This window comes from Micromonospora sp. NPDC003197, assembly GCF_053590565.1.
Genome location: NZ_JBSFTE010000002.1, coordinates 1 through 53667 on the forward strand (window position 1 = coordinate 1; position 53667 = coordinate 53667).

Annotated in this window: 60 protein-coding genes (1 of these 60 only partly in view); 36 read left to right on the forward strand and 24 right to left on the reverse strand. The window is 68.6% G+C overall.

The genetic code is table 11. The features are described 5' to 3' along the window. Nucleotides 1-162: 162 nt before the first annotated feature. Nucleotides 163-1059: an alpha/beta fold hydrolase gene (locus ACWDV4_RS02155; protein ID WP_449974159.1), complete on the reverse strand. Its 897-nt coding sequence runs from the start codon at nucleotides 1057-1059 to the stop codon at nucleotides 163-165. A gap of 119 nt (nucleotides 1060-1178) precedes the next feature. Between ACWDV4_RS02155 and ACWDV4_RS02160 the strand changes: the two genes are divergently transcribed. Both ACWDV4_RS02160 and ACWDV4_RS02165 read left to right on the forward strand, forming a co-directional pair. Then, nucleotides 1179-2018 (forward strand): TetR/AcrR family transcriptional regulator C-terminal domain-containing protein, encoded by an 840-nt coding sequence (locus tag ACWDV4_RS02160; protein WP_449974160.1) that lies wholly within the window; start codon nucleotides 1179-1181, stop codon nucleotides 2016-2018. Between the two features lie 108 nt (nucleotides 2019-2126). Continuing rightward, the gene (locus tag ACWDV4_RS02165) at nucleotides 2127-3101 is read left to right on the forward strand and encodes an asparaginase (RefSeq protein ID WP_449974161.1); all 975 of its coding nucleotides are present in this window, start codon (nucleotides 2127-2129) and stop codon (nucleotides 3099-3101) included. A 134-nt stretch (nucleotides 3102-3235) separates the two neighbouring features. Here the strand turns inward: ACWDV4_RS02165 and ACWDV4_RS02170 are convergent, their stop codons facing one another. Further along, nucleotides 3236-4042, reverse strand: a complete 807-nt coding sequence (locus ACWDV4_RS02170) for an alpha/beta fold hydrolase (RefSeq protein ID WP_449974162.1) — start codon at nucleotides 4040-4042, stop codon at nucleotides 3236-3238. 139 nt (nucleotides 4043-4181) lie between these two features. On the opposite strand from ACWDV4_RS02170, the gene ACWDV4_RS02175 reads away from it, so the two are divergent. From ACWDV4_RS02175 to ACWDV4_RS02190, 4 genes are all read left to right on the forward strand, one after another. After that, on the forward strand, nucleotides 4182-4799 hold the full coding sequence (locus tag ACWDV4_RS02175) for a helix-turn-helix domain-containing protein (protein WP_449974164.1): 618 nt from the start codon (nucleotides 4182-4184) through the stop codon (nucleotides 4797-4799). Further along, a complete protein-coding gene (locus ACWDV4_RS02180; RefSeq protein ID WP_449974165.1) occupies nucleotides 4796-5650 on the forward strand; it encodes a hypothetical protein in 855 nt (284 codons plus the stop codon). Before ACWDV4_RS02175 ends, ACWDV4_RS02180 begins: the two co-directional genes overlap by 4 nt. A gap of 91 nt (nucleotides 5651-5741) precedes the next feature. Further along, complete coding sequence (locus ACWDV4_RS02185; protein WP_449974167.1) at nucleotides 5742-6056, forward strand: DUF2516 family protein; 315 nt, start codon at nucleotides 5742-5744, stop codon at nucleotides 6054-6056. Beyond that, complete coding sequence (locus tag ACWDV4_RS02190; protein WP_449974169.1) at nucleotides 6053-6940, forward strand: alpha/beta fold hydrolase; 888 nt, start codon at nucleotides 6053-6055, stop codon at nucleotides 6938-6940. Before ACWDV4_RS02185 ends, ACWDV4_RS02190 begins: the two co-directional genes overlap by 4 nt. A gap of 71 nt (nucleotides 6941-7011) precedes the next feature. On the opposite strand, the gene ACWDV4_RS02195 is transcribed toward ACWDV4_RS02190, so the two are convergent. Then, on the reverse strand, nucleotides 7012-7698 hold the full coding sequence (locus ACWDV4_RS02195) for a nucleotidyltransferase domain-containing protein (protein ID WP_449974171.1): 687 nt from the start codon (nucleotides 7696-7698) through the stop codon (nucleotides 7012-7014). Between the two features lie 100 nt (nucleotides 7699-7798). Beyond that, the gene (locus ACWDV4_RS02200) at nucleotides 7799-8608 is read right to left on the reverse strand and encodes a methyltransferase domain-containing protein (RefSeq protein WP_449974172.1); all 810 of its coding nucleotides are present in this window, start codon (nucleotides 8606-8608) and stop codon (nucleotides 7799-7801) included. A 165-nt stretch (nucleotides 8609-8773) separates the two neighbouring features. Between ACWDV4_RS02200 and ACWDV4_RS02205 the strand changes: the two genes are divergently transcribed. Continuing rightward, nucleotides 8774-9688 (forward strand): SDR family oxidoreductase, encoded by a 915-nt coding sequence (locus ACWDV4_RS02205; protein WP_449974650.1) that lies wholly within the window; start codon nucleotides 8774-8776, stop codon nucleotides 9686-9688. Nucleotides 9689-9730: 42 nt separating this feature from the next. Here the strand turns inward: ACWDV4_RS02205 and ACWDV4_RS02210 are convergent, their stop codons facing one another. After that, nucleotides 9731-10699, reverse strand: coding sequence for a helix-turn-helix transcriptional regulator (locus ACWDV4_RS02210; protein ID WP_449974173.1), 969 nt, complete (start codon nucleotides 10697-10699; stop codon nucleotides 9731-9733). A gap of 53 nt (nucleotides 10700-10752) precedes the next feature. Between ACWDV4_RS02210 and ACWDV4_RS02215 the strand changes: the two genes are divergently transcribed. The 3 genes from ACWDV4_RS02215 to ACWDV4_RS02225 all read left to right on the forward strand — a co-directional run bounded on the left by ACWDV4_RS02215 (nucleotide 10753) and on the right by ACWDV4_RS02225 (nucleotide 12601). Further along, nucleotides 10753-11568: an EI24 domain-containing protein gene (locus ACWDV4_RS02215; protein WP_449974175.1), complete on the forward strand. Its 816-nt coding sequence runs from the start codon at nucleotides 10753-10755 to the stop codon at nucleotides 11566-11568. 109 nt (nucleotides 11569-11677) lie between these two features. Beyond that, nucleotides 11678-11890 carry a hypothetical protein gene (locus ACWDV4_RS02220; RefSeq protein WP_449974176.1) on the forward strand — a complete coding sequence of 71 codons (213 nt, stop codon included), beginning with the start codon at nucleotides 11678-11680 and terminating at the stop codon, nucleotides 11888-11890. Nucleotides 11891-12085: 195 nt separating this feature from the next. Continuing rightward, nucleotides 12086-12601, forward strand: coding sequence for an O-acetyl-ADP-ribose deacetylase (locus ACWDV4_RS02225; protein WP_449974177.1), 516 nt, complete (start codon nucleotides 12086-12088; stop codon nucleotides 12599-12601). Between the two features lie 46 nt (nucleotides 12602-12647). Here ACWDV4_RS02225 and ACWDV4_RS02230 read toward each other — a convergent pair whose 3' ends face one another. Further along, nucleotides 12648-13286: a TetR/AcrR family transcriptional regulator gene (locus tag ACWDV4_RS02230; RefSeq protein WP_449974179.1), complete on the reverse strand. Its 639-nt coding sequence runs from the start codon at nucleotides 13284-13286 to the stop codon at nucleotides 12648-12650. 84 nt (nucleotides 13287-13370) lie between these two features. Here ACWDV4_RS02230 and ACWDV4_RS02235 point away from each other — a divergent pair, with 84 nt between their 5' ends. Continuing rightward, complete coding sequence (locus tag ACWDV4_RS02235) at nucleotides 13371-13808, forward strand: SgcJ/EcaC family oxidoreductase (RefSeq protein ID WP_449974181.1); 438 nt, start codon at nucleotides 13371-13373, stop codon at nucleotides 13806-13808. Here ACWDV4_RS02235 and ACWDV4_RS02240 read toward each other — a convergent pair. Next, nucleotides 13805-14620 (reverse strand): helix-turn-helix domain-containing protein, encoded by an 816-nt coding sequence (locus ACWDV4_RS02240; protein ID WP_449974182.1) that lies wholly within the window; start codon nucleotides 14618-14620, stop codon nucleotides 13805-13807. The genes ACWDV4_RS02235 and ACWDV4_RS02240 overlap by 4 nt on opposite strands. Before the next feature lie 136 nt (nucleotides 14621-14756). On the opposite strand from ACWDV4_RS02240, the gene ACWDV4_RS02245 reads away from it, so the two are divergent. Both ACWDV4_RS02245 and ACWDV4_RS02250 read left to right on the forward strand, forming a co-directional pair. Next, the gene (locus tag ACWDV4_RS02245; protein ID WP_449974184.1) at nucleotides 14757-15191 is read left to right on the forward strand and encodes a hypothetical protein; all 435 of its coding nucleotides are present in this window, start codon (nucleotides 14757-14759) and stop codon (nucleotides 15189-15191) included. Nucleotides 15192-15194: 3 nt separating this feature from the next. Continuing rightward, nucleotides 15195-15833 (forward strand): NAD(P)-dependent oxidoreductase, encoded by a 639-nt coding sequence (locus ACWDV4_RS02250; RefSeq protein ID WP_449974186.1) that lies wholly within the window; start codon nucleotides 15195-15197, stop codon nucleotides 15831-15833. A 31-nt stretch (nucleotides 15834-15864) separates the two neighbouring features. Here the strand turns inward: ACWDV4_RS02250 and ACWDV4_RS02255 are convergent, their stop codons facing one another. Both ACWDV4_RS02255 and ACWDV4_RS02260 read right to left on the reverse strand, forming a co-directional pair. Next, nucleotides 15865-16419: a class I SAM-dependent methyltransferase gene (locus ACWDV4_RS02255; RefSeq protein WP_449974188.1), complete on the reverse strand. Its 555-nt coding sequence runs from the start codon at nucleotides 16417-16419 to the stop codon at nucleotides 15865-15867. A gap of 62 nt (nucleotides 16420-16481) precedes the next feature. Then, complete coding sequence (locus tag ACWDV4_RS02260; protein ID WP_449974190.1) at nucleotides 16482-16961, reverse strand: MarR family winged helix-turn-helix transcriptional regulator; 480 nt, start codon at nucleotides 16959-16961, stop codon at nucleotides 16482-16484. A 250-nt stretch (nucleotides 16962-17211) separates the two neighbouring features. On the opposite strand from ACWDV4_RS02260, the gene ACWDV4_RS02265 reads away from it, so the two are divergent. After that, nucleotides 17212-17538, forward strand: coding sequence for a DUF1877 family protein (locus ACWDV4_RS02265; protein WP_449974652.1), 327 nt, complete (start codon nucleotides 17212-17214; stop codon nucleotides 17536-17538). 403 nt (nucleotides 17539-17941) lie between these two features. Here ACWDV4_RS02265 and ACWDV4_RS02270 read toward each other — a convergent pair whose 3' ends face one another. Further along, entirely contained in the window at nucleotides 17942-18676 is a 735-nt protein-coding gene (locus tag ACWDV4_RS02270) for a helix-turn-helix domain-containing protein (protein WP_449974191.1), read from the reverse strand. A 197-nt stretch (nucleotides 18677-18873) separates the two neighbouring features. Between ACWDV4_RS02270 and ACWDV4_RS02275 the strand changes: the two genes are divergently transcribed. Both ACWDV4_RS02275 and ACWDV4_RS02280 read left to right on the forward strand, forming a co-directional pair. Then, nucleotides 18874-19059, forward strand: a complete 186-nt coding sequence (locus tag ACWDV4_RS02275; protein WP_449974192.1) for a hypothetical protein — start codon at nucleotides 18874-18876, stop codon at nucleotides 19057-19059. Between the two features lie 96 nt (nucleotides 19060-19155). Then, on the forward strand, nucleotides 19156-19431 hold the full coding sequence (locus ACWDV4_RS02280; RefSeq protein WP_449974194.1) for a hypothetical protein: 276 nt from the start codon (nucleotides 19156-19158) through the stop codon (nucleotides 19429-19431). A gap of 26 nt (nucleotides 19432-19457) precedes the next feature. Here the strand turns inward: ACWDV4_RS02280 and ACWDV4_RS02285 are convergent, their stop codons facing one another. Next, a complete protein-coding gene (locus ACWDV4_RS02285; protein ID WP_449974195.1) occupies nucleotides 19458-20105 on the reverse strand; it encodes a CatB-related O-acetyltransferase in 648 nt (215 codons plus the stop codon). 198 nt (nucleotides 20106-20303) lie between these two features. Between ACWDV4_RS02285 and ACWDV4_RS02290 the strand changes: the two genes are divergently transcribed. Then, on the forward strand, nucleotides 20304-22385 hold the full coding sequence (locus ACWDV4_RS02290) for an NACHT domain-containing protein (protein ID WP_449974196.1): 2082 nt from the start codon (nucleotides 20304-20306) through the stop codon (nucleotides 22383-22385). 68 nt (nucleotides 22386-22453) lie between these two features. Here ACWDV4_RS02290 and ACWDV4_RS02295 read toward each other — a convergent pair whose 3' ends face one another. Genes ACWDV4_RS02295 through ACWDV4_RS02305 form a run of 3 tightly spaced genes read right to left on the reverse strand, consistent with a single transcriptional unit; the run spans nucleotide 22454 to nucleotide 25721 of the window. Then, complete coding sequence (locus ACWDV4_RS02295) at nucleotides 22454-23464, reverse strand: LacI family DNA-binding transcriptional regulator (RefSeq protein ID WP_449974198.1); 1011 nt, start codon at nucleotides 23462-23464, stop codon at nucleotides 22454-22456. Nucleotides 23465-23499: 35 nt separating this feature from the next. After that, the gene (locus ACWDV4_RS02300) at nucleotides 23500-24924 is read right to left on the reverse strand and encodes a GH1 family beta-glucosidase (protein ID WP_449974200.1); all 1425 of its coding nucleotides are present in this window, start codon (nucleotides 24922-24924) and stop codon (nucleotides 23500-23502) included. Nucleotides 24925-24947: 23 nt separating this feature from the next. Continuing rightward, nucleotides 24948-25721: a maleylpyruvate isomerase family mycothiol-dependent enzyme gene (locus ACWDV4_RS02305; RefSeq protein WP_449974201.1), complete on the reverse strand. Its 774-nt coding sequence runs from the start codon at nucleotides 25719-25721 to the stop codon at nucleotides 24948-24950. 68 nt (nucleotides 25722-25789) lie between these two features. Here ACWDV4_RS02305 and ACWDV4_RS02310 point away from each other — a divergent pair, with 68 nt between their 5' ends. Next, nucleotides 25790-26884 carry a UDP-N-acetylmuramate dehydrogenase gene (locus tag ACWDV4_RS02310; protein WP_449974202.1) on the forward strand — a complete coding sequence of 365 codons (1095 nt, stop codon included), beginning with the start codon at nucleotides 25790-25792 and terminating at the stop codon, nucleotides 26882-26884. A gap of 112 nt (nucleotides 26885-26996) precedes the next feature. On the opposite strand, the gene ACWDV4_RS02315 is transcribed toward ACWDV4_RS02310, so the two are convergent. Together ACWDV4_RS02315 and ACWDV4_RS02320 are read right to left on the reverse strand one after the other, a co-directional pair. Next, entirely contained in the window at nucleotides 26997-27785 is a 789-nt protein-coding gene (locus tag ACWDV4_RS02315; protein ID WP_449974204.1) for a class I SAM-dependent methyltransferase, read from the reverse strand. Between the two features lies 1 nt (nucleotide 27786). Then, nucleotides 27787-28551 (reverse strand): SDR family oxidoreductase, encoded by a 765-nt coding sequence (locus ACWDV4_RS02320; RefSeq protein ID WP_449974205.1) that lies wholly within the window; start codon nucleotides 28549-28551, stop codon nucleotides 27787-27789. Between the two features lie 180 nt (nucleotides 28552-28731). Here ACWDV4_RS02320 and mshA point away from each other — a divergent pair, with 180 nt between their 5' ends. From mshA to ACWDV4_RS02335, 3 genes are all read left to right on the forward strand, one after another. Next, nucleotides 28732-30105: a D-inositol-3-phosphate glycosyltransferase gene (gene mshA, locus ACWDV4_RS02325; RefSeq protein WP_449974207.1), complete on the forward strand. Its 1374-nt coding sequence runs from the start codon at nucleotides 28732-28734 to the stop codon at nucleotides 30103-30105. Then, nucleotides 30102-30656 carry a YbjN domain-containing protein gene (locus ACWDV4_RS02330; protein ID WP_449974209.1) on the forward strand — a complete coding sequence of 185 codons (555 nt, stop codon included), beginning with the start codon at nucleotides 30102-30104 and terminating at the stop codon, nucleotides 30654-30656. The genes mshA and ACWDV4_RS02330 overlap by 4 nt, the downstream gene beginning before the upstream one ends. Nucleotides 30657-30760: 104 nt before the next feature. Beyond that, nucleotides 30761-31675: a hypothetical protein gene (locus ACWDV4_RS02335; RefSeq protein ID WP_449974211.1), complete on the forward strand. Its 915-nt coding sequence runs from the start codon at nucleotides 30761-30763 to the stop codon at nucleotides 31673-31675. Between the two features lie 395 nt (nucleotides 31676-32070). Here ACWDV4_RS02335 and ACWDV4_RS02340 read toward each other — a convergent pair whose 3' ends face one another. Both ACWDV4_RS02340 and ACWDV4_RS02345 read right to left on the reverse strand, forming a co-directional pair. Further along, nucleotides 32071-33342, reverse strand: a complete 1272-nt coding sequence (locus ACWDV4_RS02340; RefSeq protein ID WP_449974212.1) for an MFS transporter — start codon at nucleotides 33340-33342, stop codon at nucleotides 32071-32073. A gap of 85 nt (nucleotides 33343-33427) precedes the next feature. Beyond that, nucleotides 33428-34699 carry an MDR family MFS transporter gene (locus ACWDV4_RS02345; protein ID WP_449974214.1) on the reverse strand — a complete coding sequence of 424 codons (1272 nt, stop codon included), beginning with the start codon at nucleotides 34697-34699 and terminating at the stop codon, nucleotides 33428-33430. Nucleotides 34700-34849: 150 nt separating this feature from the next. On the opposite strand from ACWDV4_RS02345, the gene ACWDV4_RS02350 reads away from it, so the two are divergent. Continuing rightward, nucleotides 34850-35641: a phosphoglyceromutase gene (locus tag ACWDV4_RS02350; protein WP_449974215.1), complete on the forward strand. Its 792-nt coding sequence runs from the start codon at nucleotides 34850-34852 to the stop codon at nucleotides 35639-35641. A gap of 72 nt (nucleotides 35642-35713) precedes the next feature. On the opposite strand, the gene phoU is transcribed toward ACWDV4_RS02350, so the two are convergent. Continuing rightward, nucleotides 35714-36355 carry a phosphate signaling complex protein PhoU gene (phoU, locus tag ACWDV4_RS02355; protein ID WP_449974216.1) on the reverse strand — a complete coding sequence of 214 codons (642 nt, stop codon included), beginning with the start codon at nucleotides 36353-36355 and terminating at the stop codon, nucleotides 35714-35716. Nucleotides 36356-36557: 202 nt separating this feature from the next. Between phoU and ACWDV4_RS02360 the strand changes: the two genes are divergently transcribed. Then, nucleotides 36558-37955 carry a sensor histidine kinase gene (locus ACWDV4_RS02360; RefSeq protein WP_449974217.1) on the forward strand — a complete coding sequence of 466 codons (1398 nt, stop codon included), beginning with the start codon at nucleotides 36558-36560 and terminating at the stop codon, nucleotides 37953-37955. A 64-nt stretch (nucleotides 37956-38019) separates the two neighbouring features. Further along, complete coding sequence (locus ACWDV4_RS02365) at nucleotides 38020-38700, forward strand: response regulator (protein WP_449974218.1); 681 nt, start codon at nucleotides 38020-38022, stop codon at nucleotides 38698-38700. A 91-nt stretch (nucleotides 38701-38791) separates the two neighbouring features. Here ACWDV4_RS02365 and ACWDV4_RS02370 read toward each other — a convergent pair whose 3' ends face one another. After that, nucleotides 38792-39604 (reverse strand): hypothetical protein, encoded by an 813-nt coding sequence (locus ACWDV4_RS02370; RefSeq protein WP_449974219.1) that lies wholly within the window; start codon nucleotides 39602-39604, stop codon nucleotides 38792-38794. Between the two features lie 179 nt (nucleotides 39605-39783). Between ACWDV4_RS02370 and ACWDV4_RS02375 the strand changes: the two genes are divergently transcribed. Together ACWDV4_RS02375 and ACWDV4_RS02380 are read left to right on the forward strand one after the other, a co-directional pair. After that, nucleotides 39784-40728 (forward strand): Ppx/GppA phosphatase family protein, encoded by a 945-nt coding sequence (locus ACWDV4_RS02375; RefSeq protein ID WP_449974221.1) that lies wholly within the window; start codon nucleotides 39784-39786, stop codon nucleotides 40726-40728. Nucleotides 40729-40903: 175 nt separating this feature from the next. Then, nucleotides 40904-41764 (forward strand): sugar phosphate isomerase/epimerase family protein, encoded by an 861-nt coding sequence (locus ACWDV4_RS02380; protein ID WP_449974222.1) that lies wholly within the window; start codon nucleotides 40904-40906, stop codon nucleotides 41762-41764. 68 nt (nucleotides 41765-41832) lie between these two features. Here the strand turns inward: ACWDV4_RS02380 and ACWDV4_RS02385 are convergent, their stop codons facing one another. Beyond that, nucleotides 41833-42387, reverse strand: coding sequence for a CGNR zinc finger domain-containing protein (locus tag ACWDV4_RS02385; protein WP_449974224.1), 555 nt, complete (start codon nucleotides 42385-42387; stop codon nucleotides 41833-41835). A 172-nt stretch (nucleotides 42388-42559) separates the two neighbouring features. Between ACWDV4_RS02385 and ACWDV4_RS02390 the strand changes: the two genes are divergently transcribed. Further along, entirely contained in the window at nucleotides 42560-43480 is a 921-nt protein-coding gene (locus tag ACWDV4_RS02390) for a proline dehydrogenase family protein (protein ID WP_449974225.1), read from the forward strand. Nucleotides 43481-43588: 108 nt separating this feature from the next. Here ACWDV4_RS02390 and ACWDV4_RS02395 read toward each other — a convergent pair whose 3' ends face one another. Continuing rightward, a complete protein-coding gene (locus ACWDV4_RS02395; RefSeq protein ID WP_449974227.1) occupies nucleotides 43589-44152 on the reverse strand; it encodes an SgcJ/EcaC family oxidoreductase in 564 nt (187 codons plus the stop codon). 238 nt (nucleotides 44153-44390) lie between these two features. Here ACWDV4_RS02395 and ACWDV4_RS02400 point away from each other — a divergent pair, with 238 nt between their 5' ends. The 7 genes from ACWDV4_RS02400 to ACWDV4_RS02430 all read left to right on the forward strand — a co-directional run bounded on the left by ACWDV4_RS02400 (nucleotide 44391) and on the right by ACWDV4_RS02430 (nucleotide 51156). Beyond that, nucleotides 44391-45860 (forward strand): efflux RND transporter periplasmic adaptor subunit, encoded by a 1470-nt coding sequence (locus ACWDV4_RS02400; RefSeq protein ID WP_449974654.1) that lies wholly within the window; start codon nucleotides 44391-44393, stop codon nucleotides 45858-45860. Between the two features lie 53 nt (nucleotides 45861-45913). Then, the gene (locus ACWDV4_RS02405) at nucleotides 45914-46774 is read left to right on the forward strand and encodes an ABC transporter ATP-binding protein (RefSeq protein WP_449974228.1); all 861 of its coding nucleotides are present in this window, start codon (nucleotides 45914-45916) and stop codon (nucleotides 46772-46774) included. Further along, nucleotides 46771-47955 (forward strand): ABC transporter permease, encoded by a 1185-nt coding sequence (locus tag ACWDV4_RS02410; protein WP_449974230.1) that lies wholly within the window; start codon nucleotides 46771-46773, stop codon nucleotides 47953-47955. The genes ACWDV4_RS02405 and ACWDV4_RS02410 overlap by 4 nt, the downstream gene beginning before the upstream one ends. 215 nt (nucleotides 47956-48170) lie before the next feature. Further along, entirely contained in the window at nucleotides 48171-48383 is a 213-nt protein-coding gene (locus ACWDV4_RS02415) for a helix-turn-helix domain-containing protein (protein WP_184535613.1), read from the forward strand. Between the two features lie 253 nt (nucleotides 48384-48636). After that, on the forward strand, nucleotides 48637-48738 hold the full coding sequence (locus ACWDV4_RS02420) for a 30S ribosomal protein bS22 (protein ID WP_007465623.1): 102 nt from the start codon (nucleotides 48637-48639) through the stop codon (nucleotides 48736-48738). 452 nt (nucleotides 48739-49190) lie between these two features. Further along, nucleotides 49191-50267: an NAD-dependent epimerase/dehydratase family protein gene (locus tag ACWDV4_RS02425; protein WP_449974231.1), complete on the forward strand. Its 1077-nt coding sequence runs from the start codon at nucleotides 49191-49193 to the stop codon at nucleotides 50265-50267. After that, nucleotides 50260-51156 (forward strand): lysophospholipid acyltransferase family protein, encoded by an 897-nt coding sequence (locus ACWDV4_RS02430; protein WP_449974233.1) that lies wholly within the window; start codon nucleotides 50260-50262, stop codon nucleotides 51154-51156. The genes ACWDV4_RS02425 and ACWDV4_RS02430 overlap by 8 nt, the downstream gene beginning before the upstream one ends. Nucleotides 51157-51163: 7 nt before the next feature. Here the strand turns inward: ACWDV4_RS02430 and ACWDV4_RS02435 are convergent, their stop codons facing one another. After that, the gene (locus ACWDV4_RS02435; protein WP_449974234.1) at nucleotides 51164-51880 is read right to left on the reverse strand and encodes a TetR/AcrR family transcriptional regulator; all 717 of its coding nucleotides are present in this window, start codon (nucleotides 51878-51880) and stop codon (nucleotides 51164-51166) included. 230 nt (nucleotides 51881-52110) lie between these two features. Between ACWDV4_RS02435 and ACWDV4_RS02440 the strand changes: the two genes are divergently transcribed. Next, on the forward strand, nucleotides 52111-52863 hold the full coding sequence (locus ACWDV4_RS02440; RefSeq protein ID WP_449974236.1) for a siderophore-interacting protein: 753 nt from the start codon (nucleotides 52111-52113) through the stop codon (nucleotides 52861-52863). 37 nt (nucleotides 52864-52900) lie between these two features. Next, nucleotides 52901-53347, forward strand: a complete 447-nt coding sequence (locus ACWDV4_RS02445; protein ID WP_449974237.1) for a DUF6640 family protein — start codon at nucleotides 52901-52903, stop codon at nucleotides 53345-53347. Nucleotides 53348-53361: 14 nt separating this feature from the next. Here ACWDV4_RS02445 and ACWDV4_RS02450 read toward each other — a convergent pair whose 3' ends face one another. Then, nucleotides 53362-53667, reverse strand: partial view of a hypothetical protein gene (locus ACWDV4_RS02450; protein ID WP_449974238.1) — the final stretch only. 792 nt of this gene lie beyond the right edge of the window; 306 of the gene's 1098 nt are visible here — the last part of the coding sequence; its start codon lies beyond the right edge, outside the window — the gene reads right to left on this strand; it ends in the stop codon at nucleotides 53362-53364.

The following is a 53667-nucleotide window of genomic DNA, read 5'->3' on the forward strand; positions in this document are numbered from 1 at the left end:
GAACAGGACTCTCGACAAGCCCTATTTTCCCTGATCAGAAGGCACTTCTTCGTTTCCGGTCCACTCCTTGGACAGCCCTTAACGAAGGGCCGAGGTTAACACCTTCACGCCTTTAGGCGTTACGCCTAACGCCTTTACGCGCCCTGCCTTACGCGTTCTGCCTTACGCGGCCAGCGCCTTGATCAGCCAGGGGTGCAGTACCGGTAGAACATTGGTCGGCTGCATCGCCTGGGTGTGGTCGAGCCCGTCCAGCACCTGGACCGTCCAGCCGTACGCTTCGATTTCCGCCCGGTGGTGGACGAGCGGGCCGCCCAGGTCGACGCGGACGTCTCCCCAGTTCGCGTCGTACTGGATGGTGTCGGCGGAGCCGGCGAAGCACAGCCGTGGGCAGCTGAGTCGAGCCTGGGCGGCGCGATCATCGAAGCCCTGTAGCGCCTGGTAGAGCGTGACGAACTGCCGGGTCTGCGCCTCCGTCAACGTCATCTCGACGGAGGACCAGTCCAGTTGGTCGGTCGAGGTGTCGGTGGTCGGGTCGGCTGGCTCTGTCGTCGCCGGGGTGGATGTCGGCTCGGCCGATGCTGCCTTCTGCTCGGCCGCGATCGCCATGTCGTAGGTGGTCATGGTGACCCGCAACATCTCGGCATACGGTCCGTGCAGCGGTGGGAAGCCGCCCATCACCAGCGCGGAGAGCCGGTCGGTACGCAGCGCCAGTTGCAGTCCACTCAATGCCAGCCAGGAGTAGCCGTAGTAGGCAAAGCTTCGGGAGTCGACCGCGTCGGCGATGGCGAGCAGGTCGCTGGCCAGGCTGTCGGGGACCAGGGTGTCCGGCTTCGGGTTTGCCAGGACGTGTCCCTCGTAGTCGAATGCGACCACTCGGAAGTCGTCCCGCAGTCCGTCGATGAGCGTCCGCCCGAGGGCGGGATCCATGCCCCATTTGCGCAGTTCGTCAGCCCGGGGGCCGACTGCGGGGTGCGGGTTCACCGGTAGGAGGAGGGTGGGGCCGGTACCGTCGACCGTCAGGTCGATGACCGCCCCGTCGTGCAGTTTCGCTTCGGTCATCTCGTTCTTCGCTCTTCTCTCTCGTCTCGGGTCTGCGTCCTGCGCTCGGAACGGCATCTCCGTATCCGATAAAGTAATGCGTAGGGCAAGATAGCTTATGTCGTAAGGAGTTGCTAGGAATGGTCGTCTACGCCGGGCAGAACGACCCCGCCTGGTCGATGTCCCGACTGTGGCGTCCGGCGCCTGCGGAGCGGGCCCGCCCTGCTCCCGGGCCCAAACCCGGGCTGAGCCTGGAGGTGATCGTGGCCGCCGCCATCGATGTCGCCGACCGGGACGGCCTGGCCGGGCTCTCCATGAAGGCAGTGGGGCAGCGGCTCGGCCGTACCGCGATGGCGCTGTACACCTACGTGCCCGGCAAGAACGAACTGATCGACCTGATGCACGACGCGGTACACGCCGAACTGCCCGACGACTACGACCTCGGCGCGGGCTGGCGGGCGGCAACCACCACCTGGGCACGGCAGCTACTGGCGTTCCACCTGCGGCATCCGTGGACACTGCAGGTGTCGTACGCCCGGCCGGTGCTCGGCCCGTACGAGCAGAACGTCGTCGAGACCCTGGTCCGCATCCTGCGGGAAAGCGGACTGCCGGCCCGGACGATCCGGCGCGTCAGCGGCGTCCTCCTGCACTTCGTACGCGGCACAGCGCAGACCATCGCCGAGGCGCGGCTCGCCGCAGCCGCGACCGGCACCTCGGACCAGGAATGGTGGTCCGCCCGGTCCGCGCAGCTCGCGGCGGTCGCCCCCGACTTCGCCACCCGCTTTCCGGCGCTGACCTGGCTGTCGAGCCAGGAGTACGCAGCGGACGCTGACTCCCCGGCCGACGCTGGCGACGAGCTGGCCGACGAGCCGGCGGCTGACACTCGTACATATCTGGAACACGAGACGGAGGAGATGTTCGCGACCGGGCTGGCCGTCCTGCTGGACGGAATCGAGGTGACCATCGGCCGGCGTGCGTGACGGCCGACGTACGGCCCGGTGCCCGTCCGCAGTGGTCCGCCGTAGGGGGAGATCTCACACCTGAGGGTTCCCTAAGGTCGGCCCGGCCCGGCTCGGTACCGTCCACCCATGGGAAAGATCTACAGGGGCGGGGTGCCGCTCGCCGAGGTGGTGCGCTCCGGATTCGTGGAGGGCACGCACCACGGCTCGGTGGTGGTGCTGGACTCGACCGGAGCGGTGCTGGCCTCAGCCGGCGACGTCGACTCACCGATCTTCCCGCGTTCGGCGAACAAGCCGATGCAGGCGGTCGGGATGCTGCGGTCCGGTCTGCGCCTGGCGGACGTCGCCGACCTCGCCCTGGTCTGCGCCAGTCACCACGGTGAGGATTTCCACCTGGCCCGGGTGGAGACGCTGTTGCACAGCGCCGGGCTGACCGAGGCGGCGCTGCACTGCCCGCCATCCCTGCCGCTCGGGGAAGCGGCCAAGGTGGCCCTGTACCGGGCCGGCGGACGACCAAGCCGGCTACACATGAACTGCTCCGGCAAGCACGCCGGAATGCTGCTGACCTGCCTGGCGGCGGGCTGGCCGACCGAGGGTTACTGGCGGCCGGAGCACCCGTTGCAACAGCGGGTACGAGCCGCGGTCGAGCAGCTGGCCGGGGAGGAGGTCGCTGCGGTCGGCGTGGACGGCTGCGGCGCCCCGGTGCTGGCGATCTCCCTGACCGGGCTGGCCGGGGCGTACCTGCGGCTGGTCTCGGCCGCTCCGGGATCGGCGGAGCGGACCGTGGCGGACGCGATGCGTACCCATTCTTTGCTCGTGGCCGGCACCAGTGCGGAGGACACCCGGCTGATGACCGGGATACCCGGGTTGCTGGCCAAGAGCGGGGCGGAGGGCGTCATCGCGGCGGCCCTCCCCGGGGTCGGTGCAGTCGCCGTGAAAATCGACGACGGGGCCATGCGGGGAAGGCTGCCGGCAGTGGTCGCCGGGCTGCGCCGGCTGGGCGTACAGGCCCCAGTCCTGGACGAGTTGGCCGACGTGATCCAACCCGACGGCGCCCACCTCCTCGGTGTAAGGAAGGGCCCCTTCTTATCGCTTTCTGCATAGGAAGGGCCCCTTCCTAACCGCGCTGCGCGCGGCGGTGCGCTTAACCGTGCAGCGCGCGGAGGTGCGCTTAACCGTGCAGCGCGCGGAGGTGCGCTAACCGCGCAGCGCGCGGGAGGTGTCAACCCGGGCGCAGCTTACGCGGGCGGCAGGAACGCCAGTATCGCCTCGTTGACCGGGCCGGGACGCTCCAGCGGTAGCAGATGCCCCGCATCCGGCACGTCGGGCAGCCGTACCGCACCCGGCACCTCGGTCACGATCCGGTCGGCCAGCTGGGAGATGTCCGGAACATCGGCCGCACCCGCGCTGACCAGCACCGGTACGCGGATCTCGCCGAGCCGTCCGATGGCCGGCGGGTCGAGTTCGCGTACGGGCACCTCGGCCAGCGCATGCTCGGCGGCCAGCGCCTGGCGGTTCAGCTCCCGGGTGAAGTCGAGCAGCCCGGCGTCGATGTCCTCCGGTCGGCGGCCGGGGCCGACCACCCAGAACCGCACCTCGGCGTCGGCGTTGGCGGCGATGTCGTCGTCGGCGATGTCTCCGTTCAGCGCGTCCCACAGATCGTCCGCCTCGGCGGACCACTGGTGACCGGAGACGGCGGTGCCGAAGAGGACGAGTGCGGAGACCCGGTCCGGATGGGCGAGCGTGGTGTCGATCGCCACCGCCCCGCCGAAGGAGCAGCCGACCAGCGCGGCCCGGGGCACCTCCAGCGCGTCGAGCAGCCCGACCACATCGTCATGATTGGCGAAGGCGGCGCCGGGTACGTCGGACTCGCCGTATCCGGGCAGGTCCAGGCTGATGACTCGGTGGCGAGCAGCGAGCGCCTCGATCTGCCCGCGCCACATCCGCCGGTCGGCGATGCCAGCATGCAGGAGTACGACGACAGGTCCGTCGCCGCCGGTGTCGTCGTATGAGAGCCCTGTTCCGTTCACGTTGATCTTCGGCATCAGCGGACCGTAGAGGGTCGAAGTGCCAGATTGCAACAGATTGGCCCGATCACCCGGTAACCGCCTTGAAGTGATCTGTGTGCTAGCTCTCGCAAGCGTTTTGCTTGCAGGAGCTAGCAAGTCGACGTACGGTTGACGCATGGCCAACCCCAAGGATCTCCCTCGCGACATCGGGGGATTCATCCGTGATCTGCGCCGGAACGCCAAGATCTCGTTGCGGCAGCTCGCGGAACAGGCTGGCGTCAGCAACCCGTACCTGAGTCAGGTCGAACGGGGTTTGCGCAAGCCGAGCGCGGAGGTGCTGCAGCAGCTCGCCAACGCGCTGCGGGTGTCGACGCCGGTGATGTACCTGCGGGCTGGCCTGCTCGACGACAAGGAGGGGCAGGGGGTCCTCGCCGCGATTGCGACCGATCCCGACCTGACCCTGGCGCAGAAGCAGTCGCTGAGCCAGATCTATGAGACGTTCCGTCGGGAGAACATCCGGCACCGGGCTGAGGCTGCCGAGTCCAGCGCTGAGGCCGGCGAGCCCAGTGCCGAGGCTGCCAGACCCGAGGCTACGACCGGCTCGACGGAGCCTGCCGAGCCCACCGCAGCGGCTAGTGGTGCCGCTAGGTCCACGGCCGGGATGCCGGTGGACGGCGTACTCGAATCCGTGATCGCGACCGAGACCAGCGCAACCCCGACCCCCCAAACCGAATCCGAGCCGGTGCGCACGGTTGGTGAGACCACGCCGGCACCCGAGGAGGAAAAGCGATGAGCCAGACCCGAATCCCCACCCCGCTCTACGCCGCTGCCGGAGTCGGCGACCTGGCCTACGAGCGGGTACGCCAACTGCCCGAGCTGGTCACCGAGCTGACCGCGAAGACCAACGTCAGCAGCGCCGAGCTGCGTGAGAAGGCCGCTGCCACCACCGTTGAGCTGCGCGAGAAGGCGGCTGCCACGCTGCGCTCGGCCAACACCGCCGCAGAGGGCCTGCGTACCCGGGCCGCTGCCGGCGAGATCGATCGCAAATGGCTGCGTACGACCGCGATCCGCAACGCCGCCGTACTGGTCGCCGGCGCGCAGACCGCCCAGGAGCGGGCACGTGCCGCGTACGACGCGATGGTGACCCGCGGCGAGCGGGTCATCGGATCCGGGGTCGTCCGGGCTGCCGACACCGTCAACGCCGACATGGAGGTTACCGAGCCGGCTGCGGTGACGGCGACCTCAGCCGAGCCCACTGCGGTGACGGCGACCTCGGCTGAAGTGGCCAAGGTGGAGCCGGTTCCGGCTGCCGAGTCAGTGGACGTGTCCGAGACGGCGGACGCACCGACGGCCGAGTCGGCGGACGTAGCAGCGGCCGAGCCGAAGCCGGCCCGGAAGTCGGCGGCGAAGGCCACCAAGCGGGTCGCCGCGAAGACGGTAAAGCCCACGGTGAAGGCTGCCAAGCCGACGGTGACCAAAACCACCAAGCCGACGGTGACCCAGGCTGCCAAGCCGACGGTGACCAAAACCACCAAGCCGACGGTGACCAAGGCTGCTAAGTCGACCGTGGCCAAGGCCACCAAGCCGACCGTGACCAAGGCCACCAAGCCGGCAGCGAAGGACACCCCGCCGGCTGCCGAGTAACCGGCAACGTAGCCCAGGAAGTAGGGCCAGCCGGTCGTCCCGGGAGCGGCATGCCAGCCGTACCCGGGACGACCGACATAAGCTTCAAGGCATGGTCTCTGCCGCGCCGCTGTTCTTCGAAGCTGTCCGGAGCATCATCGATTTGGTGCTGCTCGTCTTCGCGCTCGTCATCGAGAGCGTCGCGTTCGTGCACTGCCTCACCCAGCGGTCCGACGCGTTCCCGGCGATCGGCACGCTGCCCAAGGCAGGCTGGCTGGCCATTCTGGGCATCTGTCTCCTGTTGACCCTGCTCGGCTTTAGTGTGATCAGCATCTTCGGACTGATCGGCATTGCCGCCGGGATGATCTACATGCTCGACGTCCGGCCCGGACTGCGGGACCTGACCGACGGCAAGGGGTACTGGTGAGAGACTTCCGCTGGCCGCCGCCGCCCGACGCCGGCCCCCGGACGTACGGCCCCGGCCCGAGCGCGCCCCGCAGCGGTCGGCCAGCCCTGCCGGAACCGGAGACCGAGCTGGTCGCCACCCCACACGGCGTACGGCTGGAACGGCTCGTCACCGGCAGCGGCGACCCGGTGACGGTGTTCGCCCACGGCCTGGGCAGCGGCATCGCGACCACCCGACCGCTGGGCAGCGCGGTGACCGGTCGCAAGATCTTCTTCCAGTTCCGGGGACACGGGCGGTCCGACGCCCCGACCGGACCGTGGAACTATCTGGACCTGGCCCGGGACCTGCGGGCCGTCGCCGACCTCGGCGGTGCCACCCGGGCGCTCGGCGTCAGCCTCGGTGCCGGTGCCCTGTGCCGGCTGCTGGTGGAGAGCCCAGAACGCTTCGACCGTCTGGTCTTCTTCCTGCCTGCGGTACTCGATCAGCCCCGGCCGCCGGCCGTACGGGAGCGGATGTCCAACCTGCTGGACGCGATCGAGGCCGGAGACGCCTCCGCGCTGGCCGAGGAGGTGTCCTACGAACTGCCGCTGGCGGTGCGTAACACCCCGCCCGGCTGGGCGTACCTGCGGCAGCGGTTGGACCAGTTGATGCGCGACGGGCTCGCCCCGGCGCTGGCTACCCTGCCCGAGCAGGTGCCGGTCCGAGACCGGGCGGCGCTGGCCCGGGTCACCGCTCCGGCGCTGGTGATCGGCTGTGTCGGGGACGATCTGCACCCGGTCTCGGTGGCGGAACAGCTCGCCGCCGCGTTGCCGAACGCCACGCTGCACATCTACGACAAACCCGGGGTCCTCTGGACCGAGCGCGCCGATCTGCGTATCCGGATCTCCGACTTCCTCAACGACTGAGCCCCCCCGCCACGCTTTGGTGTTAGGAAGGGCCCCTTCTTATGCAAAAAGCGATAAGAAGGGGCCCTTCCTTACACCCGAGGCGGGAGGTGGGCGGCGCGTACGGCCAAAAGCCAGCGTTCCACCGTCGCCTCGTCGGGGTGCTCCGGCAGGGGCGTACGGATGGTGTCGAAGTCCCGTTCCGCCTGGGCGAGCAGCTCTCGTGCCTCGGTCAGCTGACCAGCGGCGACGCGCTCGCCGAAGTCCAGGAAGGACTGCGGGTCGTCGAGCCGGATCGGCAGGTGGCCGGTGGCGTACAGTTCCCGCCCCTGATGCAGCAGGCGGGCCAGGTGGCGAGCGTGTTTGGCGGTACGCCTGCGGGTGTCGGCCGAGAACGTCCCGTCGCCGCGTGACTCCAGTTTCCGGAACTGTTGGCTGGCGTAGCCAAGGTAGGCGGCCCGTACCCGGGGTGCGGAGAGGAACGCCGAGCGGATGGCGATCAGCTGGTCACCGAGCTCGGTGCGGGTCTCGTACAGCTCGTCCGGCAGCCAGGCCAGCTCGGTCGCGGTCGGGTTACCGGAGAGCGCTAGCCGGCACCACTTGCCAGCCTCGTGATAGGTCACGTCCGGTTCGGTGGTGACGATCGACTCCTGCGGCCCGCGCAGCCCGTGGAATGCGACGGTCGGCGCGGCGAAGATGCCGATCCGGTCGACATCCGAACCGGGACCGGCCAGGCCGTACGCGGTGGAGCCGACGATGCCGGCGAGCAGCAGGTGCATCCGGCCAGGATGCCGTACCGCAGACCAGCCGCCGAGCGAAATTCCAGGCGCGGCCGGTAAAGCGTACCGCCGGTACGGCTCAGGCCCACGCGGTACGGGCTCAGGTGCGGCACAGGATTTCGCCGTGCAGGATGACGAACCAGCCGTCCTCGGCGGCGGCCCATTCCTGCCAGCCGGCCGAGATGCGGTCGAGGTCGGCCGGGGTTGCCGCGCCGGTCGTCACCAACTGGCGGGCCAGATCGGATTCGCGGATCCGGTCGGCCCACATGCCGCCCCACCACTGCCGGTCCTCCGGCGTGGCGAAGCACCAGGTGCTGGCGGTGGCGGTGACGTCGGTGAAGCCGGCGGTGCGAGCCCAGGAGAGTAGCCGGCGTCCGGCGTCCGGTTCGCCGTGGTTGGCGCGGGCGGCCTGCCGGTAGAGGTCGAGCCATTCGTCGAGCGCAGGTACGGAGGGATACCAGGTGAACGCTGCGTAGTCGCTGTCCCGGGCGGCGACCAGTCCACCAGGGCGGCAGACCCGGCGCATCTCACGCAGCGCCTGGACCGGGTCGGCGACGTGTTGCAGGACCTGATGCGCGTGGACCACGTCGAAGGTGTCGTCGGGAAAGTGCAGATCGTGTACGTCGGCGAGGGCGAACTCGATGCTGTCCAGGCCGCGCGCGGCGGCCTCGGCGCGGGCGAGCCCGAGTGCGGCCTCGATGGGTTCGATGGCGGTGACCCGACCGGGGGCTACCCGAGTGGCGAGGTCGGCGGTGATGGTGCCGGGGCCGCAGCCGACATCAAGCAGGGACATGCCGGGCGCGAGGTGGGGCAGAAGGTAGGCGGCGGAGTTTTCCGCCGTACGCCACCGGTGCGAGCGGAGTACGGACTCGTGGTGACCGTGGGTGTAGACGTTCGGTGTTGCCGTCATTCCCTGAACCTTAATGTTGAGTCCCGAGATGCAGGACAACTGTTCTGAATATTGAGACGATACCAATGAGTCGCGGTGGCCGAGAAAACCGGACATCGGTTGTCAGATTTTGTTGGCAGGGTCAGCCACATGACGAAAGAGATGGCGAAGGACATGACGAAAGACATGACCGGAGCGCTGGCCGGGAAGGTGGCGCTGGTGGCCGGGGCGACCCGGGGGGCCGGCCGGCAGATCGCCGTACAACTGGGGGCGGCGGGCGCGACCGTCTACGCCACCGGGCGCAGCACCCGCGAACAACGCTCCGAGATGGACCGGCCGGAGACGATCGAGGAGACCGCCGAACTGGTCACCGCAGCCGGCGGAGTGGGCATCGCGGTGCCCGTCGACCACCTGGTCCCCGAGCAGGTACGCGCCCTGGTGGAGCGGATCGACGCCGAACAGGGGCGACTCGACGTACTGGTCAACGACATCTGGGGTGCCGATCCACTCATCACCTGGCACAAGCCGGTGTGGGAGCAGCCGCTGGAGGCCGGCTTCCGTACCCTGCGGCTGGCCATCGACACACACATCATCACCAGCCACTATGCGCTGCCACTGCTGATCCGCAACCCGGGCGGTCTGGTAGTGGAGATGGGCGACGGTACTACCGAATACAACGCCACCAACTACCGACTGTCGGTCTTCTACGACCTGGCCAAGACGTCGGTCAACCGGCTGGCCTACAGCCAAGCCCAGGAACTGCGCGAACACGGGGCCACAGCGGTGGCGCTCACGCCGGGGTGGATACGTTCGGAGTTGATGCTCGACCTGTTCGGTGTCACCGAGGAGAACTGGCGGGACGCGACGGCCAACGAGCCGCACTTCGTCATCTCGGAGTCCCCGGCGTTCGTCGGGCGGGCGGTCGCCGCGCTGGCCGCCGACCCGGACAAGGCACGCTGGTCTGGCCAGTCGCTCTCCAGCGCACAACTCGCCAAGGTGTACGGCTTCACCGACCTGGACGGCAGCCAGCCCGACGCCTGGCGTTACATCGTGGAGGTGCAGGACCCCGGCAAGCCGGCCGACGCGACCGGCTACCGCTGACCGGGCCGTTCGCCGGCCCTGTCCCGCCGACGACGCGCCAGCTCAGTCGGCGTACAGGCTGATTAGTCGGCGGGCGGCGGCGGCCATCCGGTCGCGTAGCTCCGGTGGGTCGAGCGCCTCCGCCTCCGGCCCGAGTTGCAGCAGTTGGTGATAGGCGACGTCGATGGACTCGACGGGCAGCCGGGTGGTCACCCACCCCTGCCCGTCGGGTTCGCCGGCCGCCGCGATCGCCTCGGCGGCGGCCGGCGGTTCGGTGACCATCCGCAGGGTCCGCAGTCCGGCCGGGCTCAGCCGTACGGTGACCTGGTCGGCGAGCATCGTCCGAAGGAAGTCCGCCGCCCGATCCGCCCAGAAGCCCGCCAGGTCGAATGTCTCGTCACGGACGAAGGCCGACTCCTCGATCTCGACCTCCTGCACCCGGTCGACCCGATAGGTCCGGTGACTTTCGTCGACCCGGCCCACGAGATACCAGACGCCGCCCTTGAGGACCAGGCCGTACGGCTCCAGCGTCCGGGTCACGGTCCGTTCGCCCCGGCGGTAGTCCAGGCGTACGACGCGGTCCTGCCACACCGCTCCGGCGAGGTCCGCGAGCGCCGGTGGCGGATCGGCCTCCCGGAACCAGCCGGGGGCGTCGAGATGGAATCGCTGACCGGCTCGGGCCGAAGCATCTCGCAAGCCGGGTGGCAGCGCCGCCAGCACCTTCAGTTGGGCGGCGGCCACAGGCCCGGCCAGCCCCATGTCCCCGGCCGGGCCGGGCAGTCCGGACAGGAACAATGCGTCAGCCTCGGCCCGACTCAACCCGGTCAACCTGGTCCGGTAGCCGCCGAGTAGCCGGTAGCCACCGGCCCGGCCCCGGTCGGCGTACACCGGCACCCCGGCGGCGGAGAGTGCCAGCACGTCCCGGTAGACGGTCCGCTCGGAGACCTCCAACTCGTGGGCCAGTTCGGTGGCGGTCATCGTCTCCCGGGACTGCAACAGGAGCACCAGGGAGATCAGCCGGGCAGCACGCACCACGCAATCCTGCCCCGAGGCTCGTTGGTGAGCTGGCAGTAGGCTTCCCGATCGTGGACGTTTCCAGGGTCACCGCACCGGCGATGAGTACGACCAGACAGTTCTTCTCCGGCGTCGGGTTGCTCCTGCGCGGGCTCAAGCTGTACGTCCGTAGTCCCAAGATGATGCTGCTCGGTACCATCCCGGCGCTGATCTCCGGCGCGCTGTTCATCGGCGCGTACGTGACCCTGATCTACTTCTCCGGTGACCTGGCCGAGTGGGTCACCCCGTTCGCCGACGACTGGTCGGACTGGGTACGCCAGGCGACTCGCCTGATTGTCGCGATCGCCTTCCTCGCGGTCGGCGGGCTGCTCGCCGTACTCACCTTCACGGCGGTGACGCTGCTGATCGGCGACCCGTTCTACGAGAAGATCTCGGAACGGGTGGAGGCTCGGTACGGCGGCGTGCCGAACGAGGTCGAGCAGCCCTTCTGGCGCTCGCTCGGGCGAAGCATCGTCGATGCGCTGCGACTGGTGGGCCTGTCGATACTGGTCGGGTTGCCGCTCTTCCTCGGTGGGTTCATCCCGGTCGTCGGGCAGATCGTCATCCCGGTCATCGCCGCCGTCTTCGGTGGCTGGATCCTCGCCCTGGAGTTGGTGGCTGTCCCGTTCCAGCGGCGCGGACAGCGGTTGCCCGGCCGGCGGGTGGCGCTACGGGCCAATCGGCCCATCGCGCTCGGCTTCGGGGTGGCGGTCTTCTGCTGTTTCCTGATCCCGCTCGGCGCGGTGTTGATCATGCCGGCGGCGGTGGCCGGCGGTGCGCTGCTCGCTCGGCGATCCCTCGGTCTGTCCATCGAGGAGACCCCGTCGGTGCCGGTAACCCGCGTCTGAACGGTGTTGGGCTCGCCCGAGAAGAGCAGCGAAGCCGATGATCGCGGCGTACCACCAGACGTCGCCGTCGCGCGTGGTCAGCTCGCCGTACCGGTTGGCGAGGAAACCGGTGAAGACCAGGACCGCGACGCCGGCCACACCGATGGTGGCGCGAAGATCCGGTACGCCCGCCGCGTACCCGCCGACGACCACCGCGACGATCAACAGTCGGCCCGGTATGGCGTCCCCCGGGAAGACCGCAGCGGCGATGATTGCGGCGAGCACGACGATCGCGCAGCCACCGGCGAGGCTGATCCCGATCGGCGTACGACTGGTCTCCTGAGCGGTACCGGTTCCGGTGGACACGTCGATATTTCCTTCGCCAGCGCTGGCCCCTTCGGTCTGGGCCGACTGAGGCAATGTCAGCGGGGAGCCCGGTGTCCGGTCATCGATCTTGACACACCCGATACGCCCCGGTGGCAAACTTCTACGCGGCCGTAACGGCGGCCGTAACGGCCGTTGGGTGGAGGAGGCGTTGATGGGTTTCGTGCTGGTCCAGGGGGACATCACCCGGGAGCAGGTGGATGCGATCGTCAACGCCGCCAACTCGTCCCTGCTGGGCGGTGGCGGAGTGGACGGGGCGATCCACCGACGCGGCGGGCCGGCGATCCTCGACGAGTGCCGGGCGCTGCGCGCCTCCCGGTATGGCCGGGGTCTGCCGACCGGGAAGGCAGTGGCGACCACCGCCGGCAACCTGCCCGCCCGCTGGGTGATTCACACCGTCGGCCCGGTCTGGTCCGCTGCCGAGGACCGCTCGCAGGTGCTACGCGACTGCTACACCAACAGTCTGCGGGTCGCCGACGAATTGGGTGCCACCACGGTCGCGTTCCCATTGATCTCGTCCGGCGTCTATGGCTGGCCGGTCGACGACGCCGTACGGCAGGCGCTGACCGTACTGCGGGAGACGACGTCGATCGAGGTGCGCCTGGTGCTGTTCGGCGCCGACACGTTCGCCACGGCGCAGCGGGTCGCCGCCACCCTCCCGACTGACTGACAGCGGCAGCCGGTCGACTGTCGGCGGCGCTTCTCGGTGGACGTCGTCAGCGGGTGGCCCACATGGCCTCGTAGTGCTGTGGGCTCGGTGGAGGACCTGGTAGTGGCGTGGCGTTGTGGGCCCTGAGTCCGTCCATCGTGATTGCCAGCAGGCGGAACCGGGCTGCTTCCTCGGCCTGTTTCGAGGGAGTTGGCCCAGGCCGGCTGAACTGTCCGATGAGCAGCGAGATGTCCATGGTGGTCACGTCGGCGCGAAGGGCTTCCGCGTGGTGGGCGCGGGTGATCAGCGCGTCGGTGAACCGCTGGGCTTGTTCGGCGGCCTCCTGCATCTGCGGTGTGATGTCGATGGTTCCCGCCAGTGGGGCCAAGGCGCCAAAGCCGAACCGCACGCATTCGATGATGTAGTGGGTCAGTCCCTGCCACGGGTCGTCGATCGCCAGTGCGGCGCGAGCCGTCTCGGCTAGGTGTTGTAGGGAGTCGGCGCACAGTCGTTGGAGCAGCTCCTCCTTGGTGCGGTACCGGCGGTACAGGCTGCCCATTCCCACCCCAGCCCGCTCGGCGACGGCCGAGACCGGAGCGTCGAATCCCTGGGCGATGAAGACTTCGCGGGCCGCCTCGATCAGCGCCTGGTCGTTGCGGGCAGCGCGGGCCTGGGGCCCCCGCTTGCGGGGCATGGCGTCGGACATGCGGCCAGGCTACCCATTGCGGAGTGATCCCCTCCGAGTTACTTTATTCGGAGCGATTCACTCCGAATAAAGGTGGGGACAGCCATGTCTACTTCCGATGCCATCCAGCCGATCGCCGCAGAGCAGATCGCCGCCATCAGGCAGCTGGTGGCCGATGCCGAGAAGCACCAGAACGACCCTGAACCGTTCCTCGCCCTGCACACCGCCGAAACGATCATCGTCAACATCGCTGGCCGGCGGGTCCTGGGCCGGGACGCCCTGCGACAGGCCATGACGGCGGCCCTGGCAAGCCCACTGGCGCAGGTACGCACCAGACAGGAAATCGTGGACGTGCGCTTCCCCGCCCCCGGAGTCGCGCTTGTCAGTTGCACCAAGCACGTGTCCGACGACCGGGATCCAGGGGGGAAGGACACCAGCGGCGCAAGCCTGCCGAACTCGGGCAGCCTCACCTACCTCTTGGTCGAGGAGCAGGGTGCCTGGCGTATCGCTGTCGCGCAGACAACGCCGATCATGGGTGCTTAGTTAGCCGACGGGGTGGCCAGGCTGCGAAAGGTCGCTGCGGTGAACTCGTCGAGGGGATAGAACAACTCGATCCCCAACTCCGACAGTGTCACGTCGGCCGGGGCACCGAACGTGGTCATGGTCCCGAACATCGACAGCTCGCCCAACGGCGTACGGACCCGCAGCGGCACCTGCACCGGACATGGCTGGGTCGCCGGTGCATCCGCCCCGGCACCCGGCTCGGTGACGACGGGATAGCCGCACACTTCGTCGTACAGTTTGCCCAGCTCGGCGTCCCCGGTGGCCTGGACCTGACGGAGCAGCCGCTCCAAAAAGAGGGCACGGACCTGGCTGAGGTTGACCAGTCGGGCGGCGAGTCCGTCGGGATGCAGGGTCAGCCGGAACACGTTCGGCCGTGGCTCCAGGACGTGCGGCGGGATGCCGTCCATGAGTACGGACATCGCCCGGTTACCGGTCACCACGTTCCAGAGCCGGTCGACCACGACGGCCGGATACGGCTCGTGTGTCGTCAGCATCGTGTCGAGCGCGGACCGGATCGAGGCCATGCCCTCGTCGTCCAGGCTGCTTTCCTGGTACGCCGGAGCGTAGTCGGCGGCCAGCAGCAGAGTGTTGCGTTCCCGCAGTGGTACGTCCAGCACGGCGGCCAGGTGCAGCAGCATTGCCCGGCTCGGCCGGGCCCGGCCTGTCTCCACACAGGACAGATGTCGGGCCGAACTGTCCGCCCGGATGGCGAGTTCGAGCTGGCTGAGCCGACGGCGTTGACGCCACTCCCGTAGCAGGGTGCCCACCCGGGACGGCTGGTCGAAGTTCATGGCGGGAAGGGTAGCCATCGTTGGATCAGCGACGCCATGACCTCTGAGGTCATTGAGGTCATGGCCTCGGGGCTGGCACGGTCTTCGCAGCGGCCGGGCCAGAGCAGGCCAGGGCTGACGAAGTGAGGAGACCGAAATGACCACCCCGACCATGACAGCCCAGTACGCGGTGGACGGCACATCGCCGTCGTCCCTGCTGCGTACCGTCCTGCTGATCGATGCCTGGAGCACCCTCGCCTTCGGGGTCTTTCTGCTGGCCGGCGGCTCGTGGCTCAGCGGTCCGCTCGGTCTGCCGACCACCTGGTCGGTCCCGATCGGCGTGGCGATGCTGGGCGGGGCCGCCGCGCTCGGCCTCATCGCGGGCTATCCGCGGATCCCGGCCCGGCTCGCCCTGACCGTCGTCGCGGGCAACCTGCTCTGCGGGGTGGCGCTCGTGCTGCTCACCATCTCGGATCTGCTGCCGCTAACCGGTTTCGGCACTGTCTTCATGTTGTTCGGTGCGGTGTTGGTCGTGGTCGGCGCGGCGCTGGAGTTCGTCGGTTACCGGGGTTACCAGGCGGACGGTCGCTGACCGATGTTGATCACCGTATTCGGGGCCACCGGGGGCACCGGTCGGCTCGTCGTCAAGCAGGCCCTGGAAGCGGGACACGAGGTACGGGCGGTCGTCCGCGACCCGGCCCGGCTTCCGTTGGAGCATCGGAACCTGCGCGTCCACCAAGCCGACGTCTTCGATCCGGCGGCCATCCGGCCGGCCGTCGCCGACGTCGAGGCGGTCGTCTCCGCGCTCGGCGCGCCGAGCCGCAAGGACACCTCGATGGTCTGCGCGAGGGGCGTACGCAGCATTCTGACGGCGATGGAGTCGACCGACGTACGCCGGATCGTGGCGATCAGCGCCCAGCCGGTGCTGCGGAACGGGGGCGGCGATCCGCTCTGGTTTCGTAGCACGGTGCTTCCGATCGTGCGGGCGCTCCACAAGAACGTCTACGTCGACCTGGCGCGAATGGAACAGTTCCTGGTCGCCAGCACCGCCGAGTGGACGATTGTGCGGCCGCCGATGTTGACCGACAAGCCGGGCACCGGCCGCTACCGTACGGCGATCGAGGCCAACATCGCCGGCTCCAGCCTGACCCGCGCCGACCTGGCTACGGCCCTGCTCGACATGCTGGCCGCCCCAACCACCGTCCGCCATGCGATCGGGGTCACCGGGCCGTGAGAGCCGGCTTGTTGTCGTCGGTCCGCTCGGCTCAGTGAGGCTTACGCGCATGGACACGTTCGATCGCGCCCCTGGCCAGTCGTTCGCTCTCCTCGGTGGTGACGCCAAGCCCGCGCAGGGTGGTGATCGGCCGGCGGGTGTAGTGCTCGCCCTGTAGGGGGACGCTGGCCAGTTCGACGACGTGTTGAAGGGCGCGTATCGGCCAGAAGGAAGCGGCAACGTGGTCGACCAGCAGCAGGCGTCCGCCAGGCCGTAGGACGCGGAGCGCCTCGACGAGAGCCCCGCGTTCGTCGGGGATGCAGCACAGGGCGAAGGTGCTGACGACGGTGTCGAATGTCGCCGTCGGGAATGGGAGGGCAGTTGCGTCGGCCCGGCTGAGGGTGACCGCCCGATTGACCCGTTCGGCCTGTTGCTGCGCGGTGTGGAGCATGGCCGGGCTCCAGTCGATGCCGGTCAGGTCAACATCGCCAGGGTAGTGGGGGAGATTGGCTCCGGTGCCGATGGCGATCTCCAGGGTGGCGCCGCGCGCCCGGCGGCACACCCAGCTTCGGCTGTCGGCGAAGTACTGGCGTTCGAGCCAGGCCATCCGTGCGTCGTAGCTGGGTGCCTGCCGGTTCCAACAGCCGACGAGCTTTCCGGCTGACCGGGTCATGGCGTGGCGGGTTTCGGGGAGTCGGTGCCGCCACGTGCGGAGGCATCGACGATTTGCGCGAGAGCGGACGTGACGTCCTGGAGGCGGTCGGGTCCGACGATGGCACCCCAGCGGGCCGCCAGGTCGGCGAAGTAGGCGGTGGCGATCTCCGTGGCCTGGGCTCCACGGTCGGCGCAGACGACGACCCGACCACGGCCGTCGCTCGGGTCGGGGGCACGTCGTACGTAGTCGCGTTTCTCCAGGTAGCCCACGAGTTCGCTCATCGCCTGTGGGGTCATCCCGGCTCGTCGGGCCAGCGTGGTGGGTCGGGTGCCATCGCAGTCCATGAACCGGAACACGTTCAGGTAGTGGGTGGGACGTAGTTCCTCGTGTCCGGCCTCGACGAGGTGGCGGTGCAGCTCGTCAAGGATCACGTTGAACGCCTGACTGATGAGCTGTGGCAGGAACGGCGCCGCACTTGTAGGTTCTTCGGACACCTTATAACCTCACCTTCTAAGGCTGCTTGACTACTTTTTATCGTAGCCAACAGCAGCACGATGCAGGGGGCGGACCTGGTGCGGATCCAGCCCATCCTGTGTGTCGCCGACTGTCAGCCCCTCGCGTGGGTCCCCCGGCTGGTTGGCTGCTGGCGTGGCTACCTTGGTCGTCGGGCTGCTAACGGTGGCCCTGCGGCGGCGGCGACGTTAGTGCGCCCAGTGCTTTAGCGGGGGTGGTGGATTCGTGGGTATGTACCTGTCGTTCACCCGGGTGACACCGGAGGAACTGGACCGGGCAGTCGCAGACCCGGAGTGGGCGGAGAAGAACGTATTCGATGGAAACCTGCAGTATTGCTCGCTGGACAAATCCTGGGCGGGCATCCAGTTTCTGCTGGACGAGGCCGAAGTGGATGTCGATGTCTACGAGGACGGCTGCTTCATCGACGATGCCTGCACCCTCTTCGGCTGGGACGTCGACAACGTCGACTGGCTGCGGCATTACCACCAAGAGCTGGTCGAGTTCTTCGAGGCGACGGCCGCATCGGGCGGTGCGATGATCCGGAGCTTCAGCTTCTAGTAGCAGCAGCGCAGTGGTGCGGCGGCCGTTGCTGATGCCGCAGCAGAGCACCAATGTCATGTTGTCGTGCGATGGCGCCTGAAGCCGGTGTGTCGGTGATCCGTGACAACCACCGGCACGCCAGGCTTCAGCTTCGGCGGTGACACCGTGCCGGTCGACCTGCGTCAGCCGATGCGATGATGACCGGTAGTTCGGTGCCAACCAACAGTCAGCTGACTGCCTTCAGGGCGCGGCGGAGACGATGAAGCTGCGAGCCCGGGGGCGACGCAGGATCTTCGTCATTTTTACTCCGTTCCTCACCGGCCGGTTCGATCATGAACCGGCTGCGGAAGATCGTAAAGAGGTGTGTCCAGTCTCGACTGACGAGCGACCAAGAGCGACTCAGGTGCTCTTCGGTTGCCGTCTACGAGTCATCCTTGGCAGCGTCCCAAAGGTGCTCGAAGTGCGCTACGTACCGGTCGAATGCTCCGCCTGTCTGCTGCCGTCGCAGATGTAGCGTCACCGAGTCCTGTCCGAGTTCGTCCCCGATGTGGGTTGCGACCAGGGCGTCATCGTCAAAAATCCACACCGACATGGCGATATGCCGGTCTGAGAGGCGTACGGGCAGATCGCTGCCTGTCTTCGTGATCTCGGTCTTGGTGAGTGCGATCCGGGTGGCGATCGTGAGGGGACTTCCCTCGATGGTCTCCCGCTGCCGCGTCACGTCACTGGCTGGGTCGCCGAGTAGGAAGCGAACGTCTGCCCCGGCCTGGGCCTTCGCCGCGAGCGTCGTGCCTGCCTCCGGTGTGTCTAGCCAGATGAAGTAGGAGGTGTACCCGCCGAACCATAGGCGGGTACTTGCCGCCGATATGAGGTCACGAAACAGGGACCGTGGCATATCGGACCGCCGAGGGTAGAGCGCGACCAACTCGCGGTCCGCGCCCCTCTTGACTGCGCGTCGGATGACATCGGGCCAGAGCACGTTTACATCCTCCCGGACTGCGGCGGCTGCCGCTATGCGATGCCTGGGGTGCGGGACTCGGCCCCTGCTGATCCACCGCTCGACGCTCTTCTGGTCCACGCCTACCGCCGCAGCGAGGTCGGTCGTGGTAATTCCTGCGGCCTGTAGCGCGCGATGGAGTATTTCGTTTCGTGACATCGGGGGACCTCTCGAAGACGTCCCTCGATCCTCTCACGGAGACGGTTACCGCGTCTGCCCTGACTCGGCACTGTGTGTAATCGGACGTGGCGGTGCGGCAAGGCCGCCGACGGGAAGCGTCCGTGTCGGGGCCACCGCCTACATCCCCCCGTACGTGCGGTGGCCCCTTTTTTTTCCATCGAACAGAAGGAGCTGCCATGTACAGCGGTGACTACGAGCCGGTTCCCCGTACGCCTTCGAAGCCGGCGGTCCGGTCGGACGACAGGTCCGGGCCGGAGGCGGAGCCGGAGACCGTTCCGGTCGAGGAGCATCCGCCGTGTGTCGAGCTACGGGTACGACGGGACGCGATCGTACGGGCCAGCAAGGCGGGGCCGCAGCCGTGATCTGTCTGGTCGGGCTCTGGCTGGCTCGGGTCGTACGACTGCTGGTGCAGCTTGCCACGTCGGTGCTGTGGCTCGGTGCGGGGATGTTGATGGTCGATGCGGCCATCGCGTGACCAGGGTGTCCAGCGGGCTCAGCGTGCCAGGCTACCCGAGGGTGGGGACCTGTTGCGGGTCACCCGGGCGGCCAGCGCCCAGTTCGCCGTACCGATGATGTTTCGGGTTATCCGGCCGCTCGACTGGCCCACCTATCGGGGGTGGATCTGGCTCGACGGATACCAGCTCGACCCGGCCGGTGACGCGGTCGAGCGCCGGTCGATCTTCGTACGGCTGGCCGGCTTGCAGGCCGGGCCTGCCGGTCCCGGAGGCGTTTGATGCTGAACCACCCTGACCCAATGCCGCTACCGGTGCTCGGGTGCCACGGCTGCAAGGTCGTCGATGCTGCCGGACACGATCGTGGGGATGTGCTCGGTGATGTGGTCGATCGGCCAGTCCCACCAGGCCAGGGCCAGGAGGCGGGCGATCTCCTCTTCGCTGTAACGGCGGCGGATGAGCTTGGCCGGGTTGCCGCCGACGATGCCGTAGTCGGGGACGTCGTCGACGACGACGGAACCAGAAGCGATGATCGCCCCGTTGCCGATCCGGACACCGGGCATCACCATGGCCCGGTAGCCAAACCAGACGTCATTGCCCACCACGGTGTCACCCCGGCCCGGTAGGCCGGTGATGAGATCGAAGTGTTTGGTCCACGATCCGCCCATGATGGGGAAAGGAAAGGTCGAGGGGCCGTCCATGCGGTGATTAGCGCCGTTCATGATGAACCGCACGCCCTCGCCCAGTGCGCAGAACTTTCCGATGATCAGCTTCTCTGGCCCGTAGTGATACAGCACGTTGCGGGTCTCGAAGGCGGTCGGATCATCCGGGTCGTCATAGTAGGAGAACTCGCCGACCTCGATCAGCGGCGAGGTGACCAGCGGCTTCAACAACACCACCCGTGTCTGGTCGGGCATCGGATGCAGCACGGTCGGGTCGGCGGGTGTATCTGGCATAACGGATAGCCTCCTCGGCCGTCGGGGTCGACCCGACCATGATCGCAACGCCCGCCCGGCTTCTGCCAGGCAATTCCAGGTGCTCCGACGCCGACCGTCAGCGTGGCTGCCTGAATGAGCCGCCGGCGAGCCATCATCGCCTTGACTGGCCGACTAATGTGGACATCCGGTGCGGTCGATATAAGGGGGAAGCGAGTCGTGCGCTGGCGGCCATCGATGATTTGGAAGGCGGCGTTGCCTCTCTCCTCTTCCGTAGTCACAGGTCTGCTCGTCGAAACCATGAACCTGCCCGGCTGGTGGTTGTGGATTCTGGTCCCGGCGAGCCTGGTGCTCGCAGTGTTCGTGATCTGGCAGGAGTTGCGACAGAAGGAGAGGCCCGGGCTTCCCGCCGTTTTAGACCTGCCGACGCTGGCCGACAGCCTGGCTGTCGCGGCACGAACCGAGTGGGAGCGGGAGCAAGCGCAGCATCGGTCCAACGATCCGTTGCCCCTGCCGGTGTCCTGGCACCTGGCTGAAAAACGCCTGGTCGACCAGCCGGCGAATGTGTGCGGGACGCGCCTGGGTGGTCGTGCGACCAGGTTGAACCTCGTCGGCGAACTGCGGGAGATTGCCGAGGTCTACGCCCGGATCCCGTCTGGGCGGCTGGTGATCCTCGGCAAGGCCGGGTCCGGAAAAACGGTCCTCGCCGGTGAGTTGCTTGGCCAGATCCTCGACGGGCGCCAACCCGGCGAACGGGTGCCGGTGATGTTCGCACTTCACTCGTGGGACCCCGAATCGGACCTGAAGGTTTGGCTTGCCGAACAGCTCTCGCGGCGTAATCCTGCACTCTCGGTCCCCTTCGAGGGGCCGAGCAACCTTGATGGACGGAATAGCCGGGCGACGGCATTGTTGGACGCCGGCCTGATCTTGCCGATCCTCGACGGCTTCGATGAAATCAACCCCGGGCTGCACGAGCAGGCAATACGGCAACTCAACAAGGTCACGGGCCTTCCCCTTATCCTGACCAGCCGTCGCGACGACTACAAGAAGGCCGTCAAGCGCACCGATGTGCTCTCCCGCGCTGAGGGCATCATGCTCGACGATCTCGACCTGGAGATTGTGACCGAGTACCTGCCCCGCACTACCAACCGCCTCGTGCCCGGCACCGAGCATGGGATCTGGCAACCGGTCCTCACACGGCTACGCGAGCAGCCCAACGAGCCTGGTGCGGAGGTACTCCGGCAGGTCCTCCGGACGCCTCTGATGGTGTTCCTGGCTCGTGCCATCTACTCCGACGTGCCCCCAAACGATCCAGCCGAACTCCTTGACACACAGAGATTTCCGACGCAGGAGGCGGTCGAGGAGCACTTGATCGCCGCCTATCTCCCGTCCGCGTACCGAAAGCAATCGTCCTCCGGCCGGGATTGGCATCCCGACCGGGCGCAGCAGTGGCTGGCCTATCTCGCCGCCCACCTGGAAACCCAGCAAACCACCGATCTGGCCTGGTGGCAGTTGCGCGACAGCATTGCGCTGCGCGAGCGGGTCCGCTTCCTGGACTGGGGGTGGCTTGGGGTGCTGGTCGTGGCTGGCTTGGTGACCGGGCTCGCGATTGGCAACATAGTTTTCGCGGTCTTCTACGTGGTCATCCCGGGGAATCTCATCGTATTCAGCCAGATGCGCTGGGTTCGGGGCACGCCTCCCGTCCCGCAGGCCAGACGGATCCAGCTCAACTTTCGCGAGCTGCTCTTTGCGCTGTCATACGGAGCGATGGCAGGGATCCCAGCGGGATTGTTCCTGTTCGGCGTAGCGTCGGACGCTGTAGTGGGACTGGTGGTCGGGGTTGGGATCGGGGTCTCCGTGACGCTCGGGGTTGCCTTAGGCATTCCCCGCCCGTTCGACCAGACCTGGGCGGTCAGCGTGACCGATTCGCTGTCCGCCGATCGTGCCTACACCCTTCGCCGGATGCTCCTGGGCGGAGCCGGCCTCGTGCTCGCGAACGGAGTCGTTGTCGGCGGTGCCTTCCAATTCGGGCTTGCCGCTGGTGTTGTGGCAGGCCTCATGGTCTCGCTTGTGATCGGTCTTGGGCTGATTATGCCCTGCGCGTGGGGCCAGTGGCTGCTGTTGGTAAGGGGATATCTGGCGTTCACTCGACGCATGCCTTGGCGATGCGTTGCGTTCATGCAGGACGCCTACCAGCGCGGCATCCTGCGCCAGGCCGGTGCGGTTTACCAGTTCCGGCATAGCCGGCTGCAAACCTATTTGGCCCAGCAGCACGCGTCGCAAGCGGCACCAACGTCATGACCTCCCCGGTCGGCTGATCGAAGTCTGCGGCACCGCGGACCTGTCGTCATCAGTCTCGGTGGTGTTCGTCAGGCGGAGTCGCGTAAGACGAGATCGGTGGGGAGCACCACGGGCGCCTCGATCGGCTCGTCGGCGGTCAGCCGCAGCAGCATGCGGGTCAGCTCCCGGCCGATGTCCTGGATCGGCTGACGCACGGTGGTCAGCGGCGGATCGGTGTAACGGGCCATCTCGATGTCGTCGAAGCCGATCACGGCCACGTCGTCGGGCACCCGTCGTCCGGCCTGGCGCAGCGTACGCAACGCCCCGTGCGCCATCAGGTCGGAGGCGACGAAGACCGCGTCCAGGTCCGGGGTGTCATCGAGCAGGTGGCGCATCGCCAGCAGCCCGGACTCCCGGGTGAAGTCGCCGTACGCCACGATCGGGTGACGACCGGCGGCGCGCAACTCCCGCCGGTAGCCGGTGAGCCGTTCGATGCCGGCGACCATGTCCTGCGGGCCGGCGATGGTGGCGATCCGCTGCCGACCCGAGTCGAGCAGGTGCCGGACCGCCCGGGACACCCCGCCGATGTGATCGACATCCACGTACGGCACGTTGGCGTCGCCGAGCGGACGACCACTGCACACCACCGGTACGCCGGCCCGGGCGAGCCTGCCGGGCAGCGGATCGGCCCCGTGCAGTGAGGCGAGCAGCACCCCGTCGACGTGCCCGCCGGTGACGTATCGCTCGACCCGCTCGTGCCCGGCCGGCGACCCGGCCAGCATCAGCACCAGTTGTTTACCGGCGGTTTCGAGTTCCTGGCTGACCCCTCGGATGATGCCGGGGAAGACCTGGTCGTCGGAGAAGACCCGGGTGGCGGCCTCGGGCAGGATCAGCGCGATCGAGTCGGTCCGTTGGGTGACCAGGGCTCGGGCCGCCTGGTTGGGGACGTACCCCAGTTCGCGTACCGCCCGGCGGACCGCCTCCTGAATTGGCCCGGCCACCGTGGTGGAGCCGTTGACCACCCGGGACACGGTCGCCCGGGACACCCCGGCCTGCCGGGCCACCGCCTCCAGAGTGGGCCGCTGCCGGGCCATGGTCATGCCATGCTCCTTGCCGCTCCTCGCCGGTACGGTCGTCACAGACCGTTGCGCCGGATCACTTCCCGATACCAGTGGGCGCTGTCCTTGAGGACTCGGCGTTGGCTCGGGTAGTCGACGTAGACGATGCCGAAGCGCTTCCGGTAGCCCTCGGCCCACTCGAAGTTGTCCAGCAGCGACCAGACCAGATAGCCGCGTAGGTCCACCCCCCGCTCAATGGCCGCGTGCGCCGCCCGGAAGTGCCCGTCGAGGTAGGCGATCCGGTCGGCGTCCGGGACCAGACCGTTCGCAGCGTCGCCATCCGAGGCGATGCCATCGCCAGCGATGCCGTCCGGGGCGAACTTGTCGGCGAAGGCGGCACCGTTCTCGGTGATCATCAGCGGTACGCCGGGGTAGTCCCAGGCGATCCGCTCCAGCAGGGCGGTCAGACTGTCGGGCTCGATCATCCAGCCCATCTCGGTGAGTGGCCCGGTCGGCGGCGGGAACTCGATCCCCTCGGTGCCCGGATAGGCCCCACCACCCCCGGCCGCGCCCGGCCGGTCCGCCACGTAGGTGGGCGAGTAGTAGTTGACGCCGAGCAGGTCGATCGGGGCCGCAATCGTCTGCTCGTCGCCATCGCGCAGATAGGCCAGGTCGGTGAAGCGGGAAACGTGCTCCAGCACGTCTGCCGGATAGCGTCCGCGCAGCAGCGGATCGAGGAAGATCCGGTTGTGCAGGCCGTCGACGAGGCGTACCGCTGCCTGGTCGGCGGCGCTGTTCGGGTCGACGGGGCGAACAGCGGCCGGGTTGAGGGTGATTCCGATGGTGGCCGCGCCGGCCGCGCGCAGCGCCCGCGCGGCCAGCCCATGCCCGAGCAACAGATGGTGTACGGCGGTGAAGGCCGCCGCTGGATCCTGCCGCCCCGGCGCGTGTAGGCCACTGCCGTAACCCAGGTAGGCCGCGCACCATGGCTCGTTGAGCGTGGTCCACGTCTCGACCCGGTCACCGAGTCGCTGATGCACCACGGTCGCGTAGTCGGCGAACCGCTCGGCGGTCTCCCGGGCGGTCCAGCCACCCCGATCTTCGAGTGGCTGGGGCAGGTCCCAGTGGTAGAGCGTGACGATCGGGTCGATGCCCCGGCCGCGTAGCTCGTCGACCAGCCGGTCGTAGAAGTCGAGCCCGCGCGGCTCGACGACCCCGGAACCGTCGGGCTGGATCCGGGGCCAGGCCACCGAGAAGCGGTACGCCCGCAGCCCCAACTCGGCCATTAACGCCACATCCGCCGGGTAGCGGTGGTAGTGGTCGCAGGCCACGTCACCGGTGTCCCCGGCGTACACCTTGCCCGGCGTACGGCTGAAGGTGTCCCAGATCGAGGGGCCTCGGCCGTCCGCGCTGGCTGCGCCCTCGATCTGGTAGGCGGCGGTCGCCGCACCCCAGACAAAACCCTCGGGGAACGTGATCGGCTTCGGATCGAGAGTGTTCAAGGGGTGACCGCGCCTTTCGGAAATCAGTTGGCCGGTTGCCCGACGCGCAGCCCCTCCAGCAGGCTCGCGTCACCGGTCACGTCCAGGACGTCCAGGCCGATCCGCCCCCAGAGCGCAAGCATGAGATCGCTGGCCGTGCCGGTGGCGTGCACCCGGGCGCGCGGGTCGTGGGTGTCCAGGATCGTGTCGGTGTCGAGCAGCGCGATGCCGCCGCCGCGCAGCCGCAGATACCACCGCTGGTCGGTGTCCGCGGCGACGAGCTGCACCACCCCGTGGAGCTGCTGGTCGGAGCTGCGCCGTCCGGCCGGCAGGAAGGTGTCCACCACCTCGCTCACCCCGTCGGCCGCGAGCTTGGCCTCGATCGGGTCACCGGCCGCGATCGCCATCTGGGCATCCCACCGGTGGATCACCGTCTCGTGGGCCATCCGGCGGGGCCAGAATCCGGCCTTCTTCGGTTGGGGGGCCCAGTTCCACGCGGGGGCCTCCGGGTCGAGCTCGTCAAGCAGGACGATGAGCTGGTCGTACTCCCGCTGCCACAGGTCCAGGGCGGTGACCCCCGGTGTCGGGTCTTCGAGCTGCCGGAAGGTGGCCGGCTGCTCGGTGCTGCCCGAGGTGACGAAGCCGCGTACCCCGTAGTAGACCTGGGCGACGTGGCGGACCAGATCGGTCACGGTCCAGCCGGGACAGGAGAGTACCGGTGTGTCGGGGGGAGCCTCGGCGACGGCGGCCCGGAAGGCCGGACCTTCGACCCGCAACGCCCCGATCCAGAAATCCTTGCTGCCATGGGGTCTGCTCATGACTGTCCTCCCGTGCGACCGGTCTACCAGTGGGCGATCCGGCTGTCCCTCAGCCTAGGGTGAAGGGTGTGCCAGACGTTAGTGCCCAATTGGGCTTCGCCGTAGACCCTGCCGAGCCGGGATTGCTGGCGAGGTTCACGACGCTGGGCCTCGGGGGAACACCGCGCCAGCTCGTCGTGGCGGAATATTCGGATGAAATCGCACAAAGTGTACGGGAAGCCAGCCTCCAGGATCAGCCAGTACTGATTCTGGCCGGCGGCAGCAACGTGATCATCGGCGACGCCGGCTTCCCCGGCACCGTCGTACTGGTCCGCTCCCGAGGCTTCCGGATCGTCGCCGAGGACGAGACGACGGTGACCGTACGGGTCGAGGCCGGCGAACCCTGGGACGACCTCGTCGCCGCCACCGTCGAGAACGGCTGGTCCGGGCTGGAATGCCTCTCCGGCATCCCCGGCTCGGCCGGCGCCACCCCGATCCAGAACGTCGGGGCGTACGGCCAGGAAGTCGCCGAGACCGTCGTCTCCGTCGGGGCGTACGACCGGGTCACCGACGAGACGGTCGAGCTGACCGCCGAGCAGTGCGGCTTCGCCTACCGGTCCAGCATCTTCCGACACAGCGACCGCTGGGCGGTGCTCACCGTCGACTTCAAACTGGTCCGGTCACCGCTCTCCACCCCGATCCGCTACGCCGAACTGGCCCGCGCGCTCGGCGTCGAGGTCGGCGACCGGGTGCCGCTGGCCGCCGCCCGCGCCACCGTCCGTCGGCTGCGCGCCGGTAAGGGCATGGTGCTGGACCCGAACGACCCCGACACCCGCTCGGTCGGCTCGTTCTTCACCAACCCGGTGCTCGACGACGCGGCATACGTGGCACTGGTTGCCCGCGCTGAGGCGCTGGGGGTCGGCGAGCCGCCGTCCTGGCCCGGTGCCGGGGGCGTGGTCAAGGTCAGCGCCGCCTGGCTGATCGACAAGGCCGGGTTCAGCAAGGGCTACCAGGGTGCGGGCGGAGTGGCGATCTCCTCCAAGCACACCCTGGCCCTGACCAACCGGGGCAGCGGTACGACGGAGGCGTTGCTCGGGCTGGCCCGGGAGATCCGCGACGGCGTACACGACCGGTTCGGCGTCACCCTGCACCCGGAACCGATCATGGTCAACTGTCAGATCTAGAAGTCACCCCCGCATGCGCGGGGAGCAGGCTTCCTGAGATACCGAGCTAGAAATTCACGTAGTGGTCGGCTGCCGGTCTGACCAGGGGGCGGACTGTCGTGACGGCGGTGGATCAGCAGGGTGCGACGGCGGACCAGTCGACGGTGATCTCGCCGAGCCGCCACCGGTTCGGCCGGTCCAGCACCGGCCAGCCGGCGGCGCGTACCGCCGTGACGGCGTGTAGCCAGCGTTGGCGGGGGCCAAAGGTGGCGTACGGGGCCGCGTCCCGCCAGCCGTCGTCGAGCGCCCGGAGCAGGGCGTACACCCCCTCGCCGGGGACGTTGCGGTGAATCAGCGCCTTGGGTAGCCGCTCGGCCAGGGCCGCCGGGGTGTCGAGATTGGACAGTCGGGCGGCCAGGGTCAGTGAGCGTGGACCGGTGGCGTCGATGAGCAGCCAGCTGGCCAGCCGGCCCAACTCGTCGCAGGTGCCCTCGACGATCACCCCGTCGGGCGCGAGCGCGTCGATCATCGTCTGCCACGCTGAGGCGACCTGCGACTCGTCGTACTGGCGCAGCACGTTGAAGGTGCGAATGAGGGCAGGGCGCAACCCGGCCAGTTCGAAGCCGCCCCGAGCGAAGGTCAACCCGGGCGGGTCGGCGGCAGGCGCGGCGGCGGCGACGCGTACCGGATCGATCTCCAGCCCGACCACCCGGATGTCCGGGCGGACCGCGTTGGCCAGCCGGGCACGCAGCTCCACGGCGGTGACCGGGGTGGCGCCGTAGCCGAGGTCCACCACCAGCGGGTCGGCGGCGTCGCGCAGCAGGTCACCGCAGCGCCACGCGATCCAGTTGTCCACCCGGCGTAGCCGGTTGGGGTTGGTGGTGCCTCGGGTGACCACCCCCATCGGCCGACGGGCAGTCATGTCAGCGCACCCGGTGCACCTTGTGCTGGGCGGCCTGGGCCAGCGGGCGGACCACCAGCCGATCCACGTTGACGTGGTGCGGACGGGTGGCGCACCAGGCCACGCAGTCCGCCACGTCGTCGGCGACCAGCGGCTCGGCGACCCCTTCGTAGACGGACGCTGCCCGCTGCGCGTCACCGTCGAAGCGGACCAGCGAGAACTCGTCGGTCTGGACCATGCCCGGGTCGATTTCGATCACCCGGATCGGCCGGCCGCAGAGTTCCAGCCGTAGCGTGCCGGCCACCGCCGTCTGCGCGTGCTTGGCGGCCGTGTAGCCGCCTCCGCCCTCGTAGACGGTGAAACCGGCGGTCGAGCTGATCACCACGATGGTGCCGGCCCCGGAGGCATCCAGGGCGGGCAGCAGCGCCTGGGTGACCCGGAGCGTGCCGAGCACGTTCACGTCGTACATCCACTGCCAGTCGCCGATCGAGCCCGACTCGACCGGGTCCAGCCCACGCGCCCCACCGGCGTTGTTGACCAGCAGGGTGACCGGGCCGGGCAGGCTCCGCGCGGTCGCGGCCAGCGCGGCCACCGACTCGTCCGAGGTCACGTCACACACCACCGCGGTCGCCGTACCACCGGCCGAGGTGATCTCCTCGACCAGGGTGTCGAGCCGGTCCTTGCGGCGGGCGGCGGCGAGTACGTGGAAGCCCTCGGTTGCCAGCCGGCGGGCGGTGGCGGCACCGATCCCGCTGGAAGCGCCGGTGACGATCGCGGTAGGGATCATCCGACCATTCTTTACCACCGTTCGCCGACCCCGGCCATCTGGCACCGGGATGAGGTCGGTCACCTCCGTAGACGCCCCGCCGCATGCTCATCACTCGATCGGGAAGATGACGTCCGGCTGCGAGGTTGATTCAGAACGCCGGTCGTGCGAACGGCATATCACGTGACAAGAGGAGCGGATGTGTTGGAGAAGCACACTGGCGTAGCCCGTCAGCGGGGTACCCAGCCATGGCCGACGCCCCGACGGATCGCCACCATCTCCGTGCACACCTCTCCGCTGCACCAGCCTGGCACCGGGGATGCGGGCGGCATGAACGTCTATATCGTCGAGGTTGCCCGCCGGCTGGCCGACGCCGGCGTCGAGGTGGAGATCTTCACCCGGGCCACCGCCAGCGACCTGCCGTCGGTGGTGGAGATGGCCCCCGGCGTGTACGTCCGGCACGTCACCGCCGGTCCGTTCGAGGGCCTGGCGAAGGAGGAGCTGCCCGGCCAGCTCTGTGCCTTCACCGCCGGGGTACTGCGGACCGAGGCGGCCCGGGCACCCGGCTTCTACGACCTGATCCACTCCCACTATTGGCTTTCCGGGCAGGTCGGCTGGCTGGCCAAGGAACGGTGGGGGGTGCCGCTGGTGCACACCGCGCACACCCTTGCCAAGGTCAAGAACGCGCAGCTCGCCGCCGGGGACCGGCCCGAGCCCAAGGCCCGGCTGATCGGTGAGGAACAGGTGGTGGCCGAGGCCGACCGGCTGGTCGCCAACACCGGGAGCGAGGCCGACGAGCTGATCGAGCGGTACGGTGCCGACCCGGGCGAGGTGACGGTGGTCGAGCCGGGTGTGGACCTGGACCGGTTCACCCCACCCCCCGCCGGGGATCGGGCCGTGGCCCGGCTCGTTGCCCGCCGTCGGCTCGGGCTGCCACCCCACGGGTACGTCGTCGCGTTCGTCGGCCGGATCCAGCCGCTCAAGGCACCCGACGTGTTGCTGCGGGCCGTGGCCGAACTGCGCCGACGTGACCCACGGCTGGTGGCAGAGTTGACCGTCGCGATCGTGGGCGGGCCCAGCGGCAGCGGACTGGACCGGCCCACCTCGTTGATCGAGCTGGCCGCCTCGCTGGGGATCTCGGACACCGTACGGTTCCTGCCGCCGCAGACCGGCGACGACCTGCCGGCCGTCTATCGGGCGGCGGACGTGGTGGCGGTGCCGTCGTACAACGAGTCTTTCGGGCTGGTCGCCCTGGAGGCGCAGGCATGTGGCACCCCGGTGCTCGCCGCTGCGGTGGGCGGTCTGGTCACCGCCGTTCGGGACGGCGTCAGTGGGGTGCTCGTCGACGGCCACGATGCGGAGGACTGGGCCCGGGCACTCGGCACCCTGCTCGTCGAGCCGCGTCGCCGGGCCGAACTGTCCCGAGGGGCGGTCAAGCACGCCAGTGACTTCTCCTGGACCCGTACGGCCTCGGGTTTGTTGACCGTCTACCGTGAGGCGGTGGCGGAGCACCGGAGCAGACTTGTGTCGAAGTTCGCCGATGGTTCGTCGGTGCAGCCGGCCGGTGCCTGGTGACCGGGTCGGGGAGCCGGAGCGAGGTTGCCGGGCAGCGGGGCGCGACTGCCGCGCTCATCGAGGCGGTCTGTGCCGATCGGGAGTTGGCCTGCGAGTCGACCGGAGAGTTCTCGTACGCGGTCACCCTGCCCGGTACGCACAAGCTGAAGACCATCTGCAACCTGATCGTCGGTGAGCACGCGCTGCGGGTCGAGGCGTTCGTCATGCGGCAGCCGGACGAGCGGCGCGAGGAGTTGTGGGCGTGGCTGCTGCGCCGCAACTCCCGGATGTACGGTGTCGCGTTCTCGATCGACAGCGTTGGCGACGTCTACCTGACCGGTCGGGTCGGTCTGACCGGGCTCGATGAGGATGAGCTGGACCGGCTGCTCGGTGCGGTCCTCACCTACGCCGACGAGTCCTTCGACTCGATGCTGGAGATCGGTTTCGGTACGGCGATCCGTCGCGAATGGGAATGGCGGGTCAAACGCGGTGAGTCGACCGCGAACCTCGCCGCCTTCACGCATCTCTTCGAGTCATCGGAGCGGTCTGGCCCGGGTTTGGACGAGACCTGACGGGTAACCGACGGTAGCGGCGTGGGTGGGTCGGACCTGGTCCGATGGCCTCTGTTTCCCCGCCGCCTTGCCGAGGACAGACTGTCGAGGGAGCGTGAGCAATCATGGCCGCTCAGCGGAGCAGTTCGGGTCGCGGCGGGGCCGCCACCGCGATGAAGAAACGGACCGGTAACCGGACTCCGAACACGCCGATGATCTCGGAAACCGAGATTGGCCGGCTCAAGGTCGACGATATTCGCGGTCGACTCAAGAAACATGGGGTTTCCGGTATCTCCGGCCTGCGCAAGGACGAACTGGTCAAGACGCTCGTCAAGACGTTGCGGGCGGAAAATCGACGTACGGCGGCCGGCAGGCCGAGCCCTGGTCGGGCTACCAAGAGCACCGGGCCGGCCCGCAGCAGCGCAGCGCGAGCGGGCGCCACGCGAGCGGGTGTCACACGAGCCAGTGCGACGCGAGCGGGTGCCAAGCGAGCCAGCGCTGCGAAGCCAAGTGCTGCGAAGCCAAGTGCTGCAAAGTCGGGGGCAGCGAAGTCGGGGGCAGCGAAGCAGACTGCGGCGAAGCGGACTGCGGCGAAGTCGACCGGCACCCGGCGCAGCACGGCGAAACCGACCTTGGCCAAGCAGGGCAAGGCAACGACCGGTGCGGGCGGTATCCGTCAGGGCGGGAACATGTCCAGGTCCCTGAAGTACGCACAGGTGATTTCCTCGCCGGCCGACAAGCCGGAGCGCCTGGGGCGGAGTCTGGTGACTACGAACCACGACGTCATCCAGCGTTGGGCGCGGGCGCGTAACGCCAAACCAGCGACGATCCAGGGCACGGAGCACAACGGCCGTCCCGGTGTTTTGACCTTCAACTTTCCCGGATGGCGGGAAGGCGGAAAGATCCAGCAGATCACCTGGGATGACTGGTTCAGGACGTTCGATGCTCGGCGGGTGAATTTCATCTACCAGGAGCAGAAGTCCGATGGTAGGCAGAGCAACTTCTTCCGGACCGAATCCCCGGACCGGCAGGATGCCTGACCATCTGTCGGGAATTTCGGGGCGGTCCGCGTGGTTGGACCAAGCATGGCTGGTCACACTCGGTGTGATCGGTAAAACATGCGCTGAAGTTGTGTCGGCAAAGGGCCGCCATCTAACGTTATTGCACGCGCCGCGCTCGTAAATGTTCGGGGGAGCAGCGGATCGATCAGATCTGCGCATCGAGCTGGGCGCATAGGGGACGGGTGGCAGACGTCGGGGGACGTTGTCACCTGTAGAACCGGCGGTGTGCGCGGGTGACGCTTACGGGGGTGAGCGTCACCCGCCGCCGTCGGGGTAGGCCCCCTCGAATCGATCCGATCCGCAAGAGCCACACGCTCCTCGATTTGCAAGAGCAGCGCGGTCGTACGGCAATGGGAGCGCGGTCGTACGGCGAGCTAAGCGGTTGACAACGAGCTTTCGGAAACCGGCTGCTTGGTTTGGATCTTCGCCACCCGTCGCTCCCGGGCTGGGCCGGCAAGCAGGTGCCCGCCGACGGCGAGTAGACCCACCCCGGCCGTAATCACCCAGTGCCAGTCACCCAGATGCTTCAGGCTGACCCCGCCGAGCGCCGGAGCGACGAACGCCGCCATCGGGAAGACCAGGTAGAAGACCGACTGGTAGCGAGCCCGCAGAGCCGGCGGCGCAAGCTCGGCGTTGATCTCCGCGTTGGGCGGTGCGGCGAGCATCGTGCCGATCGTCCAGATCACCGAGGCGGAGAGATACAGCGCCAGATGATCGGCGAAGGCCAGTGCGCCGAAGCCCACCGCGATGAGCCCGGTCGACACAGCCAGCACCCGGTGCTTGACGTGCCCGTCGATCAGCCGGGGGACGAAGAGTTGGCCCACCACGATCAGCGCGCCACCGAGCGCCACCACGATGCCGTACGCCGAAGGGCTGAGCCCGTCCGCCCGCATCGACAGCGGCATGATGGTCGAGGTCTGCGCGGCCATCACGGCCTGTACCAGGGTGAGCCCGACGAAGGCCAGGAATGTTCGGTCGGTCAATGCGGTGCGTAGTCCGGGTTGGCGCTGTCTGGTCCGGTCGGTCCTGGCGGTCGGCTTCCGCGCCGTACGGTTTCGGGCCAGAGTCTCCGGCACCTTCCAGGCGATGATCAGCGCGGTGGCCAGGGTTGCCGCACCGTCCACCAGGAACAGTGCGGTGAAGCTCGCCTGGGAGAGCAGCCCGGCCAGCAGTGCCGCCGCCGCCATGCCCAGGTTGTGCGCCCAGAATTGCAGGTTGAACGCGCGGGAGCGGCGCTCGATCGGCACCACGTCGACGATCGCGGCGACGAATGCCGGGCTGGGCATGGAGTGGACGACGCCGACCAGGGCGGCGAGGATCGCGATGGCCACGATGCTGCTGGTGAAGGCGAGCCCGACCATGAGCGTCGCCGAGACCAGGTGGGATGTGAGCAGGGTGGCCCGACGACCCCAGCCATCGGCGAGTAGCCCACCGAGGAGGACACCGGCCACCCCGCCCACGCCGTACGCCCCGACGACGATCCCGGCCAGTGCTTCGTCCGCGCCGCGTACCTCGGTGAGGTAGAGCGAGAGGTACAGCATCGCGAACGCGCCGGTCCGGTTGATCAATAGTCCGGTCCAGAGGTACCAGAAGCTGGCAGGGAGGCCGCCGGCGGTGTCGTGCAGCCAGACCCGTATGCCGCGCACGCGTCCTCCAGAAAGGCTTATTTCCAGTTGATTTGCCGGTGCTGACCGTAGGAGCGAGTGGATCTAGACGCCAGTGTGTCCCTCGTCACGAGACGCTGGCGAGCTCGCCGGTCTGCGACTGCTGGTTGGCGGCCACAGTGCGCAGTACGGCGGCCCGGCGTTCCCAGATCTGGCCGAAGGACAGGTAACAGACGGCGGCGATTCCGGCGACCACCGCACAGCCGAGCCAGAGGGCGGAGTTCCCGAGATGCTCGCGGGCCAGACCGCCGAGCACCGGGGCGACAGCGCTGGCCCCCTGCCAGGAGAGGGAGAAGACGCCCTGGTAGCGACCGCGCAACGTGGCCGGGGAAAGTTCCGCGACCAGGCTGGAGTTGGACGGGGAGCTGAGCATCTCGCCCATCGTCCAGATCAGCACCGTGCCGGCGTAGAGCCAGGCGCTGCCGGCGAAGGCAGTCAACCCGAACCCGAGACCGGTGATGACCGCTGCCAACGCCAACACCTGGGGCCGTCCCCGACCCTTGATCAACCGGGGGATGAAGAGCTGGCCGAGAACGATCAGAATGCCGTTGAGCGCGATCACCGAGCCGAAGGTGGACGGGCTCAGACCGTCGTCCCCCATCGCGATCGGCAGCATCGAGATGTGCTGGAGGAACACCATCGCGATGAGGAAGTTGAGCAGGACGAAGCTGAGGAAGGCCCGGTCCCGTAGCGGGGTCAGCATGCTGCCGCTGGACTTCGTACCGGATTTGTTGGTGGTCGTGGCGGTGGCCCGGCGCGGCTCGCGGACCTTGACGAAGATGATGATCGCGGTCAGCAGGATGCTGGCCGCGTCGACAGTGAAGACCAGCAGGTAGTCGGCCTTGGCGGCGATACCAGCCAGTATCGCGGCACAGGCGAAGCCGAGGTTGATCGCCCAGTAGTTGAGGGAGAAGGCGCGCAGCCGGTCCTTCTCCGGCACGACGTCGATCATCATCGCGCCGAACGCCGGTCGGCTGCCCTCGGCGAAGAAGCCGAGCAGCAGTGCGGCGGCGATCACCAGTGGCAGGTCCCGGGCGAAGCCGAGTGCCAGCATGAGGACAGCGGCACCGAGATGTGCGGCGAGCAGTGTGGGCCGTCGACCCCACCGGTCGGCGAGCACCCCGCCGAGCATGGTGCCGAAGGCACCGCCGACGCCCCAGGCACCCAGCGCCAGACCGGCCTGGGACTCCGAGAAGCCGCGCTCCTTGGTCAGGTACATGGCCAGGAGGATCAGGACGAACGAGCCGAGGCGGTTGATCAGCGTGCCGGTCCAGAGATACCAGAACGTTCTTGGTAACCCGCCAGCGGTCTCCGTCAACCAACCCCGTACCGTCCGCATTGCTCTGTCCCCCGTGTGTAATGACCTATTGCTTTAAAGCGCCTTACAACCTAGTGGTGGCGCTTCTCGCTGGTCATGTGCTTTTCCACGTGGTGGTCGTCACGACGGGTCTGCGCGTGCCCAGCCGCCTGGTCGGGCAGGATGATCCCCATGACTGCGAGCGCGAGGAGTGTGCCCGTCGCCGGCGAGGGAGCCACGGTAGGGACCCTGGTCCTGCTGCGGCACGGCGAGAGCGACTGGAATGCCAAGAACCTCTTCACCGGCTGGGTCGACGTGGACCTGACCGCCAAGGGGGAGTCCGAGGCCCGGCGCGGCGGGGAACTGCTGCGCGAGCATGGGCTGCTACCCGACGTGGTGCACACCAGCGTGCTGCGGCGGGCCATCCGTACCGCCGAGTTGGCGCTGAACGCCGCCGACCGGCACTGGATCGCCGTCCGCCGGTCATGGCGGCTCAACGAACGCCACTATGGTGCCCTCCAGGGCAAGAACAAGAAGCAGACCCTCGACGAGTACGGCGAGGAGCAGTTCACCCTCTGGCGCCGGTCGTACGACACACCGCCCCCGCCGATCGCCGACGGCGACGAGTGGTCCCAGGTGGGCGACCCGCGTTACGCGCTGCTGCCGCCCGAGGTGATGCCCCGCACCGAGTGCCTCAAGGACGTCGTCGAGCGGATGCTGCCCTACTGGTACGACTCGATCGTGCCGGACATCCTCGCCGGTCGTACCGTCCTGGTGGCAGCACACGGCAACTCGCTGCGGGCACTGGTCAAGCACCTGGACCAGATCTCCGACGAGGCGATCGCCAAGCTGAACATCCCCACCGGCATTCCGCTGCGCTACGACCTGGACGCGTCGCTGCGTCCGCTGGTCACCGGCGGCAGCTACCTCGACCCGGAGGCGGCCAAGGAGGCCGCTGCTGCGGTCGCCAACCAGGGCCGCTGAGTTGTTAGGAAGGGCCCCTTCTTATCGCTTTTTGCATAGGAAGGGGCCCTTCCTAACACCCAACGCCGGGGATCAGGGGATGTCGCCGGTGACCCGGTAGACGACCTGCCTACCCGCGTTGACGGCGTGGTCGGCGTACCGCTCGTAGAAGCGACCGAGCAGGGCACCGTCGACGGCGGTCTCCGCCCCGTACGGCCAGTCGTCGTGCAGCAGCACCGCGAAGAGTTCCCGATGCAGGGCGTCCATCGCGTCGTCGTCCCGGTCGAGTTCGGCCGCGAGGTCGGCGTCGGGTTTGGAGAGCACCTCGGCGATCTTCTCGGCGATCCGGTCGGCGACCTCGGCCATCTCCGTGAAGACGCCGCGCAGTTCGGCCGGTACGGCCGGTGAGGGGTGCCGCCGTAGGGCGACCTTCGCCACGTGGTCGGCGAGATCGCCCATCCGCTCCAGCTCGGCGGCGACCTGGAGCGCCGTCACCACGGTACGCAGGTCGGAGGCGACCGGTGCCTGCCGGGCGAGCAGGTCGTACACCCGGTCGTCCACCTGTCGGTAGAGGCTGTCGACCTCGGCGTCCCGGGCGATCACCGCCTCGGCGGCCTCCCGATCCGCGGTCAGCAGCGCCTTGGTCGCCTTCCGCATGGCGGCCCGTACCGCCTCCGCCATGTCCACCAGCAACTGGCTGACGATCTGTAGGTCGGCCCGGAACTCGTCGCGCATCATCACATCCTGTGGTCGTCGGGGCGGCCGTCCGGGCACCCCGGCACGTGCCTGGGTGCGGGCCAACCGTAGGGCGGTGGAGCGGCCACAAGGTGAACAGTGGTGAACGCCATCGGACCGGATGGTGAACTCTCGCCGCTGCGCGTCGGCTTTGACCGGTTATGCCGGTCTGCTTGGTTAACTATGGCCATACGATCGCCACGTGCAATGGGAGATCGTCGCCGGTGTGGCGGGGGGCTTGGCGGTGGGACTCTCCGCTGGGCCGGTCCTGGTGCGTCGTTGGCGGCGGCCAACACCGCCAACATCACCGCCACCGCCAGCAGAATCGGCCGTCGGCCGCACCCCCGATGACGTACGGCCGGGGGCGGCTGGTCCTGCCGGTCAGGTACGGCCGGAAGGGGCGGACGCCGCCGGTCACGTACCGCCGGGGGTGGCTCGCCCCGCCGAGGAGGTACGGCCGGCCGAGGTCACCCTCGCCAGGCTGGGCCGCAAGACGATCGACGCGTTGCGGGTCGGTGTCGTGGTGCTCGACCAGGACGACAGCCCGATCCTGGTCAACCCGGCAGCCCGCGCGATGGGTCTGCTTCGCGCCGGCGGCGGCCCAGGTACGGTCGCCGCGCACCCGATCGTCCGTACCCTGGCCGGTCAGGTGCGTCGCACGGGCGTGCGACGCGAGATCGAGCTCGACCTGCCCCGAGGCCGCGAGGGGGCTACCCAAGACCCGCTCGGCGTGCACCTGCGGGCGATGGGGCTGGGCGGCGGCTTCGTCGCCGTCGAGGCGTCGGACGCGACCGAGTCACACCGGGTCGCCCGAGTACGTCGAGATTTCGTCGCCAACGTCAGCCATGAGCTGAAGACCCCGATCGGCGCGCTTCAACTGCTAGCCGAGGCCCTACTGAATGCCACGGAGCCGGCCGGTGCCGGCGCGGCGGTCGCACCGACCCCGTCCGAGGACATCGTGGCGGCCCGCCGATTCGCCGAACGGATCCAGCACGAGTCGACTCGACTCGGTCGGCTGGTCAACGAACTGCTCGAACTGACCCGGCTCCAGGGGGCCGAACCGCTACCCGCGCCCGACCCGGTCGCCGTCGACTGGGTGCTGGCCGAGGTGGTCGACCGGACCCGAACGGCGGCGGCAGCGCGCCGGATCGAGGTCACCGTATCCGGGCAGGCCGGCCTTACCGCGTACGGCAGTGACGCCCAGCTCGCCACAGCCGTGGCCAACCTGGTGGAGAACGCCATCGCCTACTCGGACGAGGACGCCAGCGTCGCGGTGGTGACCCGGAGTGACGGCGAGCACATCGAGATCGCCGTCACGGACCAGGGCCCCGGTATCGCCCCGGACGACGTCGAGCGGATCTTCGAACGGTTCTACCGGGCCGACCAGGCCCGCTCCCGGACAACCGGCGGTACGGGGCTCGGGCTGGCCATTGTCAAGCACATCGCGACGAATCATGGCGGTCGAGTGGAAGTATCCAGCACCCTCGGGGGAGGATCGACGTTTACCCTGCGGCTGCCGGCGCGTCCACCGGACGCCTTCCTGCCGCCAACGCCGCCTGTTGAGATCGAGACCGGTCCGGCCGAACAGAGCCAGGTCTGACAGTCAGTCGACCTGACCGTCAGACTCCGTTCGCGCCCGCTCCGGCAGAGGAAAGGAAGAACCGTTGAGCCGCGTTCTTGTGGTTGAGGATGAAGAGTCGTTCTCCGATGCCCTCTCCTACATGCTTCGCAAGGAAGGGTTCGAGGTGTCCGTCGCGGCCACCGGGCCGGAGGCGCTCACCGAGTTCGACCGGACCGGCGCAGACATCGTGCTGCTCGACCTGATGTTGCCCGAGATGTCCGGTACCGAGGTGTGTCGTGAACTTCGGCAACGGTCGCGTGTGCCGATCATCATGGTCACCGCTCGGGACAGCGAGATCGACAAGGTGGTCGGGCTGGAGATCGGCGCCGACGACTACGTCACAAAGCCGTACTCGCCCCGCGAACTGGTGGCCCGGATTCGGGCGGTACTGCGGCGGCACTCCACCGAGGCGACCGACACCGCCGCGACCCTGGCGGCCGGCCCGGTACGGATGGACGTCGAGCGGCACGTGGTGACCGTCGACGGCAGCGTCGTACAGCTTCCGCTCAAGGAGTTCGAGCTGCTGGAATTGTTGCTGCGCAACGCCGGCCGGGTGCTGACTCGGGGACAGCTCATCGACCGGGTCTGGGGGGCCGACTACGTCGGCGATACCAAGACCCTCGACGTGCACGTCAAGCGGCTGCGCTCCAAGATCGAGCCGGAGCCGTCCGCGCCACGTTTCATCGTCACCGTCCGAGGGCTGGGCTACAAGTTCGAGCCGTGAGCCGTGAGCCGTGAGCCCGGGCAGCGCGGCGGGGTTTGGGTGTTAGGAAGGGCCCCTTCCTATACAGAAAACGATAAGAAGGGGCCCTTCCTTACATCTCAGTGGTGGCGGGGTGGGGGGCTACCAGGCCCTGGCGGGCGCGTTCGGCGCAGAGGCTGGCGAGTTTGGTGTACGCCGCCGCGCCGATCAACGCCGTCAGCTCCGGACCGTACGACAGGTACATCGCCTCCGTGCCGACGTGCGCCTCCGGTGACGAGGTGCACCACCAGTCGAGGTCGTGACCGCCCGCACCCCAGCCCCGCCGGTCGAACTCGGACAGCGTAGAGACCAGCACCTTCGTGCCGTCGGGACGCTCGGTCCAGTCCTGGTCCCGGCGTACCGGCAGTTGCCAGCAGACATCCGGCTTGTATTCCAGCGGGTGTACGCCGTCGCGCAGCGCCTGGGCGTGCAGCGCGCAGCCCCCACCGCCGACGAAGTCGGCGTCGTTGAGGAACACGCACGGCCCGTCCTCACCCTGGGTGGCGGTACGTCGGGCCGGGTTCTTCCCGTCGATCGTGTCCAGCTCGGTGTAGTTGCTGAACCCGCGCCGGTAGTGCTGCCAGGTCTTCGAGGTGAGCCGCTTGGCGGCGGCCCGTACCCGCTTCTCATCGTCCGCGTCGGTGAAGAATGCGCCGTGCGAGCAGCAACCGTCGGCCGCCCGGCCCGCGATGATGCCGTGGCACGCCTTGCCGAAGACGCACGTCCACCTTGACAGCAGCCAGGTCAAATCGGCACGGATCAGGTGCTCGGCGTCGGCCGGATCGACGAACTCGATCCACTCCCGGGGAAAGTCGAGAGCCACCTCCCGGCTCCGGGGATCCCCCGGATCCTCGACGAGTACGCGGAGTTGTTTGCGGCTGGACACCAGGTCAGCGTACGCCCGAAGGGTCCTCGGAGCCCGCTGGCTGGGGTTTCGTGGCGCGCTGCGCTTCAGCTGCCCGTCATCGCCGCTTCTCCGGTTGCCGTCATCGCCACGGGTAGAGCGCGGCCGGCTGACGCTCCGGTCGCTCTGGCCGGAGGGGGTGGCTGGCTAGTCTGCTTGGCATGCGGCTGGGTGTGCTCGACGTCGGCTCCAACACGGTCCATCTGCTCGTCGTGGACGCCCAGTCGGGTGCTCATCCCTGGCCCGCACACTCCGAGAAGAGCATGCCGCGACTGGCCGAACGGATCGGGCCGGACGGTGCGTTGACCGCGGCGGGCGCGGACGCCCTGGTGACCGCGGTTGCCGAGGCGAAGGCGTCGGCGGACCGGCTGAACATCGAGGACCTGGTGGCGTTCGCCACGTCGGCGGTGCGGGACGCGACCAACTCGGCGTGGGTCCTGGACCGGGTACGTGCGGAGACCGGTGTGCAACTGCGGGTGCTCTCCGGCGCGGACGAGGCGCGGATGACGTTCCTTGCCGTGCGGCGCTGGTTTGGCTGGTCGGCCGGCCGGCTGCTGGTGCTGGACATCGGCGGCGGGTCGCTGGAGGCTGCGGCTGGCATTGACGAGGACCCCGCTGTGGCGCTGTCGTTGCCGCTCGGTGCCGGGCGGTTGACCCGGGAATGGCTCAGGCTGGAACCCGGTAAGGACGAGCCGCCGTCGGCCAAGGCCGTCGAAGAGCTTCGGGCGTACGTCGATGCGACGCTGGAGCCGAGGGTGACGGAGCTGACTCGGGTCGGCTGGGATAGGCCGGTGGCCACCTCGAAGACGTTCCGGACGTTGGCCCGGTTGGCCGGAGCGGCGCCCGCGAAGGCAAAGTTCCGGGGGCAGCAGAAACTGACCCGGCGCGATCTGCGTCAGCTGCTCGGCTTCATTCGGCACATTCCGCCCAGTCGATTGGCCGAGTTGGACGGGGTGAGCGCTGGTCGGGCTCCCCAACTGCTGGCCGGTGCGGTGGTGGCTGAGACCGTCCTGCGCCGGCTCGGCGTGGAGTCGTTGGACACCTGCCCGTGGGCGTTGCGGGAGGGCGTGATCCTGAGTCGGCTGGCGCAACTTTCCGCGCCGTGACGCGGGGTCCCGAGTTCGTGACGTCGACCCTCAGGACGCCGGATCCTCCGGTTCGTTGCGGCGACCACGGATACCCTCCGTGACCTGCGCCGGGAGGATCCCTGATCGGTAGATAGGGACCGTTTTGGGATGATCATCCCGGTGCTGCGAGCGGATCGGAGCTACCCTGATAACCGTGACTTCTCGTGTGCCCTTCGCAGATCCCGAGGCGGCCGCAGACCACCCCCGCCGCCCCCGTATCCCAGTTCTTCTCTCCAGCTCGTCGGTGTTCCCCGAACCGACGGCGGCGGCGTTCGAGATGGCCGCCACCCTCGGTTACGACGGCGTCGAGGTCATGGTGTGGACCGACAAGGTCAGCCAGGACGCGGGCGCGCTGCGTGGTCTGGCCGACCACTACGGCGTGTCGATCGGCTCGATCCATGCTCCGTGCCTGCTGGTGACCCAACGGGTGTGGAGTTCCGACCCGTGGGAGCGGCTACGTCGGTCGGCTGTGCTGGCCGAGACGCTCGGTGCCCCCACGGTCGTCGTACATCCGCCGTTCAGTTGGCAGCGGGACTATGCCCGCACCTTCGCCGACGGGCTGAATCGGCTCACCGCCCAGCACCCAGACGTACGGTTCGCGGTGGAGAACATGTTCCCGGTTCGGATGGCGGGTCGGGCGTTCGTGCCGTACCAGCCGGGCTGGGATCCGACCGACATCGGCTACGACGCGTACACCCTCGATTTGTCGCACTGCGCCGCCGCGCACACCGACGCGTTCGAGCTGGCGGACCGGATGGGGGACCGGCTGACCCACATCCACCTCGGCGATGGCACCGGCGAGGGGCGGGACGAGCACCTGGTGCCCGGCCGGGGCAACCAGCCCTGCGGTGAGCTGCTCGCATCCCTGGCCGGGCGGGGGTTCACCGGGTCGGTGGCGGTCGAGGTGGGAACCCGTCGGGCGAAGAGCCGGGCGGTCCGGGAGGCAGACCTGGCCGCAGCGCTGGAGTTCGCCCGGCAGCACCTCGACCTGCCCACGCCGGTGGCGGCCAACTGACCGCCACCGGCGGGTTACGAACCCGTACGGGCTGTCACGACAGTAGGTCGATCAGGGGTGCAGCGCGCTCAGCCGACCGGGGTCAGCGGTGGCGGCTGGATCACGGCAGCCCGCTTGCGGGCCCGATGAGCGGCCACGTGCGACCGGGTCGCGCAGCGTTCCGAGCAGAAGCGACGGCAGCAGTTCGATGAGGTGTCCAGGTAGACGTTGCCGCACCGGCCGTCGGCGCAGACCCCGAACCGGGCGCTGCCGTATTCGCACAGCCACACCGAGAGCCCCCACACCGCGCCCGCGAGGTATTCCGCGCTGACCGAGGCTCCCCGGCTGGTCACGTGCATGTGCCAGTCGCTGGAATCGTGGCCGGAGATCCGGGGCTGTACGGGAAACGCCTCCAGGAGCGTGTTCAATTCGGCCACTGCCTCGGCATCACGGCCCGAGGTGCCGTACTCGAAGACGTCTCTCAGGCGCTTTTGCGCGCGGCGGAAGATCGCCACATCCCGATCCGAGACTTCGTCCCGCATCCAGGCCTGTTCGTCGGTGAATAGGGCCTTCAGATCGTCGAGGTCGTCCAGCGGCGCGTTGACGAGGTCAACTCCGGTCCGGGCGTACGCGTCGAAGTTCACGTGTCCAACCGTAGACGACTTCCGCTGCTCTGGCTCGGTCACGTAGCCGAGGCGGAACCGGGCGTAGCCATCGGTATCCGGACATGGGGCACTGGTTGTCCGGCCTGATCCGGGAGTGCCCGGCTGACCCGCTGCCCGATTCTCGGCACCCGGTCCGCGTTACGCTCCCTGCATGCTGCGTTCGGTCATTCTTGCCGCTTCCCGGTCATCTCGGATGGAACGCCTCGTGGAAACGGCACCATATGCCCGAGATGTCGTACGCCGGTTCGTCGCCGGCACGACCAATGCCGACGCGTTGAGTGTGACCCGGACGCTGGTCGATGACGGCCTGGCGGTAAGTCTCGACTATTTGAGCGATGACACGGTCAACCCCGAACAGGCTGCCGCCACCCGGGACGAATATCTTGCCCTGCTGGCCGCCCTCGCCACTGCCGGGCAGACACCAGCGGCCGAGGTCAGCGTGAAACTGTCCGCCCTCGGGCAGGGGATCGACGAGCAGTTGGCCTATGAACATGCCAAGGCGATCTGTGCGGCGGCCGCCGAGGCGGGTACCACGGTCACCCTCGACATGGAGGACCACACCACCATCGACTCGACGTTGGACACCCTGGTCAGGCTGCGGCACGACTATCCGTCGACCGGGGTGGCCCTGCAGGCGTACCTGCGGCGTACCGAGTCCGACTGCCGGGAACTGGCCACCGCCGGCTCCCGGGTACGGCTGTGCAAGGGCGCCTACCGGGAGCCCGAGTCGGTGGCGTACCAGTCGATGCGGGACGTGAACAAGTCCTACGTACGGTGCATGAACATTCTGATGTCCGGCCCGGGCTACCCGATGGTGGCCACCCACGATCCCCGCCTGATCGCCATCGGCGAGGACCGGGCCCGCTGGTTCGACCGGGGGCCGGACGAGTTCGAGTTCCAGATGCTCTACGGCATCCGCCCCGATGAGCAGGCCCGGCTGGCGGCCGAGGGCTACGCGGTCCGGCTCTACCTGCCGTACGGAACCGACTGGTACGGCTATCTGATGCGTCGGATCGCCGAGCGGCCCAGCAACCTCGTGTTCTTCGCCCGCGCCCTGACCACGAGGGGTTAGCGCCACGAGGGGCTAGCAGCACGAGGGGCTAGCAGCACGAGGGGCTAGCAGCACGAAGGGGCAGTGCCGCTCGGCGTGGGGAGTCACCCCCAGGATCCGACGTGGGACTCAGGGTAGTGGCCGTACCCGGGTGTTCTGGAAGGACGTGAACAACCACTTCCCGTGCTGCTTGACCGCGATGTTGGTGTTGATGGACAGCGCCTCCTCCGTGCAGGTCACGTCGCCGGGCCAGAGCACGCAACCGGTACGGACGATGACGGCCAGGTCCGGCTGCGGGAAACGGACCTGTTCGGTGACGGTGGTGAGTCGGGTGCCCTGTAGGTAGCTGTCGAAGTAGCGCTGCATGCCGGTGGCGATGCCGTTTCTCGTCCGTAGGTGGTCCCCGCTGAACGTGACCACGTCGGCGTCCAGGGTGTGGATCGCGGCGTACGCCGTGCCGTCGCCGCGCGCCCAGGCGTCCTCCTGCTGGTCGCGGAGCTGGCGCAGCGCGGCCAGGTCACGATCGTGACCCGCCGCCGACTCGGCGACGGTGGAGTCGGCCGTCGTGGTGTCTGACGTCGTGGCGGTTGCCGGTGTTGCGCTGCCCGTGATGGCAAGGCCGATGGCGGCCACCAGGCCGACGGCGGCGAACAGACTCCCCAGCCCGGTACGGCGTACGTGTGCGTTTTTCATCGCATCCTCCGAGGTCTCGACGGGTTCCGGTACGGGGACACGGTATGGAGGGAAATCGCTGGGTGGCGTCGCTCGGAGGGGGGATCTCGGCGTACCTCCGGGGCAGTACCTCGATCGCGACTATCCGCTGCTATCAGTAACTTTTCCGCATTTTTGGGCACTAGAAGGATGAAACTCGTACGATAAGGGCGTGCGATACGTTCCGTCACTCCGGATCCTCGCCACGACCCGGCCCCGGATGTCCGCCCTTCTCGTGGCCGGGATCGTCCTGATCGGCTTCGTGACCACCCTCGTCGCCGATGATGACAAGCTGCCCGTCACGCTGACCGGCGCAACCCGGGGAACGGTCGCCGAGATGATCGACGTGCCGGGGAACGTGACGGCGCGCGCCTCGGCCACGCTCACCGCTCCCGCCGACGGCACCCTGAGCGCCTTGCGGGTCCGCGCCGGGGATACCGTCCGGGCCGGCCAGGTCCTTGCCGTGATCGACTCGCCGGTCGCTCGAAAGCGTCTCGACCAGGCCCGGCAGGCGCTCGCCGACGCGAAGCGGGCGAGCCGAGGGCTGCGGAACAGCGGTGACCTTCCCCGCCGGCACGCAAAAACCGACAAGGCGGCGGCAACGGCCTTCGCGGATGCCCGGCGGGCAATCGACGAGATTTCCGACCCGCAGGTACGGGCTGCCCTGCTGGCCCAGGTGACCGCCGCGCATCGGCAGTACGAGGTGGCGGTCCGCGCCGCCGACGATGCGGTCCGGGCGGTCCAACGCGGCGTCGCCGGCGTGAACTCGGCGGTCGGCGCACTCGCCGCCGCCCAACGGGTGCAGGCCCAACAGGCGTACGACCTGACGAAAGTCACCGTGGACGCCTTGACGCTGCGGGCACCGATCGACGGTGTGGTCCAGGTCGGCGGCGGCGCGGCACCCAGTGCCCCCACCGACGGGCTTGCCAGCCTGCTGCGCTCGGCCGGGGCGCTGGCCGGCGCGGCGGGGCCGTTGGCCGGGAGCGGGATCGATGGAGCCGTCACGGCCGAGGGCAGGGCGGTCGGCGGTGACGGGATGGTCGGCGGGGGCGCGACGGTTCAGGTGGGGGAGCGGGTCAGTGCCGGTACCGCCGTCGTGACCGTGGTCGACGTCTCGGAACTGGGCCTGATGGCCGAGATCGACGAGACCGACGTGCTTTCGATAGCGCCGGGAATGGCGGCCATGGCGGAACTGGACGCGGTGCCCGGGGCGACCTACCCGGCTCAGGTGCGTTCGGTGGACCTGCTGCCGAGCACGTCCGCGCGGGGCGGGGTCGCCTACCGGGTACGCCTCTCGCTCGCCGCCGGTCAGCTCACGACCGGTCAATCTGCGGCCGGTCAGCCTGCGGCCGGTCAGCCTGCGGCCGGTCAGCCTGCGGCCGGTCAGCCTGCGGCCGGTCAGCCTGCCAATGCGAGCGATGCGCCCATCCCGCGCCCCGGCATGAGCGCACTGATCCACCTGCGGGTCCGGGAGGCGGCCGACGTGGTGACCGTACCGTCGGCTGCCGTCCGGTCGGTCGCCGGCCGGGACGTGGTGTGGGTGGCCCGCGCCGGCCGGGCCGAGCAGGTACCCGTGACGCTCGGGGTGCAGGGCGAGGAGCTGGTGCAGATCGTCGACGGTGTGCAGCCGGGCGACCAGGTGGTGGTACGCGGTGGCGACCGCGTCCGTATCGGGCAGCAGTTGCCGTGACCGGCTGCGGAGCCGCTGCCGGACGACCCGGTCCGGGCCGTCGACGTCACGTGATGAGCCCCTCGGCGGCGGTCGAGGCGGTGGGGCTCACCCGGACGTACCGCGCGGATGGTCTCTCCGTGGCCGCGCTGCGCGGCGTGTCGCTGACCATCGGCCGGGGGGACTACGTCGCGATCGTCGGCCCGTCCGGTTCCGGAAAGTCGACCCTGATGCACCTGCTGGGCGGCCTGGACCGGCCCAGCGAAGGACGACTCGTGATCGACGGCCGGGACGTCGCCACCCTGACCACCGCGGAGCTGGCGACGCTGCGCAACGAGACCATCGGGTTCGTCTTCCAGCAGTTCCACCTGCTGCCCCGTACGTCGTCGGTGGAGAACGTGGCGTTGCCGCTGGTCTACCGAGGCGTGGGGGCCCGCCACCGCCGGGCGTTGGCGGCGGCGATGCTCGACCGGGTCGGGCTCGGTCATCGGCTCGACCACTGGCCCAACCAGCTCTCCGGCGGCGAGCAGCAGCGGGTGGCCATCGCCCGGGCGCTGGTCACCGAGCCGGCGTTGCTGCTCGCCGACGAGCCGACCGGCAACCTGGACAGCGAGACCGGGCGGGCGGTGCTGGCGCTGCTCGAAGAGCTCAACGCCACCTCGGGCGTGGCCGTGGTGCTGGTGACCCACGATCAGGAGGTGGCGGCCCGGGCCCGCCGGCAGATCGCCATGCGGGACGGGGTGATCACGCCGGAGGAGCCGGTGGTGACGGGGGCCCGACCGGGACCTGAGATAGTTGACGTCGCTCCCAGCGCGGAGCCCCGGTTCGCGTCCGGAAGCGGCCCGGGGCACCCGTCCGGTGGCTCCGGTGGCGCCGCCGGAGCCACCGGACGCCTTCCGCGTCAGCCGGTCGAACCGCCCCCGGACCTAGGGTGAGATTCACCGAGGCCGGGCGGGTGGCCCGGGATGCGTTACGCGCTAACCGGCTCCGTAGCGGACTCACCATGTTCGGTGTGGTCATCGGGGTGGCCGCCGTGGTGGTGCTGGTGGCGATCGGCAGCGGCACCCGGCGTGAGGTGGAGCGGCAGGTCGAGGGACTCGGCTCCAATCTGCTGGTGGTGGTGCCCGGCCGACTCGACTTCGGTTCGGCTCCTGCGGCGTCCCGGCTCTCGCTGGCGGACGCGGACGCGGTCTCCCGGGTGGTGGGGGATCCGGCGCGGGTCGCGGTGACGGTGACCTCCGGCGAGACGGTACGCGTCGGCACCCGCTCGGCCTTCGGCACGGTGCAGGGGGTCCTGGAGACCACCCCCAGCGTCTTCGTTCGGGACGTGGCCCAGGGGGCGTACCTGTCGACGTCCGACGTGGCGGCCGCCCGGCGGGTGGTGGTGCTCGGCGCGACGGTGGCGCGTACGTTGTTTGGCGACCGGGATCCGGTCGGGCAACGGGTCACCCTGGCCGGGGCCCGGTTTCGGGTGGTCGGGGTGTTCGCCCCGATGGGCCGCAGCCTCGGGGTGGACCGAGACGGCGAGGTGCACATCCCGGTGACCGCCGCACACCGGCTGTATGGCACGCAACGGATCGATGGGATCGCGGTACGGGCACCGGACCGGGAAGGGATCTCGGAACTGGGCGACCGGATCGTCGACGAGTTGTCCCGACGGCATCCGGACACCGATTTCAGCGCGGTCTCCCAGGACCAGGTGCTCGGGGTGTTGAGCAACATCCTCGGGATGTTGACCGGGGTGCTGGCCGCCATCGCCGGCATCTCGCTCTTCGTCGGTGGGGTGGGTGTCTCCAACGTCATGTTGATGTCGGTGCGGGAACGCACCCGGGAGATCGGCCTGCGTAAGGCGGTGGGTGCGCGGTCCCGGGACGTGGGTAAGCAGTTCTTGATCGAGGCGGTGCTGTTGACCAGCCTCGGTGGGGTGACCGGGATGATTCTCGGGGTGGCGGCGGCGTGGCTGCTGGCGGCGGTCTCGCCGGTTCCGGTGGCGGTCACCTGGTGGTCGTTGGCGCTGGCCTTTGGTGTGGCCACGATCGTGGGCATCGTCTTCGGGGTGGTGCCGGCGCGACGGGCCGCCCGGCTGGACCCGGTGGTCGCGTTGCGTACCGATTGAGTTTTCTCGACCTTGCCATCCGCTATTTCGGCAAAAGCGAAGGATCATCGGGTCGATCTGCGTGTGCGATCATCCAGATAATGATCGACTGTACGAAGGGATCGCGCCGGTAACATCGGCCCCGCTACCGTACTGGTAACACGCGCGTTGACCGGCGCGGTGCGGATGCATCCCGCCGTGCGGCACGCGCCGGGGATGGGATTGGTTGGTGAGCCATGGCAGGATCACCACAGGCCGACGGCCGGCTGTCGGAGGTCAGGTTCCTGACTGTCGCCGAGGTGGCGACGCTGATGCGGGTGTCGAAGATGACCGTCTACCGCCTGGTGCACTCGGGTGAACTCACCGCGGTACGGGTCGGGCGGTCATTCCGGGTGCCCGAGCACGTCGTACACGAATATCTGCGGGGTGCGTTTCAGGAGTCCGCCTGATCCGCTCGGCTGACCATCGGAACAGGCCCATCCGAATACTCGGTGGGACTCGAAGTCTGGCATGACAGCTGTCCATGGCACCCGCGTTGGGCCGGCACATTGGCTCGGGCTACCCTGGACCGCGACCGTTTTCCCACTCAGGTGCGTCCGACACCGGCAGGCGAATCCGGTCCGTTGTCCAGATCGGTTACCGGCGCCACCTTCGGGGTAGGTTCCGGTCCGACCCGCAGGTTTTGCATCGAAAGGCTGTCGTATGGGCTCGGTGGTCAAGAAGCGCCGCAAGCGCATGGCTAAGAAGAAGCACCGCAAGCTGCTGCGCAAGACCCGCGTCCAGCGTCGCCGTCTCGGCAAGTAGTCCCCGGCCGGGCTCCGGCCCGGACCCGTGGGTGCTACCGGGATGCGGGCCAGTGCTCCGCCCTTCAGCTTCAGGGCGGCGGGGGCGAAGGCCCGCGCGGGAAGGGTCGTCAAGGCCCGCGCCGTGCCCCTGACCGGGGGTAACGTCGCGTCGGGATCAGGTGACAACCAAGCCAGATCCCGACGCACCACCGTCGCCGCAGGGCTTGCGGAGACGAAAAACGCCTGTGGAGCGGACGTAAGACCGGGGGCAACCTTTCGGCAGACTGCGGTGAAGCAGGAACCCACCCGGGCGTTGCGCGTTTCCGTGCGCAGTGCGGAGGGAATCCTCGCCATTCATGGCGATGGAGGAAGTCAATTGCCATCTGTCGACCCTCGGAGGCCAGGTGAGGCCCAAGTGCTGAGGTCGCGACGGTCCCGGGCCGGGCCGCGCCCTCCGTCGAGGGGTCTGAGATGACCCCCGGTAGTGCCTCTGGCGCTCCGGGGGTTGTCGTGGTGACCGGGGTCAGTCGCTACCTCGGTGCGAATGTGGCGGCCCGCCTCGCTGCCGATCCTCGGATCCGGCGCGTCGTTGGGCTGGATGCCGCCGATCCGCCCGCCGAACTGGCGGGCCTGCTGGATGGCGTCGAGCGGGTACGCGCCGACACCGAGCTGGCCGGCACGGTGATCGACGACCTCGCCGCCGACTCGGTGGTGCACCTCTCCCTGGTTACCGCCCTCGACCAGCGGTCTGGCGGCCGGGCGGCGATGAAGGAACAGAACGTCATCGGCACCATGCAGGTGCTGGCCGCCTGTCAGCGGGCACCCCGGCTACGCAAGCTGGTGATGCGCTCCTCCACGGCGGCGTACGGCGCGTCGTTCCGCGATCCCGCCATATTCACCGAGGACACCGAGCCGCGTGAGGTGCCCCGAGGCGGATTCGCCCGGGACATTCTCGACATCGAGGGCTACGTGCGGGGCTTCCGACGGCGTCGCCCGGACGTCACCGCGACGGTGCTCCGCTTCGCGCCCTTCATCGGGTCGACGGCCAACACCACGTTGACCCGCTACTTCAAGCAACCGGTCGTGCCGACCGTGCTGGGCCGGGATCCCCGGCTCCAGTTCCTGCACATCGACGACGCCCTCGAGGTGGTGCACCGGTCGGTGGTCGAGGACCACCCGGGCACCTACAACGTGGCCGGTCCCGGCGTACTGACGCTCTCCCAGGCGATCCGACGTGCCGGTCGGGTGGCGGTGCCCGTACTGGAACTCGGTCTTTCCGGGGCCGCCGGTCTGGCCCGGGCGCTCAACGTGGGTCAGTACGGGCTCGACCAGGTCGATCTGTTCGTGCACGGCCGGGTCGTCGACACCACCCGCCTCACCAACGAATACGGCTTCACCCCACGATCCACCGCTGTGGCGTTCGACGACTTCATCAAGGGCCACAGCGGCGGTACGGTGCTCACCGCCGAGCACCTCGCCAACGCCGAAGCGTTGATCCGCGAGGGCATCCGGCAGGTGCGAGCCGTGGCCAGGAGCGACGATGACTGACGACGTCGATCCGCCGCCGATCGGTCCGGTGGTGGCCGACCAGCCTGGCGACATCTGGGACCGGCGGGTGGCCTCGGCGCTGGCGTTCGTGCGGCGGCGGCTCTCCGGCGACTACGAGGTCGACGAGTTCGGCTTCGACCCGGAGATGACCGAGAAGGTCTTCCACCCGATACTGCGCCAGTTCTACCGCGACTGGTTCCGTACCGAGGTCATCGGGGTGGAGAATCTGCCGGCGGAGGGCGCGGGCCTGGTGGTGGGTAACCATTCCGGCACCGTCGCGCTGGACGCGCTGATCCTGTCGGCGGTGCTGCACGATGCGCACCCCGCCCATCGCTACCTTCGGCTGCTCGGCGCGGACCTGGTCTTCCGGTTGCCGGTGGTCTCCGAGTTGGCCCGTAAGACGGGCGGCACGATGGCCTGCAGCCCGGATGCGGAGCGGCTGCTGCATCGGGGTGAGCTGGTCGGGGTCTTCCCGGAGGGGTTCAAGGGGGTCGGCAAGCTCTACGCCGACCGCTACAAGCTGCAACGCTTCGGCCGGGGCGGGTTCGTCTCTGCCGCGCTGCGCACCGGTACCCCGATCATCCCGGTGGCGATCGTCGGCGGCGAGGAGATCTATCCGATGCTCGCCGACATCAAGCCCCTGGCCCGCCTGCTCAAACTGCCCTACTTCCCGGTGACTCCGACGTTCCCGTGGCTCGGGCCACTCGGGATGGTGCCGCTGCCGAGCAAGTGGCTGATCGAGTTCTGCCCGCCGATTCCCACCGCCGATCTGATGGACTCCGCCGACGATCCGATGGTCGTGTTCAACCTGGCCGACCAGGTGCGGGAGACCATCCAGCAGACACTGCACCGGCTGTTGGAGCGCCGTCCCGACGCGTTCGGCCCGTGATCAAGCCCTATTGACCGGGCTGGTCCAACCCGAGCATGCGGACCAGGTCGTGCAGGCATTCCTCGAAGACCGGTTCCAGGTCCGAGTAGGCGAAGTCCAGTTGGTGTAGGACCTCCATACACAGCAGGCCGTACAGCCTGATCCAACAGGTCAGGAAGACGTGCGCCGCCTCGGGAGGTAGTTGGTCGCCGATGCTGCTCGAATAGTTGATCAGCTGCTCGCGGAGCGAGGGCGGCAGGCTGTCCAGGTCGGGCACCGGGAAGCGACGGGTCTGCCAGAGTTTGACCGTCAGGTCCAGCAGGACCTGCTCGAACCGCCGCGCGGCCTGGTGGCGTACCGACTCCCGCTGCCTGTCGGGTGGAGCTATCGGACTGGCGAAGATCCAACCGAACTCGGCGGGGTGTGCCACTGCCCAGGTGCGCATGGTGCGACAGGCGGCAACTAGCTGGTCGCCGATCGACGTGTCGCCGTGCGCGTCGCGGGCGGTCTCCATGGTGGCTGCCAGCTCGTGGAAGAAGTCGGCGGTCACCGCGCCGACCAGTTCCTCGTGGCTGCCGTAGTAGTGGTACAGGGCCGGACCGCTCATGCCCATCTCCCGGGCGACCGCGTTGATCGTCACCGCTGCCGACCCCTGCGTGACCAGCAGCTTGCGCGCACATGCGTTGATCTCGCGCAGCGTCGCCTGCCGTTGCCTGTCCCGCCTGGTGCTAGTGCCCTGGGGCATCCGCTCACCCTCCTCGGCTCGATCGTGCCGTTGACATCTTAGAGTAGCTATGTTTACTTAGAGCCTCTAAGGAAATCTAGAGGCATTAGGAGCATGCTTCATGGAAACGTGGTGGTGGATCGTTTTCCCTGCCCTTTTGTTGGTCGCCGCCGTGTGGTGGCGTTTCTCTCACGCCGCTTACGTCCGGCGCGGCCTGCGGGGGCCCTACGGCACGCAGCGGGGGGCGTGACGTGGCAGCATCCAGGCGCAACCCGTTGTCGGCCGTCTTCGGCAAGTACGCGATGGACGCGACCATCACCGTCGCCGAGCCCGTCACCCCGGCGATCCAGCGCATCCGCCTGGAGACCGGTCGGCCCATCGCGTTCCGATACGCCCCGGGCCAGCACGTCAGGGTCGAGCTGAAGGACCCGCTGTCGGTTGCGGGGATACTGCGCCCCGGCGAGACGCTACGGACCTACACGATCTGGGAATTCGACGCGGTAACCGGCGTCATCGAGCTGCGGATCCACCTCTACGACGGGGACGGCATCGGGTTGCGGTGGGCACGGGCGGCCCGCGCCGGTGACCGGGTGACCTTCTGGTGGGCGCAGGGCGACTTCTTTGTACGAGAGGCGGCCCACCACGTGTTCGTCGGCGAGGAGACGGCCAGTGCCGCCTTCGGTCCGATGATCCGGCAACTAGGACCAGTTGCGCGGGTGTGTGGGGCCCTGGAGAGCGAGACGCCCGAACACGATCTACCCATGCCGGGGTCACATCCCCTGCGCCGCGTCCATCGGCGTGGGGCGTCGGCCGCGTCCTCCCAGGTCCTCCTCGCCGCCGTCGCCGAACTGGACCTGCCGGACGAACCCGGCGCGGCCTACGTGGCCGGCGAGGCCCGAACCTGCCAGATGGTGCGTGACTTCCTCGTCCGCGAACGCGGCTGGCTGCGTACGGCAATCAAGGTGAAGCCGTTCTGGGCACCCGGCAAGCGCGGCCTGCACTGACCCACGTCGCAGACATCCTCCGAAAGGAACGATTCCCATGGTCAAGGCCCGCGTTGTGATCGCCCTCGTCGGAGTGGTCACGACGGTCAGCGCCGTGCTCGCGGACCTGGTGGTCCCCGACCTCGCGGCGCAACACGCCTTCAACGAAGGCTGGCCGCCGCACGCGAAGTTCCACGACGCCCAGTACATGGTGATGACCGTGCTGCTTGGCGTCATCGGGCTCACGCTCGCCCTGCGCCGGAGCCCTCACCAGCGGCCACGGCTGATGATCGCCGCCGCCATCCTCGCCACCCCATGGCTCGGGATGATTGGCGCACTCCTGTTTCCCGACACCGCCGCCTACGACCCGGAGTTCGCCGACCAGACCATCTTCGTCCTCGGAGTGCACGGTCAGATCTTCATGGCGATCGTTCTCCTCCTTGCGCTACTCGCGGCAGCGGCGATGGCTCTTCGCCAGCGGGGGCAGACCAGCGGGCGCTCGTAGGGAGCCGGGATCGATCAGCTCAACGTGCGCAGGTCCAGGGTGTGCCAGGCGACAGTCTCGTTGTTGCCGGTCGACCACCAGAGCACCCCACCCCGGCAGAACACCGTGCCGACCCCCTCGGCCACCACCACGGTCTGGTTACGCCGCAGGTCGTACAGGAGTAGTTGTTGGGTGTTGGTGACTGTCCGCTGCACGTCGGAGAGGGAGAGCACCTCGAACCGGTCCAGCACCGCGACGTCGATCACCGAGGCGGTCGCGGCTCCGTCGGCGATCTGCCGCCGAGCTCGGCCGTCCGGGCGCATGAGGTCGATCCGGGACGG

What these genes read in the sequence shown, in the direction of transcription:
- ACWDV4_RS02155 (WP_449974159.1), bottom strand. Translation starts at nt 1,059, where the DNA reads ATGACCGAAGCGAAACTGCACGACGGGGCGGTCATCGACCTGACGGTC.
- ACWDV4_RS02160 (WP_449974160.1), top strand. Translation starts at nt 1,179, where the DNA reads ATGGTCGTCTACGCCGGGCAGAACGACCCCGCCTGGTCGATGTCCCGA.
- ACWDV4_RS02165 (WP_449974161.1), top strand. Translation starts at nt 2,127, where the DNA reads ATGGGAAAGATCTACAGGGGCGGGGTGCCGCTCGCCGAGGTGGTGCGC.
- ACWDV4_RS02170 (WP_449974162.1), bottom strand. Translation starts at nt 4,042, where the DNA reads ATGCCGAAGATCAACGTGAACGGAACAGGGCTCTCATACGACGACACC.
- ACWDV4_RS02175 (WP_449974164.1), top strand. Translation starts at nt 4,182, where the DNA reads ATGGCCAACCCCAAGGATCTCCCTCGCGACATCGGGGGATTCATCCGT.
- ACWDV4_RS02180 (WP_449974165.1), top strand. Translation starts at nt 4,796, where the DNA reads ATGAGCCAGACCCGAATCCCCACCCCGCTCTACGCCGCTGCCGGAGTC.
- ACWDV4_RS02185 (WP_449974167.1), top strand. Translation starts at nt 5,742, where the DNA reads ATGGTCTCTGCCGCGCCGCTGTTCTTCGAAGCTGTCCGGAGCATCATC.
- ACWDV4_RS02195 (WP_449974171.1), bottom strand. Translation starts at nt 7,698, where the DNA reads ATGCACCTGCTGCTCGCCGGCATCGTCGGCTCCACCGCGTACGGCCTG.
- ACWDV4_RS02200 (WP_449974172.1), bottom strand. Translation starts at nt 8,608, where the DNA reads ATGACGGCAACACCGAACGTCTACACCCACGGTCACCACGAGTCCGTA.
- ACWDV4_RS02205 (WP_449974650.1), top strand. Translation starts at nt 8,774, where the DNA reads ATGACCGGAGCGCTGGCCGGGAAGGTGGCGCTGGTGGCCGGGGCGACC.
- ACWDV4_RS02225 (WP_449974177.1), top strand. Translation starts at nt 12,086, where the DNA reads ATGGGTTTCGTGCTGGTCCAGGGGGACATCACCCGGGAGCAGGTGGAT.
- ACWDV4_RS02230 (WP_449974179.1), bottom strand. Translation starts at nt 13,286, where the DNA reads ATGTCCGACGCCATGCCCCGCAAGCGGGGGCCCCAGGCCCGCGCTGCC.
- ACWDV4_RS02235 (WP_449974181.1), top strand. Translation starts at nt 13,371, where the DNA reads ATGTCTACTTCCGATGCCATCCAGCCGATCGCCGCAGAGCAGATCGCC.
- ACWDV4_RS02240 (WP_449974182.1), bottom strand. Translation starts at nt 14,620, where the DNA reads ATGAACTTCGACCAGCCGTCCCGGGTGGGCACCCTGCTACGGGAGTGG.
- ACWDV4_RS02245 (WP_449974184.1), top strand. Translation starts at nt 14,757, where the DNA reads ATGACCACCCCGACCATGACAGCCCAGTACGCGGTGGACGGCACATCG.
- ACWDV4_RS02250 (WP_449974186.1), top strand. Translation starts at nt 15,195, where the DNA reads ATGTTGATCACCGTATTCGGGGCCACCGGGGGCACCGGTCGGCTCGTC.
- ACWDV4_RS02255 (WP_449974188.1), bottom strand. Translation starts at nt 16,419, where the DNA reads ATGGCCTGGCTCGAACGCCAGTACTTCGCCGACAGCCGAAGCTGGGTG.
- ACWDV4_RS02265 (WP_449974652.1), top strand. Translation starts at nt 17,212, where the DNA reads ATGTACCTGTCGTTCACCCGGGTGACACCGGAGGAACTGGACCGGGCA.
- ACWDV4_RS02270 (WP_449974191.1), bottom strand. Translation starts at nt 18,676, where the DNA reads ATGTCACGAAACGAAATACTCCATCGCGCGCTACAGGCCGCAGGAATT.
- ACWDV4_RS02275 (WP_449974192.1), top strand. Translation starts at nt 18,874, where the DNA reads ATGTACAGCGGTGACTACGAGCCGGTTCCCCGTACGCCTTCGAAGCCG.
- ACWDV4_RS02280 (WP_449974194.1), top strand. Translation starts at nt 19,156, where the DNA reads ATGCGGCCATCGCGTGACCAGGGTGTCCAGCGGGCTCAGCGTGCCAGG.
- ACWDV4_RS02285 (WP_449974195.1), bottom strand. Translation starts at nt 20,105, where the DNA reads ATGCCAGATACACCCGCCGACCCGACCGTGCTGCATCCGATGCCCGAC.
- ACWDV4_RS02295 (WP_449974198.1), bottom strand. Translation starts at nt 23,464, where the DNA reads ATGACCATGGCCCGGCAGCGGCCCACTCTGGAGGCGGTGGCCCGGCAG.
- ACWDV4_RS02305 (WP_449974201.1), bottom strand. Translation starts at nt 25,721, where the DNA reads ATGAGCAGACCCCATGGCAGCAAGGATTTCTGGATCGGGGCGTTGCGG.
- ACWDV4_RS02315 (WP_449974204.1), bottom strand. Translation starts at nt 27,785, where the DNA reads ATGACTGCCCGTCGGCCGATGGGGGTGGTCACCCGAGGCACCACCAAC.
- ACWDV4_RS02320 (WP_449974205.1), bottom strand. Translation starts at nt 28,551, where the DNA reads ATGATCCCTACCGCGATCGTCACCGGCGCTTCCAGCGGGATCGGTGCC.
- ACWDV4_RS02335 (WP_449974211.1), top strand. Translation starts at nt 30,761, where the DNA reads ATGGCCGCTCAGCGGAGCAGTTCGGGTCGCGGCGGGGCCGCCACCGCG.
- ACWDV4_RS02345 (WP_449974214.1), bottom strand. Translation starts at nt 34,699, where the DNA reads ATGCGGACGGTACGGGGTTGGTTGACGGAGACCGCTGGCGGGTTACCA.
- ACWDV4_RS02350 (WP_449974215.1), top strand. Translation starts at nt 34,850, where the DNA reads ATGACTGCGAGCGCGAGGAGTGTGCCCGTCGCCGGCGAGGGAGCCACG.
- phoU (WP_449974216.1), bottom strand. Translation starts at nt 36,355, where the DNA reads ATGCGCGACGAGTTCCGGGCCGACCTACAGATCGTCAGCCAGTTGCTG.
- ACWDV4_RS02375 (WP_449974221.1), top strand. Translation starts at nt 39,784, where the DNA reads ATGCGGCTGGGTGTGCTCGACGTCGGCTCCAACACGGTCCATCTGCTC.
- ACWDV4_RS02390 (WP_449974225.1), top strand. Translation starts at nt 42,560, where the DNA reads ATGCTGCGTTCGGTCATTCTTGCCGCTTCCCGGTCATCTCGGATGGAA.
- ACWDV4_RS02395 (WP_449974227.1), bottom strand. Translation starts at nt 44,152, where the DNA reads ATGAAAAACGCACACGTACGCCGTACCGGGCTGGGGAGTCTGTTCGCC.
- ACWDV4_RS02400 (WP_449974654.1), top strand. Translation starts at nt 44,391, where the DNA reads ATGTCCGCCCTTCTCGTGGCCGGGATCGTCCTGATCGGCTTCGTGACC.
- ACWDV4_RS02405 (WP_449974228.1), top strand. Translation starts at nt 45,914, where the DNA reads ATGAGCCCCTCGGCGGCGGTCGAGGCGGTGGGGCTCACCCGGACGTAC.
- ACWDV4_RS02415 (WP_184535613.1), top strand. Translation starts at nt 48,171, where the DNA reads ATGGCAGGATCACCACAGGCCGACGGCCGGCTGTCGGAGGTCAGGTTC.
- ACWDV4_RS02420 (WP_007465623.1), top strand. Translation starts at nt 48,637, where the DNA reads ATGGGCTCGGTGGTCAAGAAGCGCCGCAAGCGCATGGCTAAGAAGAAG.
- ACWDV4_RS02425 (WP_449974231.1), top strand. Translation starts at nt 49,191, where the DNA reads ATGACCCCCGGTAGTGCCTCTGGCGCTCCGGGGGTTGTCGTGGTGACC.
- ACWDV4_RS02430 (WP_449974233.1), top strand. Translation starts at nt 50,260, where the DNA reads ATGACTGACGACGTCGATCCGCCGCCGATCGGTCCGGTGGTGGCCGAC.
- ACWDV4_RS02435 (WP_449974234.1), bottom strand. Translation starts at nt 51,880, where the DNA reads ATGCCCCAGGGCACTAGCACCAGGCGGGACAGGCAACGGCAGGCGACG.
- ACWDV4_RS02445 (WP_449974237.1), top strand. Translation starts at nt 52,901, where the DNA reads ATGGTCAAGGCCCGCGTTGTGATCGCCCTCGTCGGAGTGGTCACGACG.